This is a genomic window from Corynebacterium xerosis NBRC 16721 = ATCC 373, assembly GCF_001552415.1.
GTDB classification, from domain to species: domain Bacteria; phylum Actinomycetota; class Actinomycetes; order Mycobacteriales; family Mycobacteriaceae; genus Corynebacterium; species Corynebacterium xerosis.
Genome location: NZ_BCRD01000002.1, coordinates 459,326 through 516,996, shown reverse-complemented (window position 1 = coordinate 516,996; position 57,671 = coordinate 459,326). Strand labels below are relative to the sequence as shown.

40 protein-coding genes and 1 pseudogene (2 of these 41 running past the window's edge) are annotated in these 57,671 nt (G+C 68.1%); 25 read left to right on the top strand and 16 right to left on the bottom strand.

Annotated elements, in window-relative coordinates:
- Positions 1 to 942 carry the 5' portion of a hypothetical protein gene (locus CX1_RS05145; protein ID WP_060925357.1) on the bottom strand. Its footprint begins 81 nt before the window's first position, so the window shows 942 of its 1,023 coding nt (coding positions 1–942); its start codon is at positions 940 to 942; its stop codon lies beyond the left edge, outside the window.
- Positions 929 to 4,297, bottom strand: coding sequence for a DEAD/DEAH box helicase (locus CX1_RS05140; protein WP_146780702.1), 3,369 nt, complete (start codon positions 4,295 to 4,297; stop codon positions 929 to 931). The genes CX1_RS05145 and CX1_RS05140 overlap by 14 nt, the downstream gene beginning before the upstream one ends.
- 289 nt (positions 4,298 to 4,586) lie before the next feature.
- On the opposite strand from CX1_RS05140, the gene putP reads away from it, so the two are divergent.
- From putP to CX1_RS05110, 6 genes are all read left to right on the top strand, one after another.
- Entirely contained in the window at positions 4,587 to 6,149 is a 1,563-nt protein-coding gene (gene putP / locus CX1_RS05135) for a sodium/proline symporter PutP (protein WP_060925386.1), read from the top strand.
- Positions 6,150 to 6,452: 303 nt separating this feature from the next.
- Entirely contained in the window at positions 6,453 to 6,953 is a 501-nt protein-coding gene (locus CX1_RS05130) for an HNH endonuclease family protein (protein WP_244465540.1), read from the top strand.
- Positions 6,954 to 7,137: 184 nt separating this feature from the next.
- Positions 7,138 to 7,638, top strand: a complete 501-nt coding sequence (locus CX1_RS05125) for a hypothetical protein (protein WP_046651184.1) — start codon at positions 7,138 to 7,140, stop codon at positions 7,636 to 7,638.
- Between the two features lie 363 nt (positions 7,639 to 8,001).
- Positions 8,002 to 11,949, top strand: a complete 3,948-nt coding sequence (locus CX1_RS05120; RefSeq protein ID WP_113570028.1) for a proline dehydrogenase family protein — start codon at positions 8,002 to 8,004, stop codon at positions 11,947 to 11,949.
- 362 nt (positions 11,950 to 12,311) lie between these two features.
- Positions 12,312 to 12,935 carry a hypothetical protein gene (locus CX1_RS05115; protein WP_146780704.1) on the top strand — a complete coding sequence of 208 codons (624 nt, stop codon included), beginning with the start codon at positions 12,312 to 12,314 and terminating at the stop codon, positions 12,933 to 12,935.
- Positions 12,936 to 13,028: 93 nt separating this feature from the next.
- Positions 13,029 to 13,643: a hypothetical protein gene (locus CX1_RS05110; protein WP_060925356.1), complete on the top strand. Its 615-nt coding sequence runs from the start codon at positions 13,029 to 13,031 to the stop codon at positions 13,641 to 13,643.
- Between the two features lie 107 nt (positions 13,644 to 13,750).
- Here the strand turns inward: CX1_RS05110 and CX1_RS05105 are convergent, their stop codons facing one another.
- Both CX1_RS05105 and CX1_RS05100 read right to left on the bottom strand, forming a co-directional pair.
- A complete protein-coding gene (locus CX1_RS05105; protein WP_082719151.1) occupies positions 13,751 to 16,195 on the bottom strand; it encodes a DEAD/DEAH box helicase in 2,445 nt (814 codons plus the stop codon).
- Positions 16,196 to 17,508: 1,313 nt separating this feature from the next.
- Entirely contained in the window at positions 17,509 to 18,756 is a 1,248-nt protein-coding gene (locus CX1_RS05100) for an MFS transporter (protein ID WP_060925355.1), read from the bottom strand.
- Positions 18,757 to 18,840: 84 nt separating this feature from the next.
- Here CX1_RS05100 and CX1_RS05095 point away from each other — a divergent pair, with 84 nt between their 5' ends.
- The 7 genes from CX1_RS05095 (at position 18,841) to CX1_RS05070 (ending at position 28,454) form a co-directional block, all read left to right on the top strand.
- The gene (locus tag CX1_RS05095) at positions 18,841 to 20,100 is read left to right on the top strand and encodes a dipeptidase (RefSeq protein WP_082719118.1); all 1,260 of its coding nucleotides are present in this window, start codon (positions 18,841 to 18,843) and stop codon (positions 20,098 to 20,100) included.
- Positions 20,101 to 20,219: 119 nt separating this feature from the next.
- Complete coding sequence (locus CX1_RS12005) at positions 20,220 to 22,856, top strand: Z1 domain-containing protein (RefSeq protein WP_082719117.1); 2,637 nt, start codon at positions 20,220 to 20,222, stop codon at positions 22,854 to 22,856.
- Positions 22,856 to 23,824, top strand: a complete 969-nt coding sequence (locus tag CX1_RS12000; RefSeq protein ID WP_082719116.1) for a PD-(D/E)XK motif protein — start codon at positions 22,856 to 22,858, stop codon at positions 23,822 to 23,824. Before CX1_RS12005 ends, CX1_RS12000 begins: the two co-directional genes overlap by 1 nt.
- A complete protein-coding gene (locus CX1_RS12350; RefSeq protein ID WP_146780657.1) occupies positions 23,821 to 25,656 on the top strand; it encodes a hypothetical protein in 1,836 nt (611 codons plus the stop codon). The genes CX1_RS12000 and CX1_RS12350 overlap by 4 nt, the downstream gene beginning before the upstream one ends.
- Complete coding sequence (locus CX1_RS12345) at positions 25,653 to 26,546, top strand: hypothetical protein (protein WP_146780658.1); 894 nt, start codon at positions 25,653 to 25,655, stop codon at positions 26,544 to 26,546. Before CX1_RS12350 ends, CX1_RS12345 begins: the two co-directional genes overlap by 4 nt.
- A complete protein-coding gene (locus tag CX1_RS12340) occupies positions 26,546 to 27,292 on the top strand; it encodes a DUF6339 family protein (protein ID WP_146780659.1) in 747 nt (248 codons plus the stop codon). The genes CX1_RS12345 and CX1_RS12340 overlap by 1 nt, the downstream gene beginning before the upstream one ends.
- 70 nt (positions 27,293 to 27,362) lie before the next feature.
- Entirely contained in the window at positions 27,363 to 28,454 is a 1,092-nt protein-coding gene (locus CX1_RS05070) for a DNA cytosine methyltransferase (protein ID WP_046651192.1), read from the top strand.
- Between the two features lie 114 nt (positions 28,455 to 28,568).
- On the opposite strand, the pseudogene vsr reads toward CX1_RS05070, so the two are convergent.
- Positions 28,569 to 28,922 (bottom strand): annotated as a pseudogene (gene vsr, locus CX1_RS12800) (DNA mismatch endonuclease Vsr); the annotation flags it as partial.
- 126 nt (positions 28,923 to 29,048) lie between these two features.
- On the opposite strand from vsr, the gene CX1_RS05065 reads away from it, so the two are divergent.
- Positions 29,049 to 29,630, top strand: a complete 582-nt coding sequence (locus CX1_RS05065) for a hypothetical protein (RefSeq protein ID WP_046651193.1) — start codon at positions 29,049 to 29,051, stop codon at positions 29,628 to 29,630.
- A gap of 132 nt (positions 29,631 to 29,762) precedes the next feature.
- Here CX1_RS05065 and CX1_RS05060 read toward each other — a convergent pair whose 3' ends face one another.
- Both CX1_RS05060 and CX1_RS05055 read right to left on the bottom strand, forming a co-directional pair.
- A complete protein-coding gene (locus tag CX1_RS05060; RefSeq protein WP_046651194.1) occupies positions 29,763 to 30,701 on the bottom strand; it encodes a hypothetical protein in 939 nt (312 codons plus the stop codon).
- A gap of 133 nt (positions 30,702 to 30,834) precedes the next feature.
- Positions 30,835 to 31,740: a (2Fe-2S)-binding protein gene (locus CX1_RS05055; RefSeq protein ID WP_046651195.1), complete on the bottom strand. Its 906-nt coding sequence runs from the start codon at positions 31,738 to 31,740 to the stop codon at positions 30,835 to 30,837.
- A gap of 462 nt (positions 31,741 to 32,202) precedes the next feature.
- On the opposite strand from CX1_RS05055, the gene CX1_RS05050 reads away from it, so the two are divergent.
- From CX1_RS05050 to CX1_RS05040, 3 genes are all read left to right on the top strand, one after another.
- Positions 32,203 to 33,189, top strand: a complete 987-nt coding sequence (locus CX1_RS05050) for a hypothetical protein (protein WP_174520145.1) — start codon at positions 32,203 to 32,205, stop codon at positions 33,187 to 33,189.
- On the top strand, positions 33,190 to 37,218 hold the full coding sequence (locus tag CX1_RS05045; RefSeq protein WP_060925352.1) for an ABC transporter ATP-binding protein: 4,029 nt from the start codon (positions 33,190 to 33,192) through the stop codon (positions 37,216 to 37,218). It abuts the gene before it with no gap.
- A gap of 65 nt (positions 37,219 to 37,283) precedes the next feature.
- On the top strand, positions 37,284 to 41,006 hold the full coding sequence (locus CX1_RS05040; RefSeq protein ID WP_046651199.1) for a multifunctional oxoglutarate decarboxylase/oxoglutarate dehydrogenase thiamine pyrophosphate-binding subunit/dihydrolipoyllysine-residue succinyltransferase subunit: 3,723 nt from the start codon (positions 37,284 to 37,286) through the stop codon (positions 41,004 to 41,006).
- A 468-nt stretch (positions 41,007 to 41,474) separates the two neighbouring features.
- Here CX1_RS05040 and CX1_RS05035 read toward each other — a convergent pair whose 3' ends face one another.
- Both CX1_RS05035 and CX1_RS05030 read right to left on the bottom strand, forming a co-directional pair.
- Positions 41,475 to 41,906 (bottom strand): ArsR/SmtB family transcription factor, encoded by a 432-nt coding sequence (locus tag CX1_RS05035; RefSeq protein ID WP_082719114.1) that lies wholly within the window; start codon positions 41,904 to 41,906, stop codon positions 41,475 to 41,477.
- Positions 41,907 to 42,027: 121 nt separating this feature from the next.
- Positions 42,028 to 42,864: a type 2 periplasmic-binding domain-containing protein gene (locus CX1_RS05030; protein WP_146780660.1), complete on the bottom strand. Its 837-nt coding sequence runs from the start codon at positions 42,862 to 42,864 to the stop codon at positions 42,028 to 42,030.
- A gap of 144 nt (positions 42,865 to 43,008) precedes the next feature.
- Between CX1_RS05030 and CX1_RS05025 the strand changes: the two genes are divergently transcribed.
- Positions 43,009 to 44,070, top strand: coding sequence for a magnesium and cobalt transport protein CorA (locus tag CX1_RS05025; RefSeq protein ID WP_244465535.1), 1,062 nt, complete (start codon positions 43,009 to 43,011; stop codon positions 44,068 to 44,070).
- A 57-nt stretch (positions 44,071 to 44,127) separates the two neighbouring features.
- On the opposite strand, the gene CX1_RS05020 is transcribed toward CX1_RS05025, so the two are convergent.
- The gene (locus CX1_RS05020) at positions 44,128 to 44,610 is read right to left on the bottom strand and encodes a YflT domain-containing protein (RefSeq protein ID WP_046651200.1); all 483 of its coding nucleotides are present in this window, start codon (positions 44,608 to 44,610) and stop codon (positions 44,128 to 44,130) included.
- A gap of 230 nt (positions 44,611 to 44,840) precedes the next feature.
- On the opposite strand from CX1_RS05020, the gene CX1_RS05015 reads away from it, so the two are divergent.
- The 4 genes from CX1_RS05015 to CX1_RS05000 all read left to right on the top strand — a co-directional run bounded on the left by CX1_RS05015 (position 44,841) and on the right by CX1_RS05000 (position 49,093).
- Complete coding sequence (locus tag CX1_RS05015) at positions 44,841 to 46,124, top strand: magnesium transporter MgtE N-terminal domain-containing protein (protein WP_046651201.1); 1,284 nt, start codon at positions 44,841 to 44,843, stop codon at positions 46,122 to 46,124.
- A 3-nt stretch (positions 46,125 to 46,127) separates the two neighbouring features.
- Positions 46,128 to 46,715: a DUF1003 domain-containing protein gene (locus CX1_RS05010; protein ID WP_060925351.1), complete on the top strand. Its 588-nt coding sequence runs from the start codon at positions 46,128 to 46,130 to the stop codon at positions 46,713 to 46,715.
- Positions 46,716 to 46,726: 11 nt separating this feature from the next.
- Positions 46,727 to 47,860 carry an Mrp/NBP35 family ATP-binding protein gene (locus CX1_RS05005; protein WP_046651204.1) on the top strand — a complete coding sequence of 378 codons (1,134 nt, stop codon included), beginning with the start codon at positions 46,727 to 46,729 and terminating at the stop codon, positions 47,858 to 47,860.
- A gap of 90 nt (positions 47,861 to 47,950) precedes the next feature.
- On the top strand, positions 47,951 to 49,093 hold the full coding sequence (locus CX1_RS05000) for a nitronate monooxygenase (RefSeq protein WP_046651237.1): 1,143 nt from the start codon (positions 47,951 to 47,953) through the stop codon (positions 49,091 to 49,093).
- Positions 49,094 to 49,520: 427 nt separating this feature from the next.
- Here the strand turns inward: CX1_RS05000 and tatB are convergent, their stop codons facing one another.
- The 4 genes from tatB to sigE form a co-directional block, all read right to left on the bottom strand.
- Positions 49,521 to 50,099, bottom strand: a complete 579-nt coding sequence (gene tatB / locus CX1_RS12880) for a Sec-independent protein translocase protein TatB (RefSeq protein WP_082719113.1) — start codon at positions 50,097 to 50,099, stop codon at positions 49,521 to 49,523.
- A gap of 82 nt (positions 50,100 to 50,181) precedes the next feature.
- Positions 50,182 to 51,657, bottom strand: a complete 1,476-nt coding sequence (locus CX1_RS04990; protein ID WP_052753315.1) for a S1C family serine protease — start codon at positions 51,655 to 51,657, stop codon at positions 50,182 to 50,184.
- On the bottom strand, positions 51,654 to 52,013 hold the full coding sequence (locus tag CX1_RS04985) for a zf-HC2 domain-containing protein (protein ID WP_046651205.1): 360 nt from the start codon (positions 52,011 to 52,013) through the stop codon (positions 51,654 to 51,656). The genes CX1_RS04990 and CX1_RS04985 overlap by 4 nt, the downstream gene beginning before the upstream one ends.
- Positions 52,014 to 52,139: 126 nt before the next feature.
- Entirely contained in the window at positions 52,140 to 52,820 is a 681-nt protein-coding gene (gene sigE, locus CX1_RS04980) for an RNA polymerase sigma factor SigE (RefSeq protein WP_082719112.1), read from the bottom strand.
- Positions 52,821 to 53,041: 221 nt separating this feature from the next.
- On the opposite strand from sigE, the gene CX1_RS04975 reads away from it, so the two are divergent.
- Positions 53,042 to 53,668, top strand: coding sequence for an O-methyltransferase (locus tag CX1_RS04975; protein ID WP_060925385.1), 627 nt, complete (start codon positions 53,042 to 53,044; stop codon positions 53,666 to 53,668).
- Positions 53,669 to 53,735: 67 nt separating this feature from the next.
- Entirely contained in the window at positions 53,736 to 54,845 is a 1,110-nt protein-coding gene (locus tag CX1_RS04970; RefSeq protein WP_046651104.1) for a S66 family peptidase, read from the top strand.
- Between the two features lie 25 nt (positions 54,846 to 54,870).
- Here the strand turns inward: CX1_RS04970 and CX1_RS04965 are convergent, their stop codons facing one another.
- Positions 54,871 to 55,470: a type 1 glutamine amidotransferase domain-containing protein gene (locus tag CX1_RS04965; RefSeq protein ID WP_046651106.1), complete on the bottom strand. Its 600-nt coding sequence runs from the start codon at positions 55,468 to 55,470 to the stop codon at positions 54,871 to 54,873.
- Positions 55,471 to 55,878: 408 nt separating this feature from the next.
- The gene (gene glgC / locus CX1_RS04960) at positions 55,879 to 57,096 is read right to left on the bottom strand and encodes a glucose-1-phosphate adenylyltransferase (protein WP_046651114.1); all 1,218 of its coding nucleotides are present in this window, start codon (positions 57,094 to 57,096) and stop codon (positions 55,879 to 55,881) included.
- A gap of 257 nt (positions 57,097 to 57,353) precedes the next feature.
- Between glgC and glgA the strand changes: the two genes are divergently transcribed.
- On the top strand, positions 57,354 to 57,671 hold the beginning of the coding sequence (gene glgA, locus CX1_RS04955) for a glycogen synthase (protein WP_046651107.1). The gene runs 879 nt beyond the window's last position; the window shows 318 of its 1,197 coding nt (coding positions 1–318); it begins with the start codon at positions 57,354 to 57,356; its stop codon lies off the right edge, out of view.

The window sequence follows — 57,671 nt, the reverse complement described above, 5'->3', positions numbered from 1 at the left end:
ATCGACGTCATCGAAGGACGGCGGCGAGGTCAGGTGGTCCCAGCAGTCCTCGAGGTCGGCGACGGCGCGCAGGGTCTCCACCGACAGCACCGTCGTCGACCGCAGCGCCGCGTGCAGCAGCGTCGGGTCGGTGTCACGCAGCACCACCATGGTCTCCGGGTTCGGGATCTCGATCGCCGGCAGGTCCGTCCCCCAGAAATCCTGCTCCACGATTTCAAGCACCGGATCCTCGGTCCGCGGCCCCGTCGGCCTGCGCACCGGGCCGCGCGCCGCACCGTCGCCGTCGCGCCCCGTCGCCCGCGCCGCAGCCTCGGCGACGAGCCCGGCCAGTTTGTGCCGCGCCTCGAGCACCCCGAGCCCCCTCAGCTCCAGCGCGTTGAGAGGCTCGGCGTCGATCGCCCGCGCCGCCGACGCGGCCACCGCCACCGCGTGCTTGCACACCAGCGTCGCGTCGGGGCACGAGCAGCGGCACGTCGGCGCCTCGTCACCGGCCAGCAGCAGCTGGTCGAGCTGCTTGCCCGGCAGAATGCCCTTCTCCAGGTCATCGGCCGCGCCGGTGGTGCCCGCCAGCCACCGCAGCAGCCCGGCGGCCACTCCGGCGTCGCGGTACGGAAGCTTGATCACCACGGTGAACGGCTCGATCTGGCTGCCGCGGACCTCTCCGACGATCTGCCCGTCGACCATGCGGAAGCCCAGCACGTTGCCGTCGCGGAAGTACGCCTCGCCCCGCCCGCGGCGGCCTTCTTCGGCCCGGTCCGCGACGGCGTCGTAGACCCTGCGCGCGATCTCGGTGCGGGGCCGCACGACCTTGCCGCCTGCTTTGCGACGCTGCGCCGCCCCCTTCTTCCCGCGTGCCCCGCGCGTGCCGCCGCGGGCATCGCCGCGGCCGCCGAAGTCGGCGTAGATGACGTTGTCGCCCCAGGTCACATCACCGTTGGCCATCGTCGTCCTCCTGCTTCATCCCGGGTGCACGCCGCCCGCGCTTCTTCGTGCCGGAGCCCGCATCACCATCGGCACGGCGGCGCTCGCCGAAGGCGATGACATCCGCGAGCTGATCGGGACCGGTGTCGCCGACGCCGGACTTTCGCTTCCGGGAATCGCGCGCCCACTCGTCTTCCACGGTGTGCCCGGCGTCGGAGGCCTCGCGGGCCCGGCGCGAGCGCTCGTCGTCAAGCTTCCACAGACGGTGGAGCTCGTCCAGGCCCATCTCGGTCAACCACGCCTCGCCGGTGGGCATCACCGCCCGCGCCAGATCGACCTTGCCGGCGATGACCTGGTCGATGCGCTCCTCGATGGTCCCCTTGGCCACGAGCTTGTGCACCTGCACGTCACGGCGCTGCCCGATGCGGTAGGCGCGGTCGGTCGCCTGGTCCTCCACCGCCGGATTCCACCAACGGTCGACGTGGACCACGTGATTGGCCGCCGTCAGATTCAGGCCCGTGCCGCCGGCCTTGAGGCTGAGCACCATCACCGGCGGCCCATCCGGCGCGTTGAACTCCGTGACCATCCGCTGCCGCGCCGCCCGCGAAACTCCGCCGTGCAAAAACGGGATGTCCACGCCCAAACGGTCGGCCAACCACGGCTGGAGCATTGACCCGAAGGCCGTGTACTGGGTGAACACCAGAACCCGCTCGCCGTCGAGCACCGCGGCGTCGACGATGCGCTCCAGCTCCGCGACCTTCCCCGACCGGTGCCTGCCCTTGTTCAGCAGCGGAGACCCGTCGGACTGGAAATGCGCCGGGTGATTGCAGATCTGCTTGAGCTTGGTGATGCCCTGCAGCACCAGCGCCCGCCTCTTCATCCCCTTTGCCGCATCGACCTCGCGCTCCAGCTCGTCGATCCAGCCCTTGTACAACAGGGCCTGCTCGGCGGTCAGCGGCACCAGCGCGATGTTCTCGTCCTTCTCCGGCAGATCGTCGAGGATGCCCGGGTCGGTCTTCATGCGCCGCAGGATGAACGGCGCGGTGATCTGCCGCAGCTCCGCGGCCCGCTCGACGTCGCCGTCACGCTCGATGGGAGCGGCGAACCGCGACCGGAACGACCGCGCCGATCCCAGCATGTTGCGGTTGCAAAAATCCATGATCGCCCGCAGCTCGCCCAGGTTGTTCTCCACCGGCGTGCCCGTCAGCGCGATCCGCTGCCGCGCGGGCAGCGACCGCACCGCCCGCGACGCCGCGGTATTCGGGTTCTTCACCGCCTGCGCCTCGTCGAGGATCACGTGATCCCACTGCACCGCGCCCCATTCGCCGGGATCGCGCGCGACGACGCCGTACGTGGTCACCACCAGGTCCGCACCCTCGGCGACGCGCTTGAGTTCCTCACCCCGCGGCCGGTTCGCCCCATGGAGCACCTTCACCTTCAGATCCGGCGTGAACTTCGCCGCTTCCGCGGCCCAGTTGGACACCACGGACATGGGCGCGATCAGCAGAGTCGGGTACCGCTTGACGACGCCGTCCAGCGCCCGCACCGAGTCACCGCCGGCCTCGAGAGCGGCGTCGAGTTCTTCGCGGGCGGCGCGTTCGCCGTCGGTTTCGGCGGCCAGACGGCCGTTCTTCTCGTGCAGCAGCAACGCGAGGATCTGAATGGTCTTGCCCAGGCCCATGTCATCGGCCAGGATCACCCCGAACCCGGCAGAGGACATCCACGCCAACCAGTCCAGGCCCCGGCGCTGGTATTCGCGCAGCTCGCCGGCGAAACCGTCGGGCACGGGTACGCGGGGGCCGTGGAAACCGGCGGCGGCATCGCCCGGCGCGCCGCCCCCGCCTGTCGCGTTCTTGCCGCCCGAGCCCTCATCGGTCGCACGCTTGCCATCGGCGTCATCGTCGAAGACGGCTCGCGCCCACCCGCGGGCGTCGACGTCGACGGGCACCGGCGCCTGCGCCACCGCACCATCGGCGAAGTGGATCTCGCTCAGCGCCGCCGACCCCTTGCCCGTGGCTTCGCCCGCTTTGGTCTGCTCCTCCAGGAACTTCAGCGCCTTGCGCGTCGCCTCCGGATCCGCCGCGACCCAACTGTCGCGCAGGCGCACCAGGCCGGACCCGGATTCGGACAGGCGTCGGACCTCATCGTCGGAAAGCTCCTCGTCCCCCAACGTCAGCTTCCACTTGTAATCCACAAGCTGGTCGAACCCGACGCGGGCCTCCGTCGCGCCGCGCACCGAACCGGTCGGCTGATCATCGCGGGGGCTGACCTCCAGCCGGAGCGCAGGCTGCGCCGTCATCCACGCGCGCGGCAGCATCACGGCGATGCCGGCTTCGCGCAGCTTGTCCACGCCGTCGGCCACCAACGCCACGACCTGGTCGGGGGTCAGCAGGAGATCCAGTCCCTCGCCGGCCGACGCGGCGTCGCGGAACGGCGGGAACACCTTCTGCGCCAATTCCAGCTGCGGGCGCAACTGCGTGAGCACCGAACCACGGCACATCGCCGGATCCAGCCGCTCCGGGGCGTCCACCCCGATGCGGTAGTGCATGCGCAACGGCCAAGACAAGCCCTCATCGCCGTCCGCACCGCCGGCCCCGCCCCGGTTGCGCACGATGTCGATGACGCGACTGGGCTCGGGATCCTCGAAATCCTCGGGTTCCTCCACGACCAGCAGCAGCCGCACGTCCTCGCCCGTCGCCGACGCCCGCCACTGCGCCAGATCCGCAGCCGCATCCGCCGACGCCCGGCGCAACGGCTCCGAATCCAACAACGACCGCACGAACGCCTGCCGGCCCTTCGGCGGCTCCGGCAAATCCGCCAGCAACGCATTGACCGTCCAATGGAACAGCCGCCCGATCAGGTCGTCGAGCATCCCCTTGCCACCGTTGACCACCAGCACCGGCGGGGTGCGCTGCGCGATCTGCGCCCGCCACGACGATTCCTTCAGGCCATCCGGCAACCGCCACTGCGGCCACCACCGGCCGTCCTCCCACGTCACCGCCACCAGCGCGCGCCCCGACCGGGCCCACCGCTCCATGGATTCCTGGACGCGGATGAGGAACCGCAGGTCCGGGGCGATCGCCCGATCATCGGCGTCCCCGCGCAGCGACTCCAGCACCGTCACGGCACGTTCCGGCACGAACGTCCACGTCGGCAGGACGTGGCGCACCTTCCTCCCCTTCGGCGTGCGCAGCTCCACCTCCGGCCGCCCGCGCGGCACCGACGCCAGCACCGCCGCGGCCGCGCCCGGAAGGGCCGCCCGTGCGCCGTCGTCAAGCCCCGCCAGCACCCGGTGCCCGTCCACGCGCTCCAACCACAGATGCAACCCGGAGTCGGGGATCCACAAACCGTGGAGCACATGAGTGGCCGAAGACATGCCCCGATCATGCCACCCGCACCGGATCGCACCGGACGGCACCGGACCGCAGATGTGCGAAAGACCCCGGCACGCGCCACCCGGCCATCCCCCGAAAGCATGGGCCACGCCACATTGTTACGGAGTCGTTATCCGCGCCGCTCACAGGTCACATTAAGGTTCAAGGGACCACCGAAAACCGGAAAAACCCAGGTCACCGTTTTGCGTGCCCAACCCCGACCATGAAAACGTCGATTGGTCACTCGCACGAACGTAGCCTTGATTCCCCACACCAGAAGGAGTGGAACACTTGGAAGCGACGACCTGGTATCTCATCGCCATCGTCATCTACCTGGCCCTGATGCTGTACATCGGGTACGCCGCGTACCGGAAGACCACCGAGTACGACGACTACATGCTCGCCGGCCGCGGCCTGCACCCGTTCGTCGCGGCACTGTCCGCCGGCGCCTCCGACATGTCGGGCTGGCTGCTGATGGGCCTGCCCGGCGCGATCTACCTGTCCGGCCTCAACCAGACGTGGATCGCCATCGGCCTGTGCGTCGGCGCCTGGGCGAACTGGAAGCTCACCGCGCCACGCCTGCGGGCGTACACGAAGGTGGCGAAGAACTCGATCACCATCCCGTCTTTCCTGGAGAACCGCCTGGAAGACAAGACCAAGATCCTGCGCGTCGCGTCGGGCATCATCATCCTGGTCTTCTTCACCTTCTACGTCTCCTCCGGCATGGTCGCCGGCGGACGCTACTGGGAGTCGACGTTCGGCGGCGACTACATGGTCGGCCTGCTGATCGTCTCCGGCGTGACGCTGCTGTACACGCTCTTCGGCGGCTTCCTGGCCGTGTCCTACACCGACGCGGTGCAGGGCATCATCATGTTCCTGGCGCTGATCATCGTGCCCATCGTCGCGATGTTTACGCTGACGTCCAACGGCGAGCCGGTCTCCGACATGTTCTCCTTCGCCGCCGAGAACGCCTACGCGGGCTCCGAGGGCGCGCCGGTCGAGGGCTTCTTCAACCCCTTCACGGGCATCCCGCTGATCACCGCCATCGGCCTGTTCGGTTGGGGCCTGGGCTACTTCGGCCAGCCGCACATCATCGTGCGCTTCATGGCGCTGCGCTCCCCCTCCGACGCCGTCGCCGGCCGCCGCTACGGCGTGACGTGGCAGGTCATCTGCATGCTCGGCGCGACGCTGGTCGCCATCGTGTCCACCGTGTTCTTCGCCCGTAACCCGGAGGCGTCGATCACCGACACGAACGCCTACGAGACCATCTTCCTGGATCTGACCCGCGTCATCTTCCACCCGCTGGTCGCCGGCCTGATCCTGACGGCCGTGCTGGCGGCGATCATGTCGACCATTTCGTCGCAGCTGTTGGTGTCGTCGTCCGCGCTGATCGAGGACCTGTACCGCGGCGTGGTCAACAAGAACCTGAAGTCGTCGACGTCGATGCTGGCGTCGCGCTTCGCCGTGGCCGGCGTCGCCATCGTCGCCGGCATCATCGCGGCGAACCCGAACTCGTCGATCCTGGAACTGGTCGGCTTCGCCTGGGCCGGTTTCGGTTCGGCGTTCGGCCCGGTCGTCGTCGCGTCGCTGTACTGGCGCCGCCTGAACACCCCGGGTGCCGCCGCCGGCATCATCGTCGGCGCGGTCGTGTCCTTCGCGTGGGGCATGAGCTCCCTGACGGACACGATCTACGAGATCGTCCCGGGCGTCGCCGCGTCGGCCATCGCGATGATCGTGGTGACGTTGCTGACGAAGAAGCCCGACGACCACATCGTCGCGGAGTTCAACCACGCCGTCGAGGAGTCGCTCAAGCCGGCCGCCCCGAAGGGCTCCGCCGTAAAGGCCGAGGCGTAGCCGTTCCCTCGCCCACCCTGATGGGGTAGGCGGGAAATTCGACGGAACCGCGCGCAGGCGGGCCGCGTCCAATAGGACGTGGCCCGCCTTTTTCGCGTCTTCGCCCCCGTCCCCCGCCCGGATCGTCCCCATCGCTCTGCTCCGGCCCGTTCCCGTTTTTCCTTTCCGCGTGCCGCTTTACGACGGCCCCCGTCCCCGATCCTCGCCCTGCTCCTGGCATTCACCGTCGTCTGTCTCGGCGGGTGCGCCGGCGCGGATGCCGGTCGCGGCGCCGCCGATGAGGCCGCCGGACTGTTGGCCACCGTGCGCGTGGTGCCGGAGCGCGTGACGGTGCTCGGTTACGACCGCGCCCGGTTCGGCGGGTGGGCGAGGGTCGGAGCGTGCACTGCACGGGAGGCCGTGTTGGCCGAGTGGTTCGGCGACGGCGCGCCGGCTCCGGAATGCGGCGGACGGGGCGTCATCGCCGACCCGTACACCGGCGACGACCTCGGGCCCGAGGGCGCGGACGTCGACCACGTGTACCCGCTGGCGGCGGCATGGGACTTCGGCGCGCATGCGTGGGATGCCCGGCGGAGGCGGGAGTTCGCCAACGACGTCGCGCTCAACCTCGTGCCGGTGGCGTCGGCGGTCAACCGCGAAAAGTCCGATCTCACGCCCGCCGAGTGGCTGCCCGCTCCCCGCGGGCTGCGCTGCGGGTACTCGGTGCGGTACCTGCGCGTCGCCGTGGAGTGGGAATTGCCGGTCTCCGTCGCCGATTGGGAGGCGATGGCCGAGGCCTGCGGCGTGCGGACCCGCAGTGGTTGACGCGCCCGCAACTTACCGACGCCACGTCGATACCGCTTGGGTGCCCGCCACCCCCATCCGCTAACATGGCGCCCCGATGGTCAAGCCGCCCTGCCCGGCGGTTCGCCTATGAAATGCGCGACCACGGGGCCACCCGCCGCCGCGATCGCGCACCAGCCACCGAACCACCCTTGAAAGGCACCACATGAACGACGTCGTTCTCATCGCCCATGTCGTCGCGGCGATCCTGCTGCTCGGCCCCGTCACCGTCGCCATCTCGATGTTCCCGCGCCTGGCGCTGGCCGCCCGCGACGGCGAGGCCGGCACCGTCGGCGCCGCCCGCACCATGCACGCGATCACCCGCACCTACGGCCTGTTCTCACTGGCCGTGCCGCTGCTGGGCGTCGGCGTCATGTTCACCGACCTCGGCTACTACATGAAGGCCGGCGCGCTGCACACGTCCATCCTGCTGGCGATCATCGCCTGGGCGCTGCTGTACTTCGTCATCACCCCGAAGCAGGCCGTCATGATGGCCGGCCTCGGCGTCGCCGGCGAGGACGAGCTCGCCGACGACCCGGACTTCCGCAAGCGCGCCGACAAGGCCGCCAACCTGGACTGGAAGAAGGCCAAGGGCCAGCTGGCCATGTTCTCCGGCATCTTCAGCGCCCTGTGGCTGATCACCGCCGTGCTGATGTTCTTCATCTAAATCAGCTTCCCGGCAATTGAGCCGCCCCGGATTCTCCCGGGCACCTCACGCCGTGCCGAACCCCGGCCGACCGCTCCCCGTGAGCGGTTCGGCCGGGGTTCGGCGCATTCCGCCCTCCCTCTCCTCTCGCCCATCCTCTCCTGCGATCGGGCGCCCACCGCACACCGGTTGGATGCTTTCGCAAAACGACGCTCGGCAACGCCGTTTCCGACTACGCGGCCCGTGTGCCTGGGGCGTTGTCCCTCTCGCACATTCGTCCGTAGGGTCGCGCAGAGGGAGCGGCGTTCACCGCCTGCCCTCCCCGCAGGTCGACCGGCACCCCGGCGTCGCGGGGACCACCCGATTTCGCCCGAGGAGGACACCATGGCCCCCACGCACGACGCCCGCCATTTGATCGACGACGACGGACGCGACGATGGGCAGCCCGCCCTCGTCCCCCTCGAGGATCTGGTGGACAAGGCGGTGACGCGTGCGCTGGGGTGGCTCGCGGAATCGGAACGCGTCACGGGGCGCACCGGCTCCGGTGGTTCCGGCGACTCCGGCAGCTCCGCCGGGGACCCCGCCGCCGATGCCCCCGTCAAGGATTCCTCCGACCACGCCGCCGAGCAGCTGGCCAAGCTCGTCCACGATCCGGCGGGCGTGGACTACACCATGGCGTTCGTCGACCAGGTTGCCCGGCCGGAGGACAACGGCACCGCCGCCAACCAGCTGGCGGCGATGACCAAGGGCACGAAGGCGCCCGCGTTTCTCTCCGCGATGGACCGCGCCGCCATGCAGCTCGGCGGCATCATGGCGCCGAAGTTCCCGTGGCTGGTCATGCCCATCGCGCGCAAGCGCATGCGGCAGCTCGTCGGCCACCTGGTGCTCGACGCCGACGGCAAGGCCTTGAACGAGTTGCTCAGCGACGCCCGTGCGCGCGACCGCCAGCTCAATCTCAATCTCCTCGGCGAGGCGGTGCTCGGTTCGAAGGAGGCGCAGCGCCGCCTGCACGACACGATGGCGCTGCTGCGAGACCCGCTGGTCGACTACGTGTCGGTCAAGGCCTCCAGCGTCGTCTCCCAGCTCAACCCCTGGGACTTCGACGGCAGCGTCGAGCGCCTGGTGCAGACGCTGCGCCCGCTCTACCGCATCGCCGCCGACGCGCCGGGGCAGGCGCAGCGCGCCAACCCGCCGTTCATCAACCTGGACATGGAGGAGTACCACGACCTCGACCTGACGCTGGAGGTATTCGAGCGGATCCTGTCCGAGGACGAGTTCCTCGGCCTCGAGGCCGGCATCGTCCTCCAGGCGTACCTGCCGGATTCGGTGGCGGCGCTGGACCGGCTCATCGACTTCGCCAAGAAGCGCGTCGCCCGCGGCGGCGCCCCGGTCAAGGTCCGCCTGGTCAAGGGCGCGAACCTGTCCATGGAAACCGTCACCGCGGATCTGCACGGCTGGGTGCGCGCGCCGTACTCGTCGAAGGCGGAGACCGACGCCAACTACCTGCGCCTGCTCGATCGGTCGCTGCGCCCCGACGTCGCCGATGCCCTCCGCGTGGGCGTCGCCAGCCACAATCTGTTCTCCATGGCCGCGGCCGTCGAACTTGCCCGCGCCAGGGGCGTCGAAAAGCAGATCGACGCCGAGATGCTGCAGGGCATGGCGCCGATGCAGCAGAAGGTGATTCAGGAAGACGTCGGGCGTTTGATCCTGTACACCCCCGTCGTCGACGCCGACAGCTTCGACGTCGCCGTGAGCTACCTGGTGCGCCGCCTGGAGGAAAACGCCGCGGAGGAGAATTTCCTCCACGCGATGACCAGCGTCGACGAGTCCGAGCGCGCCGGCGGCGACGGCCCCGACCCGCGTTCGCCGCAGTCGCCGATGTCCGGGCAGGAGGAGCGGTTCCGCCAGGCCGTCGCCGAGCGCGACGCCACCCGCGAGGCCCCGCGCCGCACGCAGGACCGCCGCGTCGAGGGCCCGCCGACCGCGCCCGACGCGGCACCGGGCACGACCACCACCCCGCGCGCCGAGCAGGCACGCACCGCGGCGACGACCACGGCGTTCCGCAACGAACCCGACACCGATCCCGCGCTGCCCGCCAACCGCGAGTGGGCCGCCGACCTGGTCGATCCCGCGCAGGATCCGGGGCCGTCGAAGGCGCCGCTGATCGAGGACGTCGCCGACGTCAACGGCGTCGTCGACCGCGCCATCCGCGTCCAGGGGGCCTGGGCGGATCTCGGCGAGCATGGCCGCGCGTCGGTGCTGGAGACCGTCGGCGATCGTTTCGCGTCGCGCCGCGGCGCCCTCATCGCCGCCATGGTCCACGGGCCGGGCAAGACCGTCGCCGAGTCCGATCCCGAGGTCAGCGAGGCCATCGACTTCATCCGCTACTACGCCGCGTCGGCCAGGGCCATCGCCGACGAGCCGGGCATCGCGTTCACGCCCAACCGCGTCACCGTTGTGTCGCCGCCGTGGAACTTCCCCGTCGCCATTCCCGTCGGCGGCATGGTCGCGGCGCTGGCGGCGGGGTCGGCGGTGATCATTTCTCCCGCGCCGCAGGTGGTGCGGGTGGCGGAAGTCGCCGTCGCCGCGCTGCGCCAGGGGCTTGCCGACGCCGGCGCGGACCCGGATCTGATTCAGCTGGCCAACACCGACGAGGGTGCGGCCGGCCGGGCGCTGCTGACGCATGACGACGTCGACGCGGTGATCCTCACCGGCGCCTCCGAGACGGCGTCGCTGTTCCGCGGCTGGCGGCCCGAGCGGACCGTGCTGGCGGAGACCAGCGGCAAGAACGCGATCATCGTCACCCCGGCCGCCGACCCGGACCTCGCGGCGCGCGACGTCATTTCGTCGGCGTTCGGCCATGCCGGGCAGAAGTGCTCGGCCGGGTCGCTGGTCATTCTCGTCGGCGCGGCGGGCAAGTCCGAGCGGTTGCTGGGGCAGATCCTCGACGCCGCCGAGACCCTCCGCGTCGGCCACGGCCGCGACCTGTCCACGGACATGGGCCCGCTGGTCGAGGCCCCGGGCGACAAGCTGCGCCGGGGCCTGACGGCGCTGGAGCCCGGCGAGAAGTGGCTGGTCACGCCGCGCCAGCTCGACGACGACGGCCGGATCTGGTCGCCGGGCATCCGCGACAACGTCAAGCCCGGCTCGTGGTTCCACCTCACGGAGTGCTTCGGCCCGGTGCTGGGCATCATGCGCGCGCCCGATCTGGAGACGGCCATCGAGTGGCAAAACGCCGTCGACTACGGGTTGACCGGCGGCATCCACACGCTGGATTCCGCCGAGGTCGCCACGTGGCTGTCGAAGGTGGAGGTGGGCAACGCCTACGTCAACCGGCACATCACGGGCGCGATCGTGCGCCGCCAGCCGTTCGGCGGCTGGAAGGGTTCGTCGGTCGGGCCGGGCGCGAAGGCCGGTGGCCCGAACTACGTGGCGCAGATGGGCACGGTCCACGATGCGCCGGCACCGAACATGCCGCAGGCCAGCACGGATCGCGGCACCAACGCGGTGCTGCGCGATCTGGCCGACGCCCTGCGCGCCAGCGCGATCGGCGCCACCGACTCCTCGGGCACGGGTTCGGCCGACGCTCCCCCGGCCACGCCCGAGTCGGACGCCGCCACGGACGCCACCGGCAAGGCTGCCTCCGCGACGACGGCGGCGGACCTGGGCACGGACATCGACACCGCCATCGCGTACCTGCAGGGTGCTGCCGGGTCCGACGCCCACTGGACCGCGACGGAGTTCGGCGTGGCCAAGGACGAGTCCGGGCTGGTCGGCGAGGCGAACGTGTTCCGCTACCGCGCGTACCCGACGCCGGTCGTGCGCGTCGGCCCCGGTGCGCATCCGGTGGCGTTGGCGCGCACGGTGCTGGCGGCGGCCGCCGCACGCCATGCCGCCGGGCGGTTGTCGCAGTCCGGCGGGCATGCGGAGGACCCCGTGGTCTCCATCGCCCCGTCGGTCATCGGTGACGCCGAGGACGGTACGCATCCGGGCGCGTCGCCGAGCCGCGCGGATTCGCCGGTCGCGGCGGTGCTGCGGGTGCTGTCGGCGCATGGGCTGGTGCGGGTCGTGGTCGAGGATGACGCCGACTTCACCGCCCGCGTCTCCGCCGCCGCGTCCTCGCGGGTGCGGTGCCTGGGCGCGGTGCCCACGGCTGCGTTGGAGGCCGCCGCCGACAACGGCTCGTGGCTCGATCGCGCGCCGGTCGTGCAGAGCGGTCGCCACGAAATGCTCCATTACCTGCGCGAGCAAGCCGTGTCGTGGTCGCTGCACCGCTTCGGCCACGTGTCGGAGTCGGCGGAGCGCAACTTGCGGGCGGCGTTCCGGAAGTAGCTTCGCGCTTGACGACGCCGCCGGCGCCCCGTGATCACCCGGGGTGTGCCGGCGGCGTCGTTCGCATTGGCCTGCGCATCTGCGACGTCGTCCGTGCGGCATGGCGGTCGGCCCGCGCCACTTTCGCCACAATGTCATGGCCGCATAACGCCGCGACAACGATGCATCAACAGCGCCCCGATCCCCTTGCATTCCCCGCCGAAAAGGAGAGCGGTGGGCGCCACAGTTGATCGGGACACCGGATCACACCGCAAGGTCGAACGATGAATCCAGCGGCCGGCTCGACCCGATCAACGCGATCCGCCGCCCACGACCCCGACAGATCGACCCTCCGGCGGATCGGGGAGGACACCATGTTCGACATGATGCACACTCCGACACCCGGCACGACCGGCTCGCGCACCAATGACGAGCCCGCCGCCCCCACCGCGTCCCCGCGCCGCGCGACCTTTCGCAGGGCGACGCTGGCCACCGCCGCATCGCTGACGATGCTCGTCGGCGCCGTCACCGCGGCCACCTCCCCCATCGCCCACGCCGCACCCGCGGACCCGGCGGCGCAGACCGAGTGCGAGCACGTCGACGATCCGGCCCGCCTGGACGACGCGATCTCGCGCGCCATCGCCGAGGGCCACATTGCCGCCGGCCACGATTGGGCGCCGAACAAGGCGCTGGAGTTCCTGCCCGGCAATTGCGGCGAGGTCGTCGCGCAGCCGATCGCCGCGCTGGGCGGCGAGCCGTCGTCGCCGACGGCGCTGCTGCTCTACCACCCGGTCGACGGCCGCTACGTCACCACGGCCGAGGTCCCCGGCTTCGTCGCCGAGGGCCCCGCGTGGGGCACAAACATCAGCGGCATGTCGCGCATCGAGCGCACGACTCCGCAGGAGATCACCGTGTGGTGGAAGAACACCGCCGGCGAGACGGCGACGATGCGTTACCTGTGGGATCAGGGCAGGTACCACGCGCTGTACGAGGAAGGCTCGCAGTAGCCCCAGGCCGACCATCCCCGACGAGGGACGCGCGCCCCACCGGGCGCGATCGGATGTCCACGGTCGAGACCGGACCTCCGCGGAGAGGAAGACATGTTCCGCACTCATGACGACCACGCTCATGACCACCACAACCGCAGTCACCGCACGCACGGCCGCCGCGGAATCGGGGCGCTGACCGCCTCGGCCGCAGCGACGCTGGCCCTGACCGCCGCAACCATCACGTCGGCGGCCCTCGCTGCCCCGGCCACTCCATCCACCCCGGCCGCTGACCAGCCGACGGCAACCGCTCCCGTCGCGCCCACCGCCGATACGTCCGCGAACGACGCCCGTCTGGCGGAGGCCATCAAGTGGGCCACCCTCGAGGGCCATCTCTCGGACGACTACGAGTGGGTCGCCGACCCGCTCTATCCCTTCGTCGATGGCGGTCCCGATGGACTCTCGGCGCAGGTGATCACCGTGTCCGGCGCGACGGGTTCGTCGCCGCAGGCCGTGATTCTCTTCGGCTCGGGCCACGCGAACTTCTCCGACGCCGCCGTGGTACCCGAGGGCTTCGCCGCCCACGAGAGCTTCGGCGACGCCACCGGCCAGGTCGAGTCCGTCGAGCAGGCGGACCCGGACACGATCACCGTGACGTGGAAGGGCCCCGACGGCGAGCTCCGCGCCGTGGACCATCGCCAGCAAGATGGGCGCATCGTCGTCGAGTAGATCGCTTGACGACGAAACCGGCCCGCACCCCATTCCAGGGTGCGGGCCGGTCCGTCGTAAAGCGATCCTGCTCCGTGCAACGGCGCCGCTAAAGCACCGGGCGGAGGCTAGTAGTCGCGTCCGCCACGGTAGCCGCCGCGGCCACCGCGCTCGTCGCCGCCGCGACCGCCACGGTAACCACCGCGACCGCCGCGCTCGTCGTCGCGACCGCCACGGTAACCGCCACGGCCACCACGCTCATCGTCGCGACCACCGCGGTAACCACCACGGCCACCGCGCTCATCGTCGCGCCCACGGCCACCGCGGTAACCACCGCGACCGCCACGGTCATCGCCGCCGCGCCCGCCACGGAAACCACCGCGGCCGCCACGGTCGCCGTCGCGCCCGCCGCCGCGACGGTCATCGCGGTCGTCGTAGGCGTGGGAGCCGTCGTCGACGTTGGTGCCGTCGTCGGGCGTGATGTGGATCAACTGGCCCGAAATGCGGGTGTCCTTCAGGTTCTCGAACACCTGCTGCGGCATGTTCGCCGGCAGCTCGACCAGGGTGTGGTCGCCGCGGATGTCGATGTGGCCGAAGTCCTTCGACGTCAGGCCGCCCTCGTTGGCGATGGCGCCGACGATCGCGCCGGGGCGCACGTGCTGGCGGCGACCGACGGAGATGCGGAACTTGCTCATGCCGTCGCGGGTGAACTCGGCCCGTTCGGCCTTGCGGGCGGCGTGCTCGCTGCGGCGGTCGCGGACGCCGCGGCCACCGCGGTCCTCCTCGAAGCGGCCACGGCCCTCACGGCCCTCACGGCCGTCACGGCCGCGGCCGTCGCGATCGTCGCGCTTGCGGCGCGGCGGCTCCTTCATCAGGAAGTCGCCGTTCTGCGACGACGCGGCCAGCGCGGCGGCGATGTCGGCCAGCGGGGTGTCGTGCTCGTCGGCGTAGGACTGGATCAGCTCGCGGAAGACCGGGACCTGGTCGTCGGCGAGCGCCTCGGTGATGGCGTCCATGAACTTCGACTTGCGCGAGTCGTTGACCTCGTCGACGCTCGGCGGCGTCATCTCGTGCAGGGTCGACTTCGTCGCGCGCTCGATGGAGCGCAGCAGGCGGCCCTCGCGCGGGGTGACGAACAGCAGCGCTTCGCCCGAGCGGCCCGCGCGGCCGGTGCGGCCGATGCGGTGGACGTAAGACTCGGTGTCGTGGGGGATGTCGAAGTTGACCACGTGGCTGATGCGGTCGACGTCCAGGCCGCGGGCGGCGACGTCGGTGGCCACGAGGATGTCCAGGCGGCCGTTCTTCAGCTGGTCGATGGTGCGCTCGCGCTGGTTCTGCGCGATGTCGCCGTTGATGGCGGCGGCGGTGAAGCCGCGGGCGCGCAGCTTCTCGGCGAGCTCCTCGGTCTCGTGCTTGGTGCGCACGAACACGATCATCGCCTCGAACTCCTCGACCTCCAGCACGCGGGTGAGGGCGTCGAGCTTGTTGCGGTGCGCGGTCATCAGGAAGCGCTGGCGGATGTTGTCCGCGGTGCGCGTCTGCGACTTGACCGTGATTTCCTGCGGGTCGTTGAGGTACTGCTTCGACAGGCGGCGGATCGCGGCCGGCATGGTCGCGGAGAACAGGGCGACCTGCTTCTCGGCGGGGGTGTCGGCGAGGATGCGCTCGACGTCTTCCTGGAAGCCCATGTTCAGCATCTCGTCGGCTTCGTCGAGGACCAGGAAGCGCAGGTCGGAGATGTCCAGCGAGCCCTTCTGCAGGTGGTCGATGACGCGGCCCGGGGTGCCCACGATGACCTGGGCGCCGCGGCGCAGGCCGGACAGCTGGATGCCGTAGGACTGGCCGCCGTAGATCGGCAGCACGGAGATGCCGCCGAGGTGGTCGGCGAAGGACTGGAAGGAGTCGGCGACCTGGAGCGCCAGCTCGCGGGTCGGGGCGAGCACCAGCGCCTGGGGGGCGCGGACCTTGCGGTCGATGCGGGCGAGGACCGGCAGCGCGAAGGCGGCGGTCTTGCCGGTGCCGGTCTGCGCCAGGCCGACGACGTCGCGGCCGCTCATCAGCGTCGGGATGGTCGCGGCCTGGATCGGCGACGGCGACTCATAGCCGACCTTCGTCACCGCGGCGACGACCTCGTCGGGCAGGTCCAGCTCGTCGAAGCAGGGGCCCTGGGGCTCGTCGTTGTCGGCCTTATCGGACTTGTCGGCCTTCTTCTTGTCGTTCTTCTGCTCGGCCTGCTTGACGACGGCCTGCGCCTCACCCTGCTCGGCCTTCTCGACCGGGGCGGCGTTGTCCTCGAAGGGGGCCTCGTCGGCGTTGGAAACCTCGGTCTCGTCGACCTTCACGGCCTCGGTGGCTTCGGTGTTCGCGGCGTTCTGCTCGCCGGCATTCTGCTCGGCGTTCTCGTCGGCGGGGGCCTGCTCGGCGTTCTGCTCGGCGGCCTGCGCCTGCTCGACGGTGTTCTCGGTGTTCTCGGTGTTCTGCTCGGCGGTGGTGTTCTCGCCGGTGTTCTCGTTCAGCTCCGCACCCTGCTCATCGCGGAAATTCTCGTTGTCGTAACCCATGTATTTACCCATCTCATGGCCCCTGTGGGCCTCATGTGCGGCGCTTCCGGCCGTCTCGTCCGCGGTCTCGTACACCGCGTGCTCTGCATTGAAATTGTCTTCGTGGGCCGTGTTGGCCCGCCCATCGTCAGTGTCCGCGGGGTCGCTCTTATCCTGGCTGACCTGCGCAGCATCAACCATCGACGTTTTCAGTACGTCGTCGAGTGTGAGGGGTGCGCTGTCGTGCGAGCTTTCCGTGGATACCGATTCGTCGTTGGATTCCGGCGTTTTCACGTTGCCGGCCACGTCATCGGTTGTGCTCATTGCCCGAGCCACACTACCCCTTCTACATGCCGAAACGCGATTAACTCGGCCCAACGGTGTCGGAGGTCACTCTGATTGCGTGCATATCGGGAGCCTCGCCAACCTCCGTCGCCCCCTCCGATACGCCGCCCTTGCGCGCCCCACCACCGCCCCCGCCCACTCTCGTACAGTCCCCACCGCCCTCGCCGCCGCTTTTCGTGCAGATACGGTTACACCCCTCCCGCCGGCCTCCACATTGACGCAGGTCACGGGCTTCAGATATGCAGCGCTGGCGCCATATCTGCACGAACCGCCCACCACCGGACCACCTGCGGGCCACATACGCGCAACCCGCGCGCCGCTGCGTCCCCTCGCATGCCCGACCCGCCATGATGAACGTCATTCACGTGTCACAGAGATGCCAACGCCTCGTCGGCAACTACGTTTCCGCAGGTCGCGGTTTTCGGTGGCATCTCCTTGGCACGAACCCGCCGCGAACTCCCGGGCCTCAGCGCGAACCCGCCGCAAGCTCCCGCGCCGCGGCACGAATCAGCCGCAAGCCCGCCCACCTCGGCACGAAACCGCCGCGAGCTTCGGCGCCTCAGCACCCGACCGCCGCGGGCTGTTCCGTCCGAGCACGCAACCGACGGGGCCACGCCCGTTTCGTGCAGATACGGTTACACCCCTCACGCCGGCCTCCACATTGCCGCAGGTCACGGGCTTCAGATATGCAGCACTGGCACCACATCTGCACGAACCGCCCACCGCCGGCCCCATTCGGGCCGCATACGGGCAGCCCGGACCTCCACGGCCGGGCACCGCCCACGAGATCACGATTCGCGGCCCGGATCGCGATCTCGTCGGCGACGCGGTCGAGGCACCGTCGACGAGATCACGATTCGCGGCCCAGATCGCGATCTCGTCGGCGTCGCAGCTGGGCACCGTCGACGAGATCACGATTCGCGGCCTCGATCACGATCTCGTGGGCGTCGTGGGCGTCGTAGGCAGCGTGGGCGGCGCGGGCGGCATGAGCCGCGGCTCCCCTACTCGACGGGCTTGGGAGACGTCGGCACGCACGCCAGCGTCTCACGCCCGCCGAGCCAGCCGAGGAACGCGATGCCGGTGATCACGCCGCAGACGATGAAGCCCGCCTGATACCCCCACACGTCGACGATCAGGCCGACGACCAGTGGGCCGGAGATCGCGCCGAGGTCCATGGCCATCTGGAAGTTCGCCAGCACCTTGCCGCCCTGGCGGTCAGAACCGATGACGTCGGCAAGCACCGCCTGCTGCACGGGGTTGAGCATGCCGGCGCCGAATCCGGCGACGGCGGACACGGCGAGCAGCGCGACGTCGCCATGCATGAACCCGACCACCGCGGTGGCCACGCCGTTGATGGCCAGGCCGACGAAGATCAGGGGCCGCCGCCCGATGCGGTCGGACAGCGACCCGGAAAACTGCAGCGCTATGACGTTGCCCACGGCGAACGCGGTCAGCGCCAGGCCGGCCACCGCCGCGCCGTGCTCGAAGGTCGCGGCGGCGTAGAGCGGGATGATGGCCACGCGGACGCCGAAGTTCGACCAGCCGTTGGCGAAGCCGGACACCAGCGCCGCGCGGTAGGCGGAGTCGCGCCAGGCGTCGCGGAAGCGCATGACCGGCGTGGTGCGCTGGGGCACCTTCTGGCGCAGCGCCTCGGGGTTGAGGCGCACGGCGACGATCAGCGTGGCCACGACCAGCGCGAACCCGTAGATGAAGAATGGCGCGCGCATTCCCCACGCGGCCATCACGGCGCCGAGCAGCGGCCCGAACACGTTGCCCAGCAGGAACGCCGAGCCGTAGGCCGACGAGCATTTGCCGCGGATGTTCGGCGGCGCCATGCGCACGATCAGGCCCATCGCCGAGACGGTGAACATGGTCGAGCCGATGCCGCCGAGGGCGCGGAAGACCAGCAGCGACCAGTAGTCCCAGGCGACGCCGACGAGCAGGGTCGACACGGCGACGATGGTCAGGCCGCCGAGGTAGGTGTACCGGTAGCCGACCTTGTCCACCAGGCGGCCGGACGTCGGCGCGAAGATGAGGCGGAAGATGGAAAACGAGCTGACCACGAAGCTGGCGGCGAAGACGGAGACGTCGAAGCTGCGTGCGTATTGCGGCAGGATCGGGGCGATGAGGCCGAAGCCCAGCGCGATGACGAACGCCGCGCTGACCAGCACCCAGATTTCGCGGGGGATGGGGGTTTTCGGCTCTCGCGGAGCGCGCGGGGTGGTCGCGCCGCCACGTTTTTGTTGCATGTGTCCACCATAGTCCCGGGTCCAAATCGCGCTTTCCGGGCTTTACGACGGTGACCGCCGTCACATTCGGTTAGCGTGGCAAACATGAATGCGGCGAAACGGGACACGGCGGGCGACTCGGGAGCATCGGGAGCCACGGCCACATCGGCGAAGGCGAAGCGCCGGCCGAAGAAGCATCGCGGGTGGAAGATCGGCGGCGCCATCGTGGCGGTGCTGGTGGTCATCGTGGCGGTGGTGTTGGCGGTGGCGCCGGGGATCGTCGAAAAGCAACTGAATCCGGTTGCCGAGGTCGAGCTGAAGGACCCCTCCCCCGAGGCCCTGGACCTGCACGGGCGGTTGACCATCGCCGACATGCATTCGGATGCGCTGTTGTGGAAGCGGTCGATTCTGGAGCGCGCGGATCGCGGACACGTGGATGTGCCGCGGCTTCGGGAGGGCAACGTGGCGCTGCAGGTGTTCGCGTCGGTGACCAAGTCGCCCCGGGGGCAGAATCTGGACGGCAACACGGATGAGACGGACAACATCACTCCCCTGTCGGTGGCGCAGTTGCAGCCGCCGCGGACGTGGAATTCGCCGTTCGAGCGGTCGATGTATCACGCCGAGAAGCTGGATCGGGCGGTCGAGGGGTCGGACGGGCAGTTGCGGTGGATCCGGACGAAGGGGGATCTGGAGGCGTTGGTGGCCGAGCGCGAGGCCGGCGGCGATGCCATCGGCGCGTTGTATGCGCTGGAGGGGCTGCACAATCTGGAGGGCAACGGGGCGAATTTGAAGCGCCTGTATGACGCGGGGGCACGGATGGCCGGGTTCACGCACTTCTTCGACAACGAGGTCGCCGGGTCCATGCATGGCGTCGATCGCGGTGGCCTGACGGATCTGGGCCGCGAGATGTTCACGCAGATGCAGGAGCTGGGCATGGTCGTGGATTTGGCGCATGCGAGCCCCGAGGCGATGGAGGAAATGATCTCGCTTGCCGACGGGCCGGTCGTGTATTCCCATGGCGGCGTGCGCGCCACGTGCGACGTGAACCGGAATCTGACCGATGAGCAGATTCGGGGCATCGCCGGCACCGGGGGCGTGATCGGCGTGGGCTACTGGGAGGACGCGGTGTGCGGCCTGGGCGTCGAGCCGGTGGTCGATGCGATCGACCATGTGGTGGAGGTGGCCGGCATCGACGCGGCAGCGTTGGGTTCGGACTTCGACGGGTCGGTCGAGGTGCCGTGGGATGCCTCGCAGCTGGCCGTGATCACGCAGGAGTTGATGGACCGCGGGTACTCGGAGGAGGACATCGCGAAGATCATGGGCGTCAACACCCTCCGCGTGCTGGGAGAGGTGCTGCCGGAGTAGGGGGCGGGCAACAAACACCGCGCAAGCGCCAAACACTGGCAATAGCCGTCAGAGCGCGATCCCACCGGCGAAACCCAAGCAGATAAGATGGGTTCACGCTCTCAAGAACAGAGGAAACAATGACGACGGCCGACAGCTTTACCGACTACTTCAACTTTCTCGCCCGCACATACGACGTAGAAGTAGCCCGAAGCAGGTGCGCGGCACTTCCCGGGGTGACCGAAGACATCCTCGACCAGCTTACCGACGGATTCAGTTTAAAACTGACTCGAATAACGGAATCAGAACCCGCAGTCATCCGACCCGCTGGGTTGAAGCCATGGTACTCAGGAACCGAGCCTGGGGACGTTCGCTGGGCAAGTCTTCGAAACTACTACCTGCATCACAAAAACCGGCCTGAAGACCAGGTTAATTCCGTAGACACTGCTTCCGATGTCATCATCGCCCATACACCAAAACCCACCCGAAGGAAGTTCCAGAGCCGAGGACTAGTCGTTGGATACATCCAGTCCGGGAAAACTACCAACTTCACCGCAGTAGCCGCAAAAGCCGCCGACTTGGGCTACCACTTGGTTATTGTACTTTCCGGCATTCATAACTCACTACGAAAGCAAACGCAGAAGCGACTCGACTCCGAGCTCACCGACCTCAATACCAAACAATGGCTATCACTCACGACACCAAAATCCGATTTCTACGAGCCCACATTTCGAGGCGAGCAGGCACTCGGCGAGGGCAAGCCAGCGGGGCTGATGGTTGTCAAGAAAAACGCCGCCGTTCTCGGCAGACTCGAGGCCTGGCTCGACACAAAAGCCATGCGCGAACACCTGAAAAACCTGCGTGTGCTAGTGATTGACGACGAAGCCGACCAAGCTTCGATCGATACCAACACGATAAACGGCATGATCAGCAGGATTCTAAAACTCATGCCGCGCAATACCTACATTGGCTATACCGCCACCCCCTTCGCCAATGTCTTTGTCGATCCAACCAATCCAGACGACTTCTATCCGCGCAGCTTCATACTAAACCTTCCGCGACCAGAGGGATACTTCGGGCCGGAAATGATATTCGGACGACCAGATGCGGAGAACGACTCTGAAGACTCATCCGGTTACGACATGGTGCGGATAGTACATTCACACGAAGTAAGCCACCTCGCCCCCGCGAGCAGAGACGACATCCCCACCTTCATTCCGACCGCCGAAGGCCCCCTCGAGGACGCACTGAACTGGTACTTCCTTGCCACCGCCGCCAGATTCGCGCGAGGACACGACGGCCACAGCTCCATGCTGATCCACACGCATATTTCGACCGAAGTCCACGAATCGTTTCGTGCACCCCTTGAAGCATTCCGCGAGGACCTGCTTGCCCGTTTGAAGTCTGAGGACAACACCACGTTCGACAACCTGCAACGACAATGGGATACCGAAACGCAATCAGTGCCGGCTGCAGAATTTGGATTGCATGAGGTGCCCTTCGACCAGGTTCGAGACCATCTCTTGGAGGTCGTTGAACGAACGCGAATCGTACTAGATAACTACAAGTCCAAGGATCGACTCGACTACAGCAGTGGCGCATCCCCACAATTGGTGATCGCCGTCGGTGCGAATACCCTTTCCAGAGGACTGACACTCGAAGGTCTCGTCTCTTCCGTTTTTGTGCGTTACGCAAGAGCATACGACACACTACTTCAAATGGGACGTTGGTTCGGATTCCGAAACGGTTACGAAGACCTACCGCGCATATGGATGACCGAAGAACTACAGAACCAGTTCCGACACCTTGCGCAGGTAGAGCATGAGATGCGGATGGACATTGATCGATATCAAGAACAAGATCTCACCCCTCTCGACTTGGCAGTGCGGATTCAATCTCATCCATCTCTCGCCATCACCGCCAAGATGGGCGCAGCTCGGCCTGCCTACATCAGTTTCAGTGGGCACGCGTTAACTACGAGATATTTTGACGTTACCGATCCAACCACACTTCGATCCAACATTCGCGCGGCTTCTACGCTTGCAAGCGAAGTCACGACAGTTGGAACGCTGCTTTCTGAGAGTAGCAACCTAGGTCGTTCGCTTGTATATGACGATGTTCCTGCCAGATGTGTACTCGGTTTCCTCTCTTCCTATTCGACCCACGATTCGCAGGCCAACATGGCGCCTGAACTGCTGTCCGAGTACATTCGCGAATGCCTAGCGGCACGCGACGGCTATCTTGAATCGTGGACAGTAGCTTTCATCGCAGGCAACGGCAGCCCAGTTTCGCTTGGCGCCCTTGGAGAGTTTCCGTCATCACGACGGTCGGCTGAAACCGATGATCCGACGAACAAGCGCATCCACACTCTATCGAATCCAACCGACTTCGGCCTTGGCCTCGGAATGAGTCGATCTGAATTGCGAAAAGCCACTGGGGGGCCTAAGAAGGTGGCATCGGACCCCCGCATGCTTACCCTACGAAGCCTGAATCACGATCATTGCCAAAAGGGCATCCTTCTAATTTACGCTATTGATCCGATCTCCGAGCCCGAAAACACAAAGAAAAAGCGCAAGGTCGAAAAGTACGCTATCGACGCAGCCGAAGGACTACACCCCATTGGATTCGGAATTGGCTTTCCCGACCCTGAACAGAATGGGGCGACCGATATCCGAAAGAGGAGGATGGCGACCCATATGGCGGTGGACCTACCTGACCGCGACGAATACCCAGAAGAGCTTCACGACATTCTATTCTCGGACACTGAGGAATACTGATGAATATTTCAGAGATCGCGGACTTATGGAATGACCTCACTATCCCATCAACCGGCGAGTTCACGACGGGGTTCATTGGCGATTCAGAAATACAACTCGCACTAGACCAAAACGGCTTCCGTCACATCTTGCTACCACTCGGCGATATCGAAGGCGACGTTCACTATATCGGGGAGTTTCTCCGAGTTCGAGTCAAGGAGGTAGGCGTCGCGCGGTTTGACTTCGTTCCCCATCTTGACGTTTACTGCGTCAATAGCATATTGTTCGATACTTTCAACCGCCTTGTCGGCAGTATTCTTGACGTCGCACTCACAAGCACCACTCCTGCAAGTGACTCTCTGAAATGCATCGATGAGTGGAAGTCATTGTTTTTACACAGACGGCGTAGCACTCTAACGCCCCAACAACGAATCTCTCTTTTCGCCGAGCTCGGCGTGTTGAAGGACTTCGTCGAGGCACAGCAGATCGTCGAGACCAGTTCCTGGACTGGGCCATCGAAAGCACCCCATGATTTCGAGTTCGACACAATGTCACTCGAGGTCAAGGCCTACGGTGCTGGCTCCGATCAGGTGACTTTCCACGGCCCGCTACAGCTTGACACCTTCGAAGGCAAACCGTTGTTCCTGTGCCTTCGGCAGGTCGAGGAGGACGAGGGAGGCAATTCGTTGCTGGAACTTGCACAAGAGATCGAAGATCAAGTCGAGGATCCGCAGAAGTTCCGCACGACTCTTAACAAGATCGGGGTGCTCGAAGACGACGAAAACCTTAAGCACTACAGATACTCCGTCGTTCGTGAATCTCTGTTCGAGGTTAACGAGCAGACGCCGCGAATCGTTGCCTCATCCTTCGCGGATGGCGAGTTCCCCTCCGCAATCGAGCGCCTCCGGTACTCGGTCGAGCCTGAGGATTTGATCACCGTCGATGCATTCTCCAACGTCGAATCGTGGCTCAAGGAGGTCGGCAAGTGAGCAGCGTACGCTGGTGGTCCCAGCCGTTTCCTCCCGAAGGCGGCGTGACGGGTTCGGGCGTAATGAAGCAGCTCGGGACACCTTCCATGGAGCTGCTGGACGTACTTGTCCGCGAGTCTGCCCAAAACAGCTGGGACGCGGCCCTCGGCGACCAGATTCGTTATTCAATCGAGTTTCGCCGGCTCGGCGAGCATGCCGATGCCTGGCGTCGGCTTATCGGTGATTCGGATTCGACCGACGGAACGGTGGTCCATCCCCGAGACCTCACGCCCGATTCGCTGATTCTGATCGTCAGCGACCGAGGAACATCGGGTCTCGGAGGTCCTCTGCTCGCGGACGAAAAGATCAAACCGGGGCAGGTGGCCAATTTCGTCCAGTTTTTGCGCAACGTCGGCGAGCCCAGAGACAAGGACCTGGGCGGCGGCACTTACGGTTTCGGCAAAGCGATCTTCTACAACCTCAGCGCGTGTGGTGCGATTCTCGTCGACACTCACTGCACGGATCGCGTGAATCGCCGGCGGCTCATGGGAGCCGCACTCGGAGACCCGTTCACCGGCAGCGACGGCATCCGTTATACGGGGCGCCACTGGTGGGGCGCCACGGATGGCTCTCGCGGTGTTCCCCTCCCTCTCCTCGAAGACGAGGCGGCGACCACCTCCCGTCAGTTCGGATTGCCGGGTTTCGATGACGACGAAACCGGTACGGACGTCGCGATTCTCATGCCGAATCTGGGCCTGGCGGATGGCGAGGAGGAGTCTCGCCACGACAACGTCGAGGAGGCCGCCGATCGGGTCGTCTCCGCAATTCTATGGCACCTGTGGCCGAAGCTCGGTTCCGCGGTTCGAACTCCCGAAATCAAAGTGTCGGTTTTCGCGGAGGGCGAAGCGGTCCCGATCCAAAGGCCCGATCAATATGTCTTCCTTCGCCCGTTCACGCTTTCCCTGGATGCGATAGGCGAGGGCAAGGGTTCCCCCATCATCCGAAAGACGAAGAGCTTCCCCGGTGAAGTGGGAAGATGGGCGATTCACTTTTGCCAGTCGGATCCGACTTCCGGATCGAGTGCGGGACTCCTTTCCGCGAAACCATTCAACGGCCCGTACCACCACGTCGCCCGTATGAGGCAAGCGAAGCTCGTCGTCGACTACTTCGAATGTGAGCCATACCCGGGGCAAGACATGGGTTACGGCGCGGCGTTCATCGCCTCGCCCGAGTTCGACCAGTGCTTCGCGGATGCCGAACCGCCGACGCACGACAAATGGGAAACTCGGGGACTGCCCGACAGGGCGCGTCTCGTCGTCAACCATGCGGCGACGAATCTTCGCAAGAGCGTCAAAGAGCTGCTGGCAACGAAGGCTTCGACGCGATCCTCCGACTTAGCGGGCCTCGGCCGGCTCTCATCGAATCTGGCGCGACTTATTCCATTCGATGGACGCGAAGTCAACCCATCCTCGCCCAAGAAGCCTCAAACCACTCGGTCAAAAGGCAAGCGCGGCCCAACAGCAAGAGTCCTCGAGCAGCCTCGACTCGTACGTTACGACGGATCGCTCAAGCTAATCGCTACCGTTCGCCCCCCTGCCGTCGGGCATCGCCAGGTTACGTTGGTCGCGGATCCTTTCGTGTTCCTCGACGACGGTCGTCGAGAAAGCGGAGCACCCGCCAACGCCCCCGTCCCGACGATCATCGGATGGCGAGACGCGACGGGTGCGGTTCTGTCCGAGGGAAACGAACTTTCCGTCACCGGAGACGTCGCCGACAACGAGACCCTGACCGTCGAGATTTCTCGGGTCCCCAATGCATCCATCGGCCTCGCCGTCACCACTGAGGAGAAATGATGCTGAATCCCCCATATCTCATTCCTGATGTCGAACGAATAGATTTCGGTGACTGGAATCGCCGAATCGGTGACGAGTGGTCCGTCCTCGAGGCTGATATTCCAGATTGGAACCCCGGAACCGATCTGGAGGTGTCACGGCCGTACGAAGTTGATCTCAAGGGCATCCACGACGATTGTGGGTTGGCGCCTCACTCGGCCGTTCGAGTGACGGTGTCTTGGTCGAGCGATTCCTCGAAGATGGGGGGCATCGTCGCCCAAGAAATCGTCGTAGACGAAAAGCAACGAAGCGTTCGAGGAAGGCTGAACGGCATGGAGGTCGGTGGCAGACTGACGCTGCGCACCACGGTTACGGCCGTGCCTGCAGCGGGGTCTGAAGACGGGGCACCGATGAGTCCCGGCACCGTCTTGTACGACGACACTCAGACGGTGATGCTCGGTGACGACGAAGGGAAGTTCCCCGTTTGCATCGATGACTTCGCGCACACCCCCTTTGATCCGGATGCATCGTGGTATTTCGAAATCGATTCGACGGACCTGACCGCTTCCTTCAACTCTGCCTCAGTTCTGCACCTTAACGAACGTGATGACAAGCTCGTCAAGGCGACCACGGCGGAGAACCCGACCGCGGCGCAGAAGACGCTGTTGCGCGAGCTCAGCCACGGGCTGTCAACGCACATGCTCTACCTCGCCATGGAAATCGATCGAGGCGAAGGACTCGCCGAGCACTCCTCCTGGCCAGTCGGATCCCTCGGGGCGATGTTCTCGCTCTTGCTCGAGCAGGCCCAACTCTCGGGATCGAATCTCGGCGGCGGCATCGACCAGCTCACTCGACTGAGAGCCAGCCTCGAAGGAATCACTCGCCGTCAAGGAAAGGGGCGCCCCTTCTGATGTCCGGTAAACAAGCCCAATTATGGCCACGGATTGCGCGATCGATTGCCGAAACCATGTTTCAAACGGAGCTGATGGCCGGAGAGATTCCCCCGCACGGACTGAGCCACAACGAAATGACGTACGGCCCAACCGGAGGTCGAGTCGGGCAACGGGACATGGATGCCTTGAGGGAGGTGCTCATAAACATGGCCCGAAACTACGGTTTCGAATCGCTGGAGCGCTCCTCAGACACCGGAACCGACTTCGACAGAGCGGCGGCGCCTTTGATCGTGGATCACATGAATCTCACGTGGGAGGAGGCCGGACAACCGGGGGTGTGGTCGTTCATTTCGTTGGTCCTTCTCCCCGACCTCACTCACTGGCGGTGGGCTGGCTCAAATGGATCCCCTGGGAACAAAGAACGCTGGATCTGTATTGATCCGACGCGCCATGCGTGGGGACGGTTGTGGTGGCAGGAAACCGTTTGCCGGGAACGTCCAGGGTTGCTGGACCAGTACAACGAATCCGAGCTCAATCAGTTTTTCGAACGTACGTCATTGACGCGTAATCGCGAATTCTTCCTCTACTTCATGGAAGCCACCGGAAAACACCTGTCGAGTCTTCCTCGGAGGGCACTGGTGCGAGACGTCACGCGACGGATTCGCCGCCGATTGGCGTTCATCGACACGTTTTCGATGACCACCCCGGAGCTGCATGCATTCGTTGACGAGGTGATCGCCGAGAGTATCGATGCCCTCCGCTGACGACGCGACGGCCGGTGCGACGTGGATGCCTTCGTTTGGCGATGGGGACTCGGCCGGCTAGCCTGGGGCAATGACTTCGAACACCCTCCGCACGCTGGACCTGTTCGCAGGTGCAGGTGGAATCACCGAAGGGTTCAGGCAGGCCAGCGATCGATTCCGTTGTGTTCGGGCCGTCGAATGGGATGAGGACGCCGCGAACACCTTCGATGCGAACCACGGTGACGGTGAGCAGATCACGTTCGCGGGGGACATCGAAACCTGGTCGGAACACGAGACCGTTCCCGCGGCCGATGTCGTCGTGGGAGGGCCTCCGTGCCAGGGGTTCTCGCAGCTCGGCCGGCAAGCTGCAGATGACGAACGCAATCGACTGTGGCGCCATTACGCCGAGGCGGTGCGAGACTCCGGCGCAACGTACTTCGTCATGGAAAATGTTCCGCAGTTCATGAAGTCGCTCGAAGCACCCCTGTTCCTCAGAGAGTTCGAGCCTGGCGGAATCCTCGCCGACTACCGCCATGACCAGAGGATTCTGAACGCCAACGATTATGGGGCGGCGCAAAACCGAAAACGATTCATTGCCCTGGGATGGAAGAAGGGATCGACTGCCCCGGCTTGGCCCGAAGTGCTGCCAGATGCACGGCGCCTGGTACTTCGGGACATTCTCGCCGGTGTCCCCATTTCCGTCACGAGCACCCACCTCCGCAGCGAACGGCCCGTGCAAACGCACGAGTTGCATTTCACCCGCGACTACCGCGAAATCTCCCTGAAGCGATTCCGAGACATCCCGCCCGGCGGCAACCGCTTCGACATTCGGGATGAATACCTCGCGCCTTGCTGGCGCAACCACAAAACCGGTTCCGGCGACGTCATGGGACGCCTCCGGTGGGATCACCCCTCTGTGACCATCCGCACGGAGTTCTTCAAACCGGAGAAGGGACGCTACATCCACCCGACCGAGAATCGCGCGATCACGCACTTCGAGGCCGCGCTCATCCAAGGTTTCCCGTCGGACTATCTGTGGTTCGGTTCAAAGACTTCTATCGGCAAGCAGATCGGGAACGCCGTACCGATCCCAATGGCGAAGGCGATCGCGACTTCTCTTCTCGACGCCTTCGAAGGGAATGGCAGAACCGAAGACGAGCCGACGCTGCCGGGCATGGCGTAGCACTCGTCCAAGATCTCGACTCCCTAATCCACGGTCGATGGGCGACAACCCGACAAGATCTCGCCAGATGTCCTCGATCTCATCGGCCATTTCATCGATGTCATCGTGCGCCCAGTAGCGAAGAACCACCCAACCAAAGTCACGAGGAGCGTTCGTGACCCTGACATCCCGTTCGCGGTTCCGGGCGATCTTGGCGGCCCACCATTCGGCGTTGTTTCTTGGGAGCGAACCGTGGATGTCACACCCATGCCAGAAGCAACCGTCGACGAAAATGGCGTTCTTGACCTTCGTGAAGGCGACGTCGGGGTGACCGGGGATACGTCCGTAGTCGACGCGAAAGCGCAGTCCTCGTCGACGCAGCTCTCGTCGCAGTTGAATCTCCGGCTTGGTATCGCGCCGCTTGACTCGGCTCAGATTCCTGGACACCCGAGCATTGAGGGGCTTTGGCCCTCGTGGATCCGCGTTCATCGCGCCACCTCCTCCACCGCGCCGGTCGATCGTCCTCCACCACGATGATGCCGGCACGCACGGGCCAAAACACATGTTCGAACTACTCTCGAACACTCGTCCGACTCATGTTCTACCCTGCGGGTCATGACGAACTCTTCGAACCTTCCCGCATCCCACCAGCACACTCCCGGTCAGCAGGCCCAGGACCAGGGCGTCCAACAGCTTCCCCAGCCCGCCAACTCACTCGCCAGCCGCTACCGCGCCACGTGCCGCGACGAGCTCGCCCTGGTCTCCACGTTCTACCGACACCCCGTCGCCGCCCGCGCGGTGCGCCCGGGCGCACTCGACCACACGATCACGCTGCCCGACGCCGACGGAGTCACCGCGACCATCCGCACACACCGCATCCGCGTCCCCGCCGGCGTGGTCCGGGATCTATCGCTGCGCTATCCCGAATACCTGATGCTCGGTGGCCAGCCGGTGTACCTCTTCACGGCATCCATTCTCGTCGGGCTTCACGACGACCAGCCCACTCCCCTCGCTGGCCCCGTCCACGCCCGCGCGATCGCCGAAGCCCTGCATGACGAGCACGACGCCGCGAACATCCACCCCAACGGCACCGACCCCGCCAGCGGGGCCTTCCGATTCAGTTGGATCGGCGATCGCGAAGGGCGCGTATTCACCAGCCCACCCGAGCTCTTCACTCCACGATCCCGGGCGGCATAGGCAACGGATACTTCTCACGCGGCGACGCTGGCCCGCGCCCTCCACCGAATCGCCGTGACGTAGGCGCAAACCCGAAAGCGGGGCACCGGCTCACTGCCAGTGCCCCGCTCCCGGGATTCGCGCTACGTGCTACTACTTCTCGTCGTCCGCGTCCTTGGACTTGTCGACGGCCGCGGTCATCTTCGCCTCGGCGTCATCCGCATCGTCTCCGGCAGCGGCGCCCTTGCCTTCCGGTTCCTCGTCGTCGAGGTCATCGTCGTCAAGCTCATCGGCATCGTCGAAGTCGTCTTCGTCGTTGTCGTCGTAATCGTCGTCATCATCATCCTCGTCCCAGTCGTCGTCCTGGTACGTGGAGTACAGCGACTCGGCGAAACCATCCTCGACCGGCGCGAGCTGGTCCTCCCACTCCTCCGCGCGATCCGCGGCCAGCGACAGGACGTCGAGCAGCTTGTCGAAGTCCGTGAACGCCCCCAGCGTCAGTACCTCGTTGCGCAGGCTCGCCGCATCGGCGTACAGGTCCGCGAACATCTTGCGGCGATCGTCGTCGGTCAGGATCGTCTCGGTGTCCGAATCCCAGAACTCCGCGATCGCCTGATCCACGATGTCATCCAGGTTCTCGTCCTGTGCGATGAACCGCACGTGCGCCACCGGCTCATTGCCGTTGGCCGTGACCAGCACCTGCAGCAGCGACGCCTCCCCCACCTCGGCGGTGACCAGCGTCGCCTCCTCGGCATCCTGCTCGAACTCCAGATCCGCCACGCGATCGTCCTCACCGTCGAGCAGCACCCGCAGCAACGTCACCACGCGATCGGTGGCCACATGATGCGCCACCGCCTCCACGGCGTCCTCCACCGAGAACACCACCGACACCAGCACGGCCTCGAAATCATCGTCGTCCGAATCGACGTCGGCCGCCGCGACGTACACCTCCGCCGCCGGCAACTCATCGTCGATGGTGACGAACTGGACCTCCAGATCCATGGTGATGGGCACGAAGAGGGTGTCTCCGTTGACCCGGCTCTCGATGTCCTCGCGGTCAAGCGCCGCGGCAATCTGCTCGAAGAAGCTCATGAATGGGACCTTTCCCTCAATCGACGTCAGCCCATCGCCCGCTCACCGGCCGCGGCCCGCACGCCATCGTAGCCACAACGCACCGGTCACGCCGCCGCGCAAACGCCCGGCGCGCACCCCGGCCCGGCCACCGTCACGCCCCCGCCCACAGCGCCCGGCGCTCCTCCGCCGACCGGCGCGGGCACGAGACGCACAGATCCGCATCCGGGCAGTGGTAGATCATGCAGCACGACGCCCGCTCCAGGTGCGTCGCCACATCGAAATCCGCCATCTCCCCGTCGGCCGCCGCCGCCAGATCCGTGGGCGCCACGCCCTCCGGCCCGGCGCCCGCATCGACGTCGACGAACCGCGGCGCCGGCACCCGCGCCACCTCGCCCAGGCCTTCCACCAGCCACGATCCGATCAGCGCGCCCGCCCACGGCTCCATGACCTCGTTGCCCGCGGCCACCGCCGCCCCCGCCAGCCCGTCCGCGACGATCGCCCACGACGGCGCCGGCCGCACCCCCAGCTCCGCCTCCATCGCAGCGACGGTCGGCTCGGCCATCCGCCCCAGCGCCGCTCCGTAAGCGCGCACGGGATCGGCGGCGCCCGGATCGCCGGGCTCCAGCCCCGCCTCCGCGCCGAGGTCCACGAACTCGTCGGCGGCGAACCCCAGCCAGTAGTCGTCGCGCGAGAACACGGTCGTCGCCGCCCATTCCGGCTTCGGCGCCCGCCCCTGCACCACGATCGACGCCACCGCCGGCCCCAGCCACGAGTTGCACGTCGAGTACCACCACAGCTGCGTCTGGAACCGCGCGTCGCCCGCCTGCCCCGACGCCGCCTCCCCCTTCGCCGCGGCGTCGGGCATGGGGAACAGCGCCCGCCCGGCGTCGATGCGCGCCCGCAGGAAGTCGCCGTCGCCCAGCACGGCCCGCGCGTCCTCCCCGGCCCACCACGCCATGCCGTCGTGGGCGACGACTTCGGCGCTCAGCCGCGGGATCTCGGCGAACGTCCGCGCGTACTCCCGCGCCGGCTCGGGAATGGTCCCGACGTTTCCCATGTCTTTGCTTGACGACGTCCCGCCCACCACGACCAGCCACCTTCCACCGCAGATCCACCGCGCATTCCATTCCGGCTTTCCATTCCAGCCTAGGGACAACCGCCCATGAAGAACGGACGCCCACTATTGCCGACGCCGCCGGAGTCACACCAGACTCACCGGCCCCAATTCTCCGAGAGTCGCCCGAAACGGGACGGCGACGTTCGACGCGACCTGGCGTTTTCCAGTAGCAGGTTGTCCCATTTTGGGCGATAGCAAATTTGTTACTCCGTCGAGGCGAATCTCGCGATGAACAAGAGGGCGGACGATGGGGACGCCGGGCCGTCGTCAAGCAAGAAGCCGCACCGATGAGGCGGCCCGCACGAAACGGCACAGTTGGATAACGGCACTCACCACGGGGCGCTTCGATCCGGGATTGCGGATAGAATCAGTCCGATAACCGACGACCAGGGAGGAACCCCCATGTTCGGATTCTTCGGCAAGAACGACAAGGACCGTGACAAGGACCGCGACCAGAAGGCCGGCTCGGCCGGCTCGACCGGCGACGGCCCGATCGGCGTGGACAGCGCCCCGCGCGACGGCGGCTTCCTCACCGACGCCGTCGGCTCGGACCCCAAGAAGCTGCAGGACGAGACCGGCGTCGCCGGCCGCATGCTCATCAAGTCGCTGGACACCGCCATGGGCTGGCAGACCTCGCTGATCACCGGCTACGTCCGCCAGCTCCACGCCCGCAAGCCGCACGAGACCCCGGCGCAGATCCAGGACCGCATCGACGACCACTTCCTGGCCCTGGTCACCGGCTCCGGTGGCGCGGCCGGCGGTGCGGCGGTCATCCCGGGCGTCGGATTCGTCACTGGCCTCGGCGCCGTGGCGCTGGAGTCAGTCGTGTTCCTGGAGATCGCCGCCTGGTACACCCTGGCGTCGGCGTCGCTGCGCGGCATCGACATCGAGGAAGAGGAGCGCCGCCGCAGCCTGGTGCTGGTCACGCTCATGGGCTCGTCCGGCACCGCGCTGGTCGCCGCCGCTATGGGCGACGAGCCGCTGCGCAAGCAGGCCCCCGAGAAGGACCCCGCCGCGTCGCTGATCGCGCGCCTGGGCATCCCGCAGCTCGGCGGCCTGAACAAGGTGCTGATCAAGCAGGCGCAGAAGCGCATCGCCAAGTCGGCGCGCCTGGCCATCGTGGGCAAGCTCATGCCCATGGGCATCGGCGCGGTCGTCGGCGCGGGCGCGAACCGCAAGATCGGCAAGACGCTGCTCGAGCGCGCCCGCCTGGCGCTCGGCCCCATTCCGGCGACGTGGCCGGACACTTTCGAGCTTTCCGACGACGACGTCGACAAGGCCAAGTTCTCCCTGCCGAAGATCCCGCTGTCCTTCGGTTCCATCGGAGGCAAGGACGACCACACGGGCGAGGACTCCCGCAAGGATTCCGGCAAGGGCGCCGGCGCCTAAATGTCCGATTCCGCCGTCACGTCCCCGAGTCGCCCGGCGCGCGCCATCTGGCGTTCCTGCCTGCGGCACCCGGGGCCGCTGGCGGCGGTGGTCGCGTCGACGGTGCTGCTCACCGTCCTGGAGACCATCACTCCGCTGCTGACGCGCGACGCCATCGACGTCGCCACGGGCCAGGGCGACGGCGGCGCGTCGGCGTCCGTGTTTTCCGGCATGGCCCCGTTGGCGGCGGTCATCGCGGTGTTCGTCGGCGTCGGTGTGGCGCGTTTCCTGGTGCAGGTGGTCCGCCGCTTCACCGCGGGCGTGCTGTCGCTGGACGTGCAGCACGATCTGCGCGTCCGCCTGCTCACTGCGTTGCAGGCGCTCGACGGCCCGGCGCAGGACCGCGTCCGCACCGGCCAGGTCGTCTCCCGGTCGATCTCGGATCTGCAGGGCATCCAGGGGATGCTGGCGATGCTGCCGCTGACGCTGGGGTCGGTGCTGAAGATCTTCCTCACCGTCGGCGTCATGCTCATGTTGTCGCTGCCCCTGACGCTGGTCGGGTTGGCGGTGATCCCGGCGGTCGTCGCCATCGCCCTGAAATCCCGGTCGGCGCTCTACGCCGCGACGTGGACGGCGCAGCAGAAGGCCGCCGACGTCGCCACGCACGTCGAGGAAACGGTCACGGGCGTGCGCGTGGTCAAGGCCTTCGCCCAGTCGACGCGCGAGGTCGACGAGCTCGATTCGCTCTCCCGCGGCCTCTACGCCCTGCGGATGCGCTCGGCGAAGCTCAACGCACGTTTCCAGCCGGCACTGCAGGCGCTGCCGCAGGTGTCGCTGGTGGCCAACATCGCCGTCGGCGGGTGGCTGGCGCTGCAGGGCCGGATCACGGTGGGCACGTTCGTCGCCTTCGCCACGTACCTGACCACGCTGACGGCGCTGTCGCGCATGGTCTCCACGATGCTCATTTCGCTGCAGCTGACGGCCGCGAGCATCGACCGCGTCGGCGAGGTCATCGAGTCCCTGCCCGACCATCCCGATCCCGCCGATCCCCTCCCCGTCCCCGCGGGGCCGGTGGGCCTGCGCCTTCGCGGGGTGACGCATTCGCGGGGCGGGCGCACTTTGCTTGACGACGTCTCCGTCGACCTCCCCGCCGGTTCCACCCTGGCGCTGGTGGGTCCCCCGGGGTCGGGCAAGACCATCCTCACCGAGTTGCTCGGGCGCCATTACGTGGCCGATTCCGGTTCCGTCGAGATCGTCGGTGTGGGCGCTCCCGACACCGCTTCCGTCGACATCGCCCTGGCCACCGCCGACGACGTCCGCCACGCCATCACCGTCGTGCCCGACGAGCCCTTCCTGCGCACCGGCACCCTGCGCGACAACATCGCACTGGCCGACCCGGAGGCCACCGACGCCGACATCGAACGCGCCGCCGCCCACGCCCAGGTCACCTTTATCGACCAGCTTCCCGACGGCTGGGACACCGCCATCGGCGAACGCGGCCACACGCTGTCCGGCGGCCAGCGCCAGCGCGTCGCCCTGGCCCGCGCGCTGCTGGCCCGCCCGCGCATCCTCGTCCTCGACGACGCGACGTCGGCCATCGACGCCGGCACGGAATCCCTCATCTTCGATGCGCTGCGCACGCACTATGGCGACATCACCACGGTCATCGTCGCCCACCGTTCGTCGACGCTGGAGCTGGCCGACCACATCCTCATCCTGGACGGCGGCCGCGTGTCGGGGTACGGCACCCGCGACGAGCTCGTGGCCTCCCACCCCGGCTTCGCCGACCTGATGGATCTGTCCGACGCCGACCGTGCCCGCGCCCGAGCCGCCCTGGAAGCGTCGCGGTCCGGCGACGCCGCTCCCCTGGTCATCGACGCCCCCGACTGCGCCGAGCCGGATCACGCTGAGCTGTGGCCCTCCAACGCTGACGCCGATGGTGACGGCGACCCCGAGTCCACCGATGCCCGCGCCATGAGCCGCGCCGCCAACCGCACCATGTCCACCAAGGGCGCCCGGGGCATGGGCGGCGGTGGCATGGGCGGTGGCCGCGGCGGGATGGGCGGAGGAATGGGCGGCGGTGGCGGAATGGGCGGCGGCATGGGCGCGGCGATGATGAACGCCCCCGTCACCCGGGACCTCCTCGACCGCATCGACGCGCTGCCGCCGGCCAACGAAAAGCCCCGCATCGCCGCCTCCGCGCTCGACGACTCGAAGCCCTTCAGCCTGCCGGGCCTGCTGTCGAATGCGCGGCTGCTCATCCTGTCGGTCATCGCGCTGCTGCTGGTGACCACCGCCGCCGACCTCGCGTTCCCCATGCTGGTGCGCTGGGCCATCGACGATGGCGTCTCCGCGGGCGACGAAACCTCGCTGTGGCTGGCTGCGGCGGCGGGCCTGGGCGTCGTCATGCTCAGTTTCCTGGCCATCGCGGGCACCACGGTGCTGACCTCGCGCACGGGTGAACGACTGCTCTACGCCCTTCGCGTGCGCTCCTTCCGTCACCTGCATTCGCTGGGGCTCGACTTCTTCGAGCGGCAGCGGTCGGGGCGGATCATGACGCGCATGACCACCGACATCGACGCTCTGTCCTCGTTCCTGCAGACGGGCGTCGCGCAGGGCATCATCGCGCTGTTCACGCTCTTCGGGGTCACCGGCATGCTGCTTGCCACCAACATGACGCTGGCCGGCGTGGCGCTGCTGGCGCTGCCCGTCGTCGCCGCGGCGACGGTGGTGTTCCGATCGATTTCGTCGAAGCTCTACACCGCCGCCCGCGAGCAGGTTTCCACCGTCAACGCCGACTTCCAGGAGGCCATCGGCGGCCTGCGCGCCATCCAGATGCACCACCGCGTCGCCGACGTCGAGGAGTCCTTCACCCGCGAGTCCGACCGCTACCGCCGCCTGCGCATCCGCGCGCAGGGCGCGGTGGCCACGTTCTTCCCCGGCATCAACCTCATCGCCGAGCTGACCACCGCCGCCGTCCTGTTCGTCGGCGCCACCCAGGTCGCCGAGGGCGCCACCACCGCCGGCGTCCTCATCGCCTTCACCCTGTACCTGGGCATGCTCTTCGGCCCGATCCAGCAGCTGTCGCAGGTTTTCGACGGCTACCAGCAGGCCCGCGTCGGACTCACCCGCATTTCGGATCTGCTGGCCACCGAAGCCCTCGTCGCCGACACGGGCCGGTCCCCGGGTGCGAGGTCGGCGGCCAAGGGCGACATTTCGCTTGACGACGTCACGTTCCACTACTCCGCCGCCGCACCCGTTTCCGACGCCGAAACTTCCGCCGGGTCCGACGGCGGGCCCGAATCCGCCGGCGACGGCACCCCCACTGCCCCCGTCATCCTGGAGCATCTCAATCTCCACATTCCCTCCGGCCAGACCGTCGCCGTCGTGGGGACCACGGGCGCGGGGAAGTCGACCGTCGTCAAGCTCCTGGCCCGGTTCCACGACCCGGTCGACGGGTCCGTGCGGGCGTCGGGGACGGACATCCGCAAGTTTCCCCTGGAAGAGTGGCGTGGCGTGCTCGGCTACGTGCCGCAGGAACCGCACCTGTTCCACGGCACCATCGCCTCCAACATCGCCTACGGGCGCCCCGGCGCCACCGAAGCCGAGATCACCGACGCCGCACGGCGAGTCGGCGCCCTGACCGCCATCGCCGCGATCCCCGGCGGCTTCACCCACCCGGTCGGCGAGCGCGGCCGCGGCCTTTCGTCGGGCCAACGCCAGCTGATTGCGCTGGCCAGGGCCGAAATGGTCGACCCGGCGCTGCTTCTGCTCGATGAGGCGACCGCCACCCTCGACCCCTCCACCGAAGCCACGATCCTCGCCGCCGCCGATCGCGCCACCGGCCGCCGCACCTCCGTCATCGTCGCCCACCGGCTGGCCACCGCCGCCCGCGCCGACCGCATCCTCGTCCTCGATCGTGGACGCATCATCGAAGACGGCACGCACGCCGACCTACTGGCGGCATGCGGCACCTACGCGAAACTGTGGGCCAGTTACCATAAAGGGACGGCGGACGTGGAGGAACCGGGCATGAACCGTTATCCTTGATTGACCCCTAAAACTCCGCGGTCCCGCGTGAATGCAATCAACATGAAATGAGGCGAGTACCTGCCGTGAGCAGCGACATGAGCTTCGGCCAGAACGAGTGGCTGGTCGACGAGATGTTCCAGCAGTTCAAGAAGGATCCCCAGTCCGTCGACCAGGAATGGCGGGATTACTTCACCAAGAACGCCTCCGGTACGGACCTGTCGGCCGCCAGCCGCATCGGTTCCGCCACCCCGCGCAACGCCACCCAGGATCCGGCTCCCATGGCCAAGCGCGCCGCGGCGACTGAAGCCGAGGTCAAGGAGACGGGCCGCCGCCCGTCGAAGGGCCCGGAGCCGACCCGCACCCCGCAGAAGGCGGCTCCCATCAAGGCCAAGAAGTCCCCCATGGACGTCGCGGCGGCCGCCGAGGCCCCCGAGGCCGGCAAGACCGCGCTGAAGGGCATCGGCAAGGCCATCGCCAAGAACATGGACCTCTCGCTGGAGATCCCGACGGCGACGTCCGTGCGCGACATGCCGGCCCGCCTCATGTTCGAGAACCGCACCCTGGTCAACGACCAGCTCAAGCGGACCCGCGGCGGCAAGATCTCGTTCACCCACATCATCGGCTACGCGATGATCAAGGCCGTCATGGCCCACCCGGACATGAACAACGCCTACGAGGTCGTCGACGGCAAGCCGACTCTGGTCGTGCCGGAGAACATCAACCTCGGCCTGGCCATCGACATGCAGAACAAGGACGGCTCCCGCGCGCTGGTCGTGGCGGCCATCCGCGAGTGCGAGACCCTGTCGTTCAAGCAGTTCGTCGAGGCGTACGAAGACATCGTGGTCCGCGCCCGCAACGGCAAGCTGACCGGCAAGGACTTCTCGGGCGTCACCATTTCGCTGACCAACCCGGGCGGCATCGGCACCCGCCACTCCGTGCCGCGCCTGACCAAGGGCCAGGGCGCCATCATCGGCGTCGGCTCCATGGATTACCCCGCCGAGTTCGCCGGCGCCTCCGCCGACCGCCTCGCCGAGCTGGGCGTCGGCAAGCTGGTGACCATCACCTCGACGTACGACCACCGCATCATCCAGGGCGCCGAGTCCGGCGAGTTCCTGCGCACCATGTCGCAGCTGCTGGTCGACGACAAGTTCTGGGACCATATCTTCGAGGACATGGGCGTGCCCTACACCCCGGTCCGCTGGGCGCAGGACATCCCGAACGTCGGCGTGGACAAGAACACCCGCGTCATGCGCCTCATCGAGGCCTACCGCCAGCGCGGCCACCTGCTCGCGGACATCGATCCGCTGCACTTCGACCACCCGAACATCATCACCCCGGACCACCGCGACCTCGACATCGCGACGCACGGCCTGTCCCTGTGGGACTACGACCGCACGTTCAACGTCGGCGGTTTCGGCGGCAAGGAGACGATGACGCTGCGCGAGGTGCTCATCCGCCTGCGCAACGCCTACTGCCTCAAGGTCGGTTCGGAGTACACCCACATCCTCGACGCCGACGAGCGCGAGTGGCTGCAGGACCGCATCGAGGGCGGCCAGCCGCGCCCGACGCACGCCGAGCAGAAGTACATCCTGCAGAAGCTCAACGCCGCCGAGGCATTCGAGAACTTCCTGCAGACCAAGTACATCGGCCAGAAGCGCTTCTCCCTCGAGGGCGCCGAGTCGCTGATCCCGCTCATGGACGCCGCCATCGACACCGCGGCGGGCCAGGGCCTCGACGAGGTCGTCATCGGCATGCCGCACCGCGGCCGCCTCAACGTGCTGGCCAACATCGTCGGCAAGCCCCTGTCGCAGATCTTCACCGAGTTCGAGGGCAACATGGACCCGGCGCAGGCCGGCGGTTCCGGTGACGTGAAGTACCACCTGGGCACGCAGGGCCAGCACATCCAGATGTTCGGCGACGGCGAGATCGACGTCACCCTGACCGCCAACCCGTCCCACCTCGAGGCCGTCAACCCGGTCGTCGTGGGCCTGGCGCGCGCGAAGCAGGACATCATCGACCGTGGCGAAGAGGGCTACACCGTCATGCCGATGCTGCTGCACGGCGACGCCGCCTTCGCGGGCCTGGGCATCGTCCAGGAGACGCTGAACCTGATGACCCTGCGCGGCTACAAGGTCGGCGGCACCGTCCACATCGTGGTGAACAACCAGATCGGCTTCACCACCTCCCCCGATTCCTCCCGTTCGTCGTACTACGCCACCGACCTGGCCAAGGCCTACGGCTGCCCGGTGTTCCACGTCAACGGCGACGACCCGGAGGCCGTCGTGTGGGTCGGCCAGCTGGCCGTCGAGTACCGCAACCGCTACGGCAAGGACGTCGTCATCGACCTCGTCTGCTACCGCAAGCGCGGCCACAACGAGGCCGACGACCCGTCGATGACCCAGCCGGCGATGTACGACGTCATCGACGCCAAGGAAGGCGTCCGCGCCGCCTACACCGAGGACCTCATCGGCCGCGGCGACCTCTCCGAGGAAGAGGCCGAGGCCGCCCGCCGCGACTTCCACGACCAGATGGAGGCCGTGTTCAACGAGGTCCGCTCCGCCGAGGCCGGCACCCCGGGCGAACAGACCGGCATCACCGGTTCGCAGCCGCTGCCCCACGGCCTGGACACCAGCATCGACAAGGTCGAGCTGCAGGCCATCGGCAACGCGCACGTCGACGTGCCGGAGGGCTTCGAGGCGCACCCGCGCGTCGCGCCGGTCGCGAAGAAGCGCGCCCAGGCGTCGAAGGAAGGCGGCATCGACTGGGGTTTCGCCGAGCTGCTGGCCTTCGGTTCGCTCGCCGGTGCCGGCCGCACCGTCCGCCTGGCGGGCGAGGACGTCCGCCGCGGCACGTTCACCCAGCGCCACGCGGTGCTCATCGACCCGAAGACGGGCGAGGAGTACAACCCGATCGACGCGTACGCCGAGGCGCAGGGCAACGGCGGCCGCTTCATGGTCTACAACTCGGCACTGACTGAGTTCGCGGCCATGGGCTACGAGTACGGCTACACCCTGGGCAACCCGGACGCCGTCGTGGCGTGGGAGGCGCAGTTCGGCGACTTCGCCAACGGCGCGCAGACCATCATCGACCAGTACATCTCGTCCGGTGAGGCGAAGTGGGGCCAGACCTCCAAGCTGATCCTGCTGCTGCCCCACGGCTACGAGGGCCAGGGCCCGGACCACTCGTCCGCCCGCATCGAGCGTTTCCTGCAGCTGGCCGCGGAGGGTTCGTACACCGTCGCCCAGCCGTCGGATCCGGCGAACTACTTCCACCTGCTCCGTCGTCACGCTCTGTCGGACCTGCACCGCCCGCTGATCGTCTTCACCCCGAAGTCGATGCTGCGCAACAAGGCGGCCGTGTCCCCGGTCGAGGCGTTCACCGAGCAGACGAAGTTCAAGTCCGTCATCGACGACCAGTACTTCCTGTCCGGCGAGGGCGACAAGGACAAGGTCAAGACCATCCTGCTGGTCTCCGGCAAGCTGTACTGGGAGCTGGAGAAGAAGCGCCAGAAGGACAAGCGCGACGACGTCGCCATCGTCCGCCTGGAGATGCTGCACCCGATCCCGTTCAACCGCCTGAAGGACGCGTTCGACAACTACCCGAACGCCACCGAGGTCCGCTTCGTGCAGGACGAGCCGGCGAACCAGGGCCCGTGGCCGTTCCTGGCGCTGGGTCTGCCGGAGGCGCTGCCGGACATGCCGAAGCTCACCCGCGTTTCCCGTCGCGCCCAGTCGTCGACGGCGACCGGCGTGGCCAAGGTGCACGCGGTCGAGCAGAAGGCTCTGCTGGAAGAGGCGTTCAAGTAGGCCTTCGAGCCGGCGCTTGATCGCCTGACGCGGCACCAAGGGGTTGGTGAGGCCCCCGCCCGGACTTCGGTCCGGGCGGGGGCCTTCCGCATGTTCGGGTCCGTCCCGCGCTTTCCCGCGCTCTCCCCGCGCGGCCCATCCCGCACTCGCCCCTCCCCGCGCCGCCCCTCCCGCACGCTCTCCTACCCGCGCCGCCCCTTCCCACAGGTACACGTCGAACTGACAGTTACACGTGGCAGAACAGGTGTGCCTGTCCATTCGACGTGTACCTGTGGAAGCGAGCGCGGACGGGAGGTCAGGCTCGAAGAGAAGAACGGGCTTGCTGCTTGAAGACGCCGCCGCACTCACACGCGGCAGCCCCTCGCGACAATCGCGCCGCGGCACCCGCCCACTTGCGCCGCTCGCGTCCCCCTCCGGCCCCCACTCCGGCCTTTGCCCGGCCCGTCCCTCGCGGCCCCGCCGCTTACCTCAGCGCCAGCGGCGCGGCGGGTGCGGATCCCCGTCGATGGCGTGCTCGGCCTGGTAGATCGCCTGCGTCACCAGCGTCGCGGCATGTTCGTCGACGAGCGAGTAGAACACGCGCGTCCCCTCCTGCCGCGCGTGGACCATCCGCGCCATCCGGAGCTTCGCCAGGTGCTGCGACACGCTCGTCGGCGTCTTGCCCACGCGCCCGGCCAGCTCGCCGACGGGCAGTTCGCCGTCGCGCAGGACCAGCAGGATCTTCATGCGCGTCTGGTCGGCGAGCATGGAGAACACCTCCACGGCCACGTCGATGTACGGCGAATCCGCGTCCAGCGACGTCGCGTGCCCGGAATCCCCGTGCGGGCCGTGTCCCCGGCCGGTGTCGTGGCCGGCGTCGTGGTGGGCGTGGTCGTCGGCGGGGCGCGGGGAATTGCTCATGTGGCCAGCTTAACGCCGTCGCGGCACGCCTTTGCCTTTGCTTTGCGACGGCCACGTCCCCGCCGTCCCGTCGTAAAGCAGGATGCGGGGCAAAGCCCCGGCACCGGGCTGGCCCGACCGGCTATCCGGTGGCGAAGCGGGAGGTGTCCAGCCAATCGCGGGCGGTTTCGGCGGCGTCGGCGCCGTCCTCGACGTCCTCGGTGAGCCTGTCGAGCTCCTCGGTCGACATCGACCCGGCGACGCGGTTGAGCACGTTGACGCGGTCGGAGCGGGTCATCGCGGGCTTGAGGTAGAAGGGCACGATGTGCTGCGGCAGCACGGCGCCGGGGTCGTCGGCGACGGACGCCTCCAGCGCGGCGGCCTCGGCGTCCGACAGACCGTCCTCGCGGCCGCAGCCCTGCGCGTTGGAGGGGTCGGTGGCCATGATCTCGCCGGGCAGCGCCGACGACACCGCCGCGTAGACGCGGTCGCGCCACTCGGGCGACAGGGCCTTGCCGGGGTCGTCGTCGGCGATGTACTCGTCGGCGAGCTCGCGGGCCGTGACCGGGTCGATCAGGCCCAGCAGCTCTCCGGTGCAGCCGAACGACAGCGTCACGCCGCCGGACTGCACCGCCTGCATGCGCTCTTCGGACGGCACGTCGATGACGGCCTCCGCCCCGCGGCCGCGGCGTTCCATCGCGCCGACGTAGACCTCGCCGAGCACGGCCTGCTGGGCATCGGCCAGATCGGCGCCGACCGTGATCGGCTGCGTCTGCACCGGCGGTTCGGGCACGCCGGGATCCTGCGACGCGCAGCCGGACAGCACGAGTGCGCCCGCGACTCCCGCCGACAGCAGCGCCCCGGGCCCGCGGCCGATCGCGCGGCCGACCGTTCGGCGGCGGAGCCGATGACGACGTAAGATCTTCCCGATATGCCGGTCCGCCGCAGGATCCGCCACAGGCTCCGTCGCAGCGTCCATCGCCGTCGCTCCTCGTGATTCTGGCCGGGCGGTCCGGCGGGTTGCCGACGCGGGTGGCCCGCGCCCCGGCTGCCGGTGGGCACCGCCGGGACGTGCGCCGACACGTCGCTTGACGTCGCCAGACTACCCCCGAAGGAGGCTTCCGTGTCCTCGTCCCCCCGACAGGTCCCGCGCCCGAACCGCCGCAAGGCGATCCGCCCGTCGCCCGACGCGATGCGCGACTGCGGCGTCTACGTCGACGGGCACCGCCTGGAGGGCACGTTCGACCACCGCAGCGCGATGGAGGAGGTCCGCAACCGCGGCGAGGGTTTCGTGTGGCTGTCGCTGTCGCGGCCCGACGAGGTCCAGATGGACGCCATCGCCGAGGAGTACGGCCTGCACGAACTGACCGTGGAGGACGCGCTGACCCACCGCCAGCGCCCGAAGGTCGAGATCCACGACGACCACCTGGTCTTCGTCATCCGCTCGGTCCACTACATGCCGGAGGGCACCGGCTGGGACGAGAACGAGAAGATCAGCACCGGCCAGCTGCTGATGGTGCTGGGCCGCAACTACATCATCACCATCCGCATGGGCATGGACCGCGCGCGGCTGAGCCGGTTGGGCGAGCGCGTCGCGGAGGAACCGGAGTTGATCCAGCCGGGCCCGGCCGGCGTCCTCTGGGCGATCACCGACCTCATGGTCGACGATTACCTGCGCACGGTCCAGCAGCTGGAGGATCTCGTCGAGGACATGGAGGACGAGGTCTTCGAGCCGGGGTACGTCACGGACATCGAGGACATCTACATTCTCAAGCGCGAGATCCTGGAGATGCGCCACGCCATCGATCCGCTGACCACGACGCTGCGCACGCTGATGGGCATGCGCGGGCAGCTGATGCCGAAGGCCGTGCGCCGCTACCTGCAGGACGTCCTGGACCACCAGCTGGTCGCGGCGGACATGGCGCAGGGTTTCGACGAGCGACTCTCCGCCCTCATCGACGCCGCGGCGGTGAAGATCCAGCTGCAGCAGAACACGGACATGCGCACCATCTCCGCCTACGCGGCCATTCTGGCCGTGCCCACGGCGCTGGCGGGCATCTACGGCATGAACTTCGACCACATGCCGGAGTTGCACTTGGAGTACGGCTATTTCATCGTGCTGGGCGTCATGGCCGTGGTCGTGGCCTTCCTGGTGTGGCTGCTGCGCCGCAACAAGTGGCTCTAACTTGTGGCTTGACGACGCCCACCGGCGCGCCCAGGCACCCGGACTTTTCGGCGCCGACTACCTGAGTCGGCGCTGGGCCAGCAGGTCGCGGGCCTTTTCGGCGTTGCGGGGGTTGCACAGCACGTCGTAGCGGCCGGCGACGATTTCGGTGGTCGACGCGAAGTCGCGGCGGCCGTTCTGCATGCCGTACGGCACCGCGGCGAGGATGAGGCCGAACACCGCGCCGACGACGACGCCGGTGATCAGCGGCGCGATCCAGTCTTCCTGGAACAGGCCGAGCAGCAGGCCGAAGAACAGGCCCATCCACATGCCGTACAGGGCGCCGCCGCCGAGGACCTTGCCCCACGTCAAACGGCCCACCACCCGCTCGACCTGCATCAGGTCGACGCCGACGATGGTCAGGTCCGACACCGGGAACTCATCGCGGTCCGACAGTTCGTCGACCGCGGCCTGCGCGTCGGCGTAGGTGGTGAAGGTGCCGATGGGCCATCCCTCCGGCGGCGTCGCGGCGGGTTTTCCGTAGGTGCGGCCCTGGGCCATTGCGCTGATGCTCCTCGTGTGTTGGCGTGATTCCACGCGTCCCGTCGTGACTGCACATGTCTCGTCGCGACTTTTCGCGTCTCGTCGTGCGGTCGAATCCCGCACGTTCTCCCCGTTCAACGGCTCGCACGCCCCTTTTGTTCCATGGCCGGACCAGGGCGGGCGTCGGGACGTCGTCAAGCGGGCGCGAAGGGGAAGAGCGATCCGGAACAACGGTTATCCTCGTAGTCATGACTTCCATCGACCGCGTATACGCGGGACGTTTGTCGGGGATGATCGTGCGCAACCCCGACGGCGACGCCATCGGCCGCGCCCGCGACGTGGTCGTGCGGCTGCGGCCTTCCGGCGCGCCGTCGCGGGCGTTGGGGCTGGTCCTGCAGCTGACCGACAAACGCCGCGTCTTCGTGCCGATGGGGCGCATCACCGCCATCGAGCCCAACGAGATCCTGCTCAACTCCGGCCTGGTGTCCATGCGCCAGTTCAAGGCCCGGCCCGGCGAGTCGACCGTGCTCAGCGACCTGGTCGGTTCGAAGGTGCAGATCGACGACCCCGATCTGGAGCACCTGCACGGCGTGCCGCAGGAGCTCACCGACGTGGAGATGGAGCGGTCGCGCACCCGCGATTGGATCCTCACCCGCGTGGCGGTGCTGGGGCCCAAGCGCGGGCTGCGCGGGCGGCGGGCCGTTGCCGTGGCGCCGTGGAATCACGTCCACGGCCTCGGCGCCGGCGCGGAGCCCAGCGACCACGACGCGGAGCTGATCGCGGAGTTCCACGAAATGCGCCCCGCCGACATCGCCGTGGCCATGACCGAAATGGCGCCGGAACGCCGCCGCCGCATCGCCGAGGCCCTCGACGATGAACTGCTGGCCGACATCATCCAGGAGCTTCCCGACGACGACCAGACGGAAGTCCTGGAGGACCTCACCATCGAGCGCGCCGCGGACATCCTCGAGGAGATGGACCCCGACGACGCCGCCGACCTGCTGGGCGAACTCGACGAAAGCCGCGCCGACGTGCTGCTGGAGCTGATGGACCCCGAGGAGTCGCGGGCGCTGCGCCGCCTGATGGTGTTCGAGCCCGATTCGGTCGGTGGCCTGATGACCTCCGACCCGCTGATCCTGCAGCCGACGACGACGGTGGCCGAGGCGCTGGCCCGCGCCCGCGACCCGGAGCTGCCGACGTCGCTGGCGTCGATGGTGTTCGTGGTGCGGCCGCCGACGGCGACGCCGACCGGACGCTACCTCGGCTGCGTGCACCTGCAGAAACTACTGCGTGAACCGCCGTCGACGCAGATCGGCGGCATCCTCGACCCGGACCTGCCGCCCTTGTATGCCGAGGACGACGACGCCATCGCGGCGCGGTATTTCGCCACCTACAACCTGGTGTGCGGCCCAGTCGTCGACGACGAGGGGCACCTGCTCGGCGCGCTGAGCGTCGATGACCTGCTCGACCACATGCTCCCGGAGGACTGGCGCGAGGACGGCATCCGGCCGGACGAGAAGAAGGAAGCGTAGGCCATGGCCAAGGACACCCACCACGGCAGCGTGAACCTGTCGAAGGACCGGTTGGAGCTGGACACGCCCGTCGTCGCCCGGCGCAAGAAGTACATCGACTTCGACGGCGACCGCGTCGGCGAGGTCGCCGAGGGGGTCGCCCGGTTCCTGGGCACCGGCAAGTACCTGGCCATCCAGACGATCATCGTCATCGTGTGGATCGCCCTGAACATCGGCGGCATGTGGTGGAACTGGGACCCGTACCCGTTCATCTTGCTCAACCTGGCGTTTTCGACCCAGGCGGCTTATGCCGCGCCGTTGATCCTGCTGGCCCAGAACCGCCAGGAGGACCGCGACCGCGCCTCCATCGCCGAAGATCGCCGCCGCGCCGCCGAAACCAAGGCCGACACCGAGTTCCTGGCCCGCGAGATCGCCGGCGTGCGCGCCGTCGTCGGCGAAGCGGTCACCCGCGATTACCTGCGCCGTGAACTCGACGACCTCACGGGCGTGCTGGAGCGCATCGAGGCCCGCCTGTACCAGGAGGACCGCCACCCCGACGGGCACCCGGATGATCGACACCCCGGCTCCCACCCCGACCACCGTCAACGATAGGATTCGACGCGATGTCCACGATTACTGAAGCCCAGGTCCGCACCGCCCTTTCCACGGTCGAGGATCCCGAGGTCCGTCGCCCGATCACCGAGATCGGCATGGTCAAGTCCATCGCCATCTCGGAGTCGAACGACGTCGCCGTCGAGGTGTACCTCACCATCGCCGCGTGTCCGATGAAGAACACCATCGTCGAGAACACCGAGGCCGCCCTGAAGGGCCTCGAGGGCGTCGGCGCCGTCACCGTCACCACCGACGTGATGAACGACGAGCAGCGCCGTGAATTCCGCAACGCCGTCCGCGGCTCGGCCTCCGAGCCGGTCATCCCGTTCGCCCAGCCGGAGTCGCGCACCCGCGTGTACGCGGTGGCGTCGGGCAAGGGCGGCGTCGGCAAGTCCTCCGTGACGGTCAACCTCGCCGCCGCTCTGGCCGCGAAGGGCCTGGCGGTGGGCGTGCTCGACGCCGACGTCTACGGCCACTCGGTGCCCCACATGATGGGCTCGGAGGACAAGCCGCACCAGGTCGACGACATGATCATGCCGCCGCAGGCCCATGGCGTATCGCTGATCTCCATCGGCCACTTCGTCGACGACAACGCGCCGGTCGTGTGGCGCGGCCCGATGCTGCACCGCGCCATCCAGCAGTTCCTGGCCGACGTCTTCTGGGGCGACCTCGACGTCCTGCTGTTCGACCTGCCCCCGGGAACCGGCGACATCGCCATCTCGGTGGCGCAGCTGGTGCCCAACGCCGAGCTGCTGATCGTCACCACGCCGCAGATGGCGGCGGCCGAGGTCGCCGAGCGCGCCGGCACCATCTCCCTGCAGACCCGCCAGCGCATCGCCGGCGTCATCGAGAACATGAGCTGGATGGAGATGCCCGACGGCTCCAAGATGGAGGTCTTCGGTTCCGGCGGCGGCGAAACCGTGGCCAAGCGCCTGACGCAGATCACCGGCGGCACGGTGCCGCTGCTGGGCCAGGTGCCGTTGGACACGCGCCTGCGCGAAGGCGGCGACGAGGGGACGCCCATCGTCCTGTCGGAGCCGGAGTCGGGCGCGGGCAAGGCGCTGAGCGACATCGCGGGCAAGCTGTTCACGCGCCGCGAGTCGCTGGCCGGCAAGTCGCTGGGCCTGGGCGTCACGCCGAAGTAGGCCCCCGCCGCGTTACACCGTTGTAAACAACCGACGATCGGGGCCGCGGGCTCTTCCGCCGCAGCCGGTGAAATGCGTATTCTGAACGCCATGTTCAGCCCCCGCGATCTCCCGCTCCCTCTCGTCGGCGCCCCGATGGCCGGCGGCCCGTCGACGCCCGAATTGGTGGCGGCGGTCGCCCGCTCCGGCGGTCTCGGCATGATCGCCGCGGGTTACCTCTCGGCCTCGAAGCTCGCCGAGGTCATCGACGCATCTTTCGCGCTTTACGACGGCTCGCCCTCCCGCCGTCCGGCCCATGGTTTCCCGAACCGGGAGTCGACGGTCGGCGGCCGCATCGGCGTGAACCTGTTCGTACCGAACCCGGACGTCTCCACCGGCTGGCGGGAGTACCGGGATCGCCTGGCCGCCGACTTCCCGAGCGTGGAGCTTCCGGACGAACCGAAGTGGTCCGACGACGATTGGGACGCGAAGATCGAGCTGCTCACCGGTGACGGGGCCGGGGGGACGTCGTCAAGCAAGGCGATGGCCACGGTGACCTTCACGTTCGGGCTGCCGAAGCGGGCCATCGTGCGGGCGCTCAACGACGCGGGCAAGTCCGTCGGCGTAACCGTGACCAGCCAGAACGAAGCCCGGGCGGCGCTGGCCGTCGGCGCCGACTACCTGATCGTGCAGGGCCCCGGCGCCGGCGGACACCAGTCGACGTTCGCCGTCGCGGAGATGCCGGCGGCCGTGGGTTTCCACGCGGGAGTGTCGGGCACGGCGGCGCTGGTGCGATCGGTGCGCGCGCTGACCGACGACTACGCCGTGCTCGTCGACGGCGAGGCCACGACCGTGCCGCTCATCGCCGCCGGCGGCGTCGGCGGGCCCCATGATGTGCGCGTGCTCATGGAGGCCGGCGCCGAAGCCGTGGCGGTCGGCACTCTGCTGCTCACCGCCGGGGAGGCCGGGACCCGGGAGCCGCACCGCAACGCCTTGCTCGCCCACGATCGCGAGACCGTGATGACCAGGTGCTTCTCCGGCCGCTACGCCCGCGCCCTGGAAAACGACTTCACGCTGGAGTACTCCGACGAGGCACCGGCAGCGTACCCGCACGTGCACTTCCTGACCTCGCCGATCCGCGCCGCCGCGACCGCCGCCGGCGATCCCGAGGGCCTCAACCTGTGGGCCGGCGTCGGCCACAAGTCGTGCCGGGCGGCGTCGGCGGAGGAGATCCTCGCCGACCTCGCCCCGTAGCCGCGCCCAAAACACCACCCGCGCCCGCAAACCCCGACATCACCGGACTCGCGGCGCGCGTTCCCCCGCCGCTGCGCCCGCCTGCGCCCGCGAACCCCGACATGTCCGGGCGGCGCTGACCGTTCGTGCATTTATGGTGCCACCGCTTCACATGTGCAGCCCATGACCTGCGACGATGCACAAGCCGAACGGAGGGGTGTAACCGCATATGCATGAAACCGCACGAGCGATCACGGCGCCTCATGCCGAGGAGATGCCATCGATTTTCGCGACCAGCACGAATGCGGTTGCCAACGCAGCGTTGACATCTCCTTGGCACGAAAGCCGGAAACGGCGGCACGGCGAACCCCGACACCAATTGGAACCCCGTCATCAGTTGGCTCGCGGCGCTCACTCCCCCGCCGCACGAGCACAAGCGCGGGGAAAACTAGAGGACGTCGTCGTCGGCCCAGTTGTGGCCGCCGGCCTGGGCGCCACCCGCGTTCGGGTTCGCGGCGGCCGATCCACCGGCGCCGCCGTTGTTGCCCCCAGCCTGGTTGCCACCGGCCGCATTCCCGCCGGCCACGCCCTGCGCGGCACCGGGGTTCGCGTTGGCCGCATTCGCCGCGGCCGCACCCGCAGCACCCGCAGCACCTGCGGCACCAGCACCAACAGCACCCGCCGCACCAGCGGCCCCATCGGCCGCGGCGGCGCCTCCACCTGCGGCGGGCTTGCCGGACAGCAGGTCGAGGTAGGTGTCGTCGCCGTCGAAAAGCGTGCGCGTCAGCGCGGTCTTGGGATTGAGCTTGCGCAGTTCGCTCAGCTCGCCCAGGGGCTTGCGCAGTTCGTCGAAGTCCTCGCCGAGATCGCCGGTGAGCGTCTGCTTCGCATCGTCGATGGCGGTGCGGGCGGCGAGGATCATCGCGCGGACATCGGTGATGATGTGCGGAAGCCGCTCGGGCCCGATCAGCACCAGCCCGACGATGAGTAGAAGGAGAATCTCTCCCCAGCCGACGTTTGAGAACACGGGATCCAACCTTAGCCGCCGCGGCGCCCGATTGCAGGTGGCGGGCGCTCCGGTTGCCGCGGGACTGCTTTGCGACGCCCGCCTACCCCTCGGGAGTGACGTCCAATTCCATGCGCTGGCCGTCGCGGATCAGCGTCACGCGGACGGTGTCGCCGGCACCGGCGGTCCAGATGGCCACGGTGAGCTCATCGGCCGACCCCACCGGCCGGTCGCCGACGGCGGTGATCACGTCGCCTTCGCGCAGGCCCGCGGCGTCGGCGGGGCCGCCGGGGACGATGGTGGCCAGTTCCGCGCCCGCCGCCGCGCCGTTGGTCGAGGTCCGCGCGGTGACGCCGATGTCGGGGTGCACCGGCTGCTCCCCCGCGATGAGCTGCTCGGCGATGCCCTTGGCCATGTTGATGGGGATGGCGAAGCCAAGGCCCTGCGAGCCACCGGACACGGAGAAGATCACCGTGTTGATGCCGATCACCGCACCCCGCACGTCGACCAGCGGCCCACCGGAGTTGCCGGGGTTGATCGACGCGTCGGTCTGGATCGCGTCGGCCGCGCCGTCGGTGTCGGTGCCCTCGCCGGCCAGCCGCACGGGGCGGTTGAGCGCGGAGACGATCCCCGACGTCACGGTGCCGTTGAGCCCCTGCGGCGAACCCAGCGCGATGACGGTGTCGCCGACGCGCACCTGGGACGAGTCGCCGAGCTCCGCGACGGTCAGCCCGGAGACGTCCTCGACCTTGATCACCGCCAGGTCGGTCTTCGGGTCGCGGCCGATGATCCGCGCCGGCACGCTGCGCGCCTCGCCGGCCGCCGAGAACGTCACGGTCAGCTCGGCGTCGGGGATGTCGGCCACGCCGGAGATGACGTGGTTGTTGGTCAGGATGTGGCCGTCTTCGTCAATGACCACGCCGGAGCCGATGCCGCTCATGCCGATGGCCTCGATGTTGATCGCCGCCACCGCCGGCTGCACGCGCTGGGCGACCTCGCCGATCTCGGTCAGGTCTCCGGAGCCGGGCCGCCCCTCGACCTGCCGCAGTTCCACGCGCTGGTGGTCGGCGCGGAACGTCTTGCCCGCCCAGCCGCCAGCGAAACCGCCGATGCCGCCGAGCGCCAACACCACCGCCGCCCCCAGCGCCAGGATCCGCCACGGCACGACCTTGCCCAGCACCACCTCGCGCGCGTCGACGCGCGGCACCGGCACCACGGGCTCGAACGGCGGCACCGCGTCCTTGCGGGCGGCGGCACCGGCGACCATCCGCGTGCCCGGGTTCGACCACGGCGAGTACGGGTCCCCGACGCCGTCGCCGAGGTCGTCGTCGAACAGTCCCCCGCCTCCGTTGCTTGACGACGCCCCCCGCCTTCCCTCCGGGGGCAGCTGCAGTCCCTGGTGGGCCTCGCCGCGCGGGGCGAAGGCGGCATCGCGGGCGACGTCGCCGCTGGAGAGCAGGCGATCGAGGCCGGCGGCATGCCCGTCCAGGCGGCCCCACTCGCGGTACCGGGGATCGGAACCGCCGGTGACGCCCTCGGGCCGTGCGAATGGATTGCGCTCGTTCCGCTCCCCCGTCACTGGCCGTTGCCCGTCTTGCGGATGGTGCGCCACGCCGACTCGATGAACGCCGCGAAAGAATCGGGGCGGCGGTGCGACAGGCTCCGGGCGCCGGGCGCATCCTCCGGCATCTGGTCCCGCGACAGCGATGCCAACCGCTCCCTCAGATCCGCCGGGATGTGCAACTCACCGGAATCGCGCAACCGCCGCGCCGCCTGCCGCTGCCGCGCGACTTCGCGCCGGCACTCGCCGCAGGCCAGCAGATGCGCCTGGGCCCTGCGATGCGCCGTCGGCCCCAACTCCCCGTCGACGAACGCCGCCACCGCCTCGACGCCCAGATGGTCCGTCGACGCGAAATCGTGATGCGGTGATGCCATGACGCGCCTCCTCGGATCATCGGCCGCTGCGGCGGGGACGCGGGGACGTCGTCAAGCGAAAAACGACGCGCCGCACCCCTGCTGAAGTACTTTCCGCCCACGATACCGACGCGGACGGCGCAGGGCCTAGACGACGCGGGCGAGGCGCTCCTGCTCGGCGCGCTCGCGCTCGGCGGCCTCCAGATTCGCGCGCAACTGCGTGCGGGCGCGGTGGATGCGGGAGCGGACGGTGCCCATCTTCACGCCCAGGGTGTCGGCGATTTCCTCGTAGGTCAGGCCCACGACGTCGCACAGCACCACCGCGGCACGGTAATCCGGGTGCAGCGCCGCCAGGGCGCGCTCCAGATCCGGGTCCAGGTTCGCGTCGGCGTACACCTGCTCCGGCGTCGGCGCGGTGCCCGGCACGCGGTCGTAATTCTCCGGCAGCGCCTCCATGCGGATGGCCTGGCGGTGGCGGACCATGTCCAGGAACAGGTTCGTGGTGATCCGGTGCAGCCACCCCTGGAACGTGCCCGGCTTGTAGCGCTTGAGCGAACGGAACACGCGCATGAACGTTTCCTGCGTCAGATCCTCCGCGTCATGCGGATTGCCCGTCAGACGGAAGGCCAGGCGGTAGACGCTGTCGCCGTGCTCCTCGACCAACTGGGCCCACGAGGGCATGTCGCCCGCACCCGCGTCGAAGGCGGCGGTGCCGGTGAGATCCTCGGCCACCGCGGAATCGGCCGTCTCACGGCCGGCATCACGACCCGTATCGCGCACGTCGGCGCGAGCGTCGGTGCGTGCTTGGGAGGAGCCTTCGTCGTTCATGTGGGGTACCTTGCCCTATCCGCCTGGGGGTGGATTGACCATATCCTGATAGTCGGGTGTGAGTACAGTCCCGATTCGGCAACGAACGCACCCGGGTGCACCTGGTTCACCCCCTGTGCGGGTGCACCATCCCCGGCGCGCCCTCCCCGGCCAATCGACCCAGCCGCCCTACACTCGGGCCCGTGACCGATTCCGCAGCTCCGATCTCCGCCCTCGACGCCATGAGCGCCCACATCATCGCCACCGACGTGGCCGATGACGCGCTGGCCGGCGCGCGCGACGACGCCGCCGAATTCGGCTTGGCCACGCCCGACGCCGTCGCCGGCGGCGTGCTCACCGCCATCGCCGCGCTGGCGTCCGCCCGCCGCCCCGACGGGCCCGCCGCCGTCGCCGCGACCCCCGCAGTGGGCGTCGTCGGCCTGCACCTGTTCGCCGGCATGCCGGACAACGCCGTGCTCACGTGCATCGACCCCGAAATCGAGCATCAGAAGCTCGCCCGCGACGCATTCCGCAGCGCCGGCATCGGCCCGTCGCGCCACCGCTTCCTGCCGTCGCGCCCGCTGGACGTGCTGGGCCGCCTGGCGCCGGGCGCCTACGACCTCATCTACGCCGATGTCGCGCCCGCGGAAATCCCCCTGTTCCGTGAGCGGGCGTGGCCCCTGCTTTCCGACGGCGGCGTCCTCATCTTCGCCGGCGTCCTCCTCGACGGCACCATCGCCGACGAGTCCCGCCGCGACCGCGACACCGTCGCCGCCCGCGAGGCCGAGAAGCACCTCCTCGAGCGCGAGGACGCACAGGTCACCCGCCTGCCGATCGGCGCGGGCGCCGTGGCGCTGATCAAGGAGTAAGCCCCACCCCGCCCCGCCGACGCGAGGCGGCCGCCGGTTGAGACGGCCGCCGTGATGGGACGCGCACATGACCACGTCTTCTTCGCCCTCTCCCCACCTGTCCCCCGCACACCACGCTCGGCTCCGCCCCGGTGACCGCGTCGCGGTGCTGTCCCCTTCGTTCGCCGCCCCGTCGATCGGACCGGAGGTCCACGAACAGGCCCTTCGGCGCATCCGGGATGATCTGGGACTCACGCCGGTGGAGTTCCCGACGACCCGTCGTCACGCCGCACCGCCCGCCGATCGCGCCGCCGACATTCAGGCGGCCTTCGCCGATCCCGGGATCAAGGCCATCTTCGCCACTCTTGGCGGCGAGGATCAGATCACCGTGGTCCCGCTTCTCGACGACGACGTCCTCCGCGACCACCCGAAGCCGTTCTTCGGCTACTCCGACAACACGCACCTGCACAACCACCTGCGCGGGCTCGGCCTGACCAGCTTTTACGGCGGTTCGACGCAGGTCCACCTCGGCGCCGGGCCGCACATCGACGACGTGCACCTGCGGTCGTTGCGGGCGGCGCTGTTCGGGGAGGGCCTCGAGGCAGACGCAGATGCGGGCGTCGATGCGCGCGGCGGCGAGCTCGAGATCACCGACCCCGGCGAGATGGAGGACTTCGGCGTCCACTGGGCATCCCGCGATGCGCTGACGCAGTTCGGCGAACGACGGCCGGCGCGCCCGTGGGAATGGGCCGGTCCCGCCGTCGAGGTCGCGGGCCCGACGTGGGGCGGTTGCCTGGAGTCGCTGGTGGAAATCGGCATGGCCGGGCGTTTCCCCGATCTGGCGCAGCTGCGCGGGGCGATCCTCATGGTCGAAACCGCGGAGGAAGTGCCGCCGGTGTCGTGGGTGCGCCGGTGGATGCGGGCGCTCGGTGAGGCGGGGATTCTCGACGAAGTGGCCGGTGTCATCGCCGCCTGCCCGCCGACCGCGACAATGACCGAGGTGCCCGACGAAGCCGCCCGTCGCGGCTACGCCGACGATCAGGCGCTCGCGATCATCTCCACCGTCGCGGCGTACAACCCGGATGCTCCGGTGTGCGTCGGCATCCCCTTCGGCCATACCCGGCCGCAGTGGGCGCTGCCCTACGGCGGGGTCATGCGCCTCGATGGCGCCGACCGCCGCGTCTTCGCTCGCTACTGATCCCCCGCGCCGCAGGGAAACGCTGCTACCGCGCGGAGCCGGCCGCGTCGATGATGGCGGCGCAGAACTGATCCAGGTCGCCCGGGTTGCGCGAGGTGATGATGTTCCCGTCGACGACGAGCGGCTCATCCACCCAGTCCGCCCCGGCGTTGACCAGGTCGGCCTTGCACGACACGTACGACGTCAGCTTCGTCCCCGACGCCAGGCCCGCGTCGATGAGGATCCACGGCGCGTGGCAGATCGCCGCGATCGGGCGGCCGGTCTCGTGGAACGCCTTCACGAATCGCAGCACGCCATCCTCGATGCGCGCCGCATCGGCGTTGAGGGTGCCGCCCGGCAGCACCAGCGCGTCGAACGGCTCGACCTCGGCCTCGTTGACGTCGACGTCGACGGCGAAGGAGTCGGCGTGCTCCCAATCGCCCTTCATCGCGACGAAGGAGCCCTCCGAGTACGACACGATCACCGGCGTGCCGCCGGCGGCGCGGATGGCGCGCATCGGATCGGTGAGCTCCACCTGCTCGACACCCTGGCCGGCGAGCACCGCGATGCGTCGGCCGTCGAGCTTCTTCGCGAAACCGCTGCCCTGGTCATCGGTGGACTGGTTCTGGTTGGCCGAATCCGTCATGGTCTCCTCTTTCCTCGTTCTGCTTGTCTAGGTCGATCAGTTTGTCTTGGTCGTTCTGGTTGCCCCGGTCGTTCGGTGTGCCTTGGTCGTTCGATGTGCCTTGGTCGTTCAACGGGCAACGGGCAACGGGCCCCAGGGACCCATGGTGACGATTATTCACCGATGAGCGATTCCCCGCCACCATGCCCGCCCGCGCACACCGGCCGCACATGCGAAAGGGCCGTGACACGCAAAACAATGCGTGCCACGGCCCGAACGGCAATGGCCGCCGAAAACCGGGGCGACCGCCGGAGAGTCAATCACGCCGACATCGTCAAGCGAAGGCCCGCCCGAAGCGAACCCGCGCGCACCACGCACGGCAGAACCCCGGACCACCGCCGATGGCGGCGGCCGGGGACGCGGGCGAAACTAGATGACTTCGCCCTTGCCGACGGTGACGACGCCACCGGGGCTGATCTTGAAACGCTGCGAATCGCGCTCGTGGTCGACGCCGATGATCTCGCCATCGCCCACCACCACGTTCTTGTCCAGGATCGCGTGGCGCACGACGGCACCGCGGCCGACGCGCACGCCCGGGAAGAGCACGGAACCCTCCACCGTCGCGCCATCCTCGACGATGACGTTGGTGCTCAGCACCGAATTGCGCACGGTGCCACCCGAAACGATGGTGCCCGCACCGACCATGGATGCCTGGGCGATGCCGCCCTGGACGAACTTCGCCGGCGGCAGGTTCTCGTCCGCGAAGGTGTGGATCGGCCACTTCTTGTTGTAGAGGTTGAACACCGGGTGGACGGAGATCAGGTCCATGTTCGCCTCGTAGAAGGCGTCGATGGTGCCGACGTCGCGCCAGTAACCCTTGTCTCGCTCGGTCTCGCCCGCGACGTAGTTGTCCTTGAAGTCGTAGACGTAGGCTTCGCCCTCTTCGACGAGCATCGGGATGATGTCGCCGCCCATGTCGTGATCGGAATCCGGGTTCTCCGAGTCGCGCTTGATGGCCTCGACGAGCGCCTCCGTGGTGAACACGTAGTTGCCCATCGACGCGAACGTGGCCTCCGGGTCATCCGGGGTACCGGGCGGATCCGACGGCTTCTCCAGGAAGCTGGTGATCCGGTTGTTGTCGTCGGCGTCGATGCAGCCGAAGGCGTGCGCCTCCTTGCGGGGGACGCGGATGCCCGCCACAGTCACGCCGGCGCCGGACTCGATGTGCGCCTGCACCATCTGCTCCGGATCCATGCGGTAGACGTGGTCGGCGCCGAAGACGATGACGTGCTCCGGGGCCTCGTCGTACACGAGGTTGAGGGACTGCAGGATCGCGTCGGCCGAACCGGTGAACCAGCGCTTGCCCAGCCGCTGCTGCGCCGGCACCGGAGTGACGTACTGGCCGGTGATGCCGGACAGCTGCCACGCCTGCGAAATATGCCGGTCGAGCGAGTGGGACTTGTACTGGGTCAGCACGCAGATCTTCACGTAACCCGCGTTGACCAAGTTCGACAGCACGAAGTCGATGAGGCGGTAGCTCCCGCCGAACGGAACCGCGGGCTTCGCGCGATCCGCCGTCAGCGGAAACAGGCGCTTACCCTCGCCGCCGGCGAGAACAATGGACAGGACATGTGGTTGACTCCTCACGCCCTCCAACCTACTTGCGTTTTCCTTGTCCCGCTTCCGATGTGACTACCCCCGCACCGGCACCCGCCGCCTCTCCCGCCCGGGCTTTCCCTCCGCTTCGGCCCCGCGATGCCGCGCCCCCGCGGCACCCCACCCGCGCGCCGATCGCGCGCTGCCCGCGCACCGCCCACACACCGTCCCCACGCGCCGCCCCCGCGGCACCCCACCCGCGTGCGCGGCCCCGACCAAGCCCCCGGAATGCGGATACGCTGGTTGCCATGCGAGTTGCGATGATGACCCGAGAGTATCCCCCGGAAATCTACGGCGGCGCCGGCGTGCACGTCACGGAACTGACCCGTTTCATGCGCGAGCTCGACGGCGTCGACGTCGACGTTCACTGCATGGGCGCCCCGCGCGACGAGGAAGGGTGCCACGTCCACGGCGTCGACCCCGAACTCGCCGACGCGAACCCGGCGATCAAGACGCTGTCGACGGGCCTCCGGATGGCCGACGCCGCCGCGGCCACCGACATCCAGGTCGTCCATTCCCACACCTGGTACGCGGGCCTCGGCGGCCATCTGACCGGCAAGCTCAAG

Coding starts and splice junctions, on each gene's coding strand:
- CX1_RS05020 (WP_046651200.1), bottom strand. CDS start 44,610: ATGGCCCAGGGCCGCACCTACGGAAAACCCGCCGCGACGCCGCCGGAG.
- CX1_RS05065 (WP_046651193.1), top strand. CDS start 29,049: ATGACGAACTCTTCGAACCTTCCCGCATCCCACCAGCACACTCCCGGT.
- CX1_RS12005 (WP_082719117.1), top strand. CDS start 20,220: ATGACGACGGCCGACAGCTTTACCGACTACTTCAACTTTCTCGCCCGC.
- CX1_RS05060 (WP_046651194.1), bottom strand. CDS start 30,701: ATGAGCTTCTTCGAGCAGATTGCCGCGGCGCTTGACCGCGAGGACATC.
- CX1_RS05120 (WP_113570028.1), top strand. CDS start 8,002: ATGGCCCCCACGCACGACGCCCGCCATTTGATCGACGACGACGGACGC.
- CX1_RS12345 (WP_146780658.1), top strand. CDS start 25,653: ATGATGCTGAATCCCCCATATCTCATTCCTGATGTCGAACGAATAGAT.
- CX1_RS04965 (WP_046651106.1), bottom strand. CDS start 55,470: ATGACGGATTCGGCCAACCAGAACCAGTCCACCGATGACCAGGGCAGC.
- CX1_RS05100 (WP_060925355.1), bottom strand. CDS start 18,756: ATGCAACAAAAACGTGGCGGCGCGACCACCCCGCGCGCTCCGCGAGAG.
- sigE (WP_082719112.1), bottom strand. CDS start 52,820: ATGAACGACGAAGGCTCCTCCCAAGCACGCACCGACGCTCGCGCCGAC.
- CX1_RS05095 (WP_082719118.1), top strand. CDS start 18,841: ATGAATGCGGCGAAACGGGACACGGCGGGCGACTCGGGAGCATCGGGA.
- CX1_RS05110 (WP_060925356.1), top strand. CDS start 13,029: ATGTTCCGCACTCATGACGACCACGCTCATGACCACCACAACCGCAGT.
- CX1_RS05015 (WP_046651201.1), top strand. CDS start 44,841: ATGACTTCCATCGACCGCGTATACGCGGGACGTTTGTCGGGGATGATC.
- CX1_RS05010 (WP_060925351.1), top strand. CDS start 46,128: ATGGCCAAGGACACCCACCACGGCAGCGTGAACCTGTCGAAGGACCGG.
- CX1_RS05115 (WP_146780704.1), top strand. CDS start 12,312: ATGATGCACACTCCGACACCCGGCACGACCGGCTCGCGCACCAATGAC.
- CX1_RS05140 (WP_146780702.1), bottom strand. CDS start 4,297: ATGTCTTCGGCCACTCATGTGCTCCACGGTTTGTGGATCCCCGACTCC.
- CX1_RS05030 (WP_146780660.1), bottom strand. CDS start 42,864: ATGGACGCTGCGACGGAGCCTGTGGCGGATCCTGCGGCGGACCGGCAT.
- CX1_RS05105 (WP_082719151.1), bottom strand. CDS start 16,195: ATGGGTAAATACATGGGTTACGACAACGAGAATTTCCGCGATGAGCAG.
- CX1_RS05000 (WP_046651237.1), top strand. CDS start 47,951: ATGTTCAGCCCCCGCGATCTCCCGCTCCCTCTCGTCGGCGCCCCGATG.
- CX1_RS05035 (WP_082719114.1), bottom strand. CDS start 41,906: ATGAGCAATTCCCCGCGCCCCGCCGACGACCACGCCCACCACGACGCC.
- CX1_RS05005 (WP_046651204.1), top strand. CDS start 46,727: ATGTCCACGATTACTGAAGCCCAGGTCCGCACCGCCCTTTCCACGGTC.
- CX1_RS05050 (WP_174520145.1), top strand. CDS start 32,203: ATGTTCGGATTCTTCGGCAAGAACGACAAGGACCGTGACAAGGACCGC.
- CX1_RS05055 (WP_046651195.1), bottom strand. CDS start 31,740: ATGGGAAACGTCGGGACCATTCCCGAGCCGGCGCGGGAGTACGCGCGG.
- CX1_RS05125 (WP_046651184.1), top strand. CDS start 7,138: ATGAACGACGTCGTTCTCATCGCCCATGTCGTCGCGGCGATCCTGCTG.
- CX1_RS04985 (WP_046651205.1), bottom strand. CDS start 52,013: ATGGCATCACCGCATCACGATTTCGCGTCGACGGACCATCTGGGCGTC.
- CX1_RS12000 (WP_082719116.1), top strand. CDS start 22,856: ATGAATATTTCAGAGATCGCGGACTTATGGAATGACCTCACTATCCCA.
- CX1_RS04970 (WP_046651104.1), top strand. CDS start 53,736: ATGACCACGTCTTCTTCGCCCTCTCCCCACCTGTCCCCCGCACACCAC.
- CX1_RS05070 (WP_046651192.1), top strand. CDS start 27,363: ATGACTTCGAACACCCTCCGCACGCTGGACCTGTTCGCAGGTGCAGGT.
- CX1_RS04975 (WP_060925385.1), top strand. CDS start 53,042: ATGAGCGCCCACATCATCGCCACCGACGTGGCCGATGACGCGCTGGCC.
- CX1_RS12340 (WP_146780659.1), top strand. CDS start 26,546: ATGTCCGGTAAACAAGCCCAATTATGGCCACGGATTGCGCGATCGATT.
- CX1_RS05045 (WP_060925352.1), top strand. CDS start 33,190: ATGTCCGATTCCGCCGTCACGTCCCCGAGTCGCCCGGCGCGCGCCATC.